Here is a 53,860-nt window from a genome sequence, read left to right as displayed (position 1 = left end):
TCCTTGGTGCAGTACGTTGTCCTCGCGGTGGTCGTGCGGCGATAAGTCGGGGCGCGCGAGGTCGCACATATGGCCCTTTCGCTGCGCGGAGCTCGTGGTGAGGCACCATGCGCACCGTGGTGATGCACGGCGTCGGGAGGGCGCAGGGCCTATGGACGGCTACTGGACGCGGTCGCTGGTGCCCTGGTCGTCGCCGTCACTGCCGTCGCCGGGGATGTGTACGTCATTGACGTTGATGTTGACCTCGACGACTTCCAGGCCGGTCATCTGCTCGACGGTGTCGATGACGTTGTTGCGGACGTTCTTGGTCAGCTCGGGTATGGATGAGCCGTACTCGACTACCATCTGCAGGTCCACGGCTGCCTGCTTCTGACCGACCTCGACGGAGACGCCCTGTCCGGCGCTGGCGGAGGCTCCGGGGATCCGCCCCTTGACTGCGCCGAACGCCCGTGACGCTCCGCCGCCCAGCTCGAATACACCGGGCACCTCGCGGGCGGCGAGCCCGGCGATCTTCTGGACGACGACGTCGGCGATGGTGGTGGAGCCCTGCCCGGATGCTTTTGCCGGGGAAGCTGCCGGTGTGCTGGTGGCGCTCTTGTCCGCGTCACCGGCGGCGAATGTGGAGTGCGGGGCAATATTCGTGGTGGCCGGGTTCGTCATTGTGCTCTCCTCGGGTTTCTGGCTCTGGACGAGGGGGTTGCGCGCTCGTCACACCAGATGGACCCGCGGCGGGGGAGAACGTCATGGCCCCTCAGGCACCGGCGTCACTTGCGTGATCGAGAGGGGTGAGGGCGGCGGCGTCGATGTCGGTGACGACGAGGCGCAACCGGGCGTCCTTCCACCGTGTCTCCTTCAGCGCCGTGTGCAGGGCGGCCTCGGCTTTGCGGAGGATCGGGGGAAGGGGAAGGGCGAGGGCGACGACGCGAATCTCGATGAGTTCGTCGTCGATGCCGACGGCCAGGGTGTCGACGTTCCACGGCACGCGTGAGCCGATGTGGGTGGTGGACGGGGTCGCCGGCCGCAGGCCGGGGAGCCTGCCCAGGACGGCCAGGAGTGAGCGCGTCAGCTCTGTTCTCGGTGTCACCACGCACCAGCCCCATACGTGTCGATGTCCATGATCGACACCACGACGGCCTGCGGGGTGAGGCCCGTCGCATCGGTGAGCGCGCGCGTGACCCTGCGCTGAACGGCCTGGGCCACCACCGCTGCCTGGTCCTGCCCGGAGGTGACCAGGTCAATGGACACGCGCAGCGTCGACGGCACGGCTGACCGGTCGACCGTGACTCTTACACCCTCGGTCGGGGCCGGGGTGAGGCCGTTGATCTTCTGGCGTGCGGCACGAGCCACCTGGGAGGCGAGCCCGGTCACCCCAGGTTCGAGCCGTACCACGCCTGCGACGCCGACAGCGGCACGGGCGACGACTGCGGCGATCACAGGCTCGGCGATCACCCACTGGAAGCGGGGAACTCTTGCATTGTCGTCCGGCACGGTCGTTCTCATTGCGAGCACCATTGTCCTTGTGCTTCAGCCCCTCTCAACGGTCTGCTGCCCGATCCCGGGGTTTTCATTCGTCGTAGAGGTCCTCCACGGCCAGGTTCAGACGCACCAGGGTCATCCCGACCCGTGCTGCAGCGGCAGCCCGGACCCGCTCGCGCACCTCGTCGACAGCGGCGACGGCGAAGTTGCGGTAGCTGACCGCGAGGCTCATCGACACCTCCACCGCGCCGTCCGTCTCCGTGGCAGTGATCTTGCAGCGACGCGCGCGTACACCGTCGACGGAATCGGCGGCGAACCGCAGGACCGCGGCGACCGCTTGTTCGCTGATCCGCGCCCCGCCCGGCTCCGAGGTGGGCAGCGCGAGCATGCGGTGACGGCGGACCTCTGCCCGCACCGCGGACATGATCCGGTTGGTCAAGCCCAGCGGGGGTTCGATCTCCTCCGAGGCCAACTCGCCGGTCACCTCCCGCAGCACCAGCAGGCTCTGTCGGGCAGCAGAGCAGTACTCACAGTCGAGGTCATGGGTGTCAGCCACGCCGGTGTCGACCGGGTCGAGCTGCTCCCACACCGTCTCGACGTCCCGGCCGCAAGGCAGCGTGTAGCCCTGAGCGTCGCTCATTTCCATGGAGCCATCACCTCCGCCAACTGCGCTCGAGCGCGCGCTATGCGTCCACGTACCGCCGTCCGGGTCGTGCCCAGCGCCCTTGCGATCTCCTCATAGGAGCGCCCGTGAACCTCCCGCAACAGCCAGCAGGCCCGCTGTTCCGGCGTCAGCCGCCGCAGAGCTGCTGCGAGCGCGATCAGCTGCTCGCTGACCTGCGCTGCCCGCTCAGGCGATCCCGCCGCATCGACGGATTCGCGACTGTCCAGGTCAGCGTCGGCAACGGGTCTGCGTGCCCGGATGACGTTCAGGCACCGGTGGGTCGTCGTCCGGTAGAGCCAGCCTACGAATGCGGCGTCTTCCCGTAGCTGCCCCAGCCGCCGCCAGGCGGTCAGGAACACCTCCTGCACCACGTCCTCGGCGTCGCCACGGCTGGTGAGCATACGCAGTGCCAAGCGGTACATCGGCCCCTGATAGCGGCGCACCAGCACCTCGAAGGCGCGCATGTCGCCGTCACGGGCGCGGATCACCAACGTGGCATCGTCCAGCACCACCTCCCGGCCGAGGGCGGCGGGCTGTGAACCGATACCGACAGGCGATGTCACCTGCAACACCTTCTGGCGCCAGGCATGCTCTCGGGCCCTTCTCTCGGACCTGATGGAACGCCGGCCGAACCGCGCCGGGCAGTAGAAGGACACCCCAGCGCCACCGTCGTCACGGCACATCAAGTATCTGCCGCGCACGGGTCCGCTGCAGCGGTCGGCGTTGACGTCCAGTGACCGGCAACCGCGGACTGCCGGAGCGGCCCGCCACCGCAGAAGGAGGTAGGGCTTCTCAAGATGCGACTGACACGCTTCGGGCGAGACCAGTCAGTGCAGGACCGGCATTGAGTGATGGCTCTCGTGCCGAGCGACGGCCCGTCGTGGCCGGAATCGCCGGGCTGTAGATGGCCGGCCCCGCCCGAGGTGAGCAGGGCCAGGTTCTCCCCTTCGGTGCGCTCCAAGAATCGGCCGCGTGGCGGTGGTTGGGGCAGAGACCAGTGACAGCAGCACTTTAGGCTGAGTGGGAGGACGAGCCCGCCGATGAAGACCGGGAAGAGTGATCCCGGTTCGCGACGCCGTCGGAGGCAGGCGGCCTGCACCACTCTGTGCCGGCCCGCCCTGCGAGGTTGCTCGGGAGGAGCCGGCCAGGTGGTGGGGACCGCGATGAACGGTAGCGGGATCTGTCCACGCTGACGTCGAATGTGCGGGCGGTGATTGGCCACTGGCGTCGCCGGACCGCCGCACACACCAAGCCTTCATCCGGTCTGTTGTGAGATCGGCCGGCCTCCCGTGGCTGGCCCAATGATGAGTATTCAGCTCAGGAGGCCGGACGAGGCATTGGCTGAGCGGTGGCGCGCGTTGCGGATGGGGATACCTGCCTGGTGGAGGCTTGTGAGGGCTTGCCGGTAGGAGGCGATGAGGCCGGTCTCGAGGTAGGGCACGCCCAGTTCCTCGCAGTAGCGGCGGACGATGAGGCGGGCGTCGCGGAGTTGGGGGGTGGGCATGCTGGGGAACAGGTGGTGTTCGATCTGGTGGTTGAGACCGCCCAGCGCGATGTCGGTGAATCGGCCACCGCGCACGTTGCGTGAGGTGAGGACCTGACGGCGGAGGAAGTCGGGGCGGTCTTCGCCGGTCAGAATCGGCATGCCCTTGTGGTTGGGGGCGAAGATGGAGCCGAGGTAGAGGCCGAACAGGCCCTGGTGAACGGCGAGGAAGGCGATGGCCATACCTGGCGGCAGCACGAGGAACAGTGCAGTGAGGAAGAGCGCGAAGTGGGCAAAGAGCAGGGTGCCTTCTTGGGCGCGGTGTTTGAGCGAGCGGCTGGCCAGGGCTTTCACGCCCATCACATGCAGGTTGAAGCCCTCCAGCGTGAGAAGAGGAAAGAAGAGGAAGGCCTGACAGCGGCCGATGAGCCTGGGAAGGCCCTTGGCGGCGTGGGCCTGCTGCTGGGACCAGACCAGCAGGTCGGGGATCAGGTCGGGGTCGAGGGTTTCGTGGTTGGGGTTGGCGTGGTGGCGGGTGTGCTTGTCCTGCCACCAGCCGTAGCCCATCCCGATCCCTGCGTTCCCGGCGATCCGGCCGAACCGCTCGCTGGCCTTGCGAAGACGGAATACCTGTCGATGAGCCACGTCGTGGGCCAGGAGGGCGACCTGGCCGAAGACCAGGGCGAGCAGGACGGCCACGGCCAGTGTCCACCAGCTGGCCCCGATGAGCACGAAAGCGACCCAGCCGCCGGTGTAGAGCGCGCCCACCGTCGTGATCCGTGCCGTGTAGTAGCCGGATCGGCGGCCCATCAGCCCCGCGTCGGCGATCTCCTTCGACAGTCTGGCGAAGTCACTGCCGGACGCCCGGGAGGGCGGCGGACGAACGGGAGTGTGAGTTGTCATCGTGACCAGTGCTCTCCGTCAGCTGGTGGATGTGGCCCGAGGGGCGGTTCTCGGCGCGACGGAGCAGGACCGATCCATGCTGACATTCGATGCGCGGGGAGGGCATCGCCGAGATGCTCAGCCGTATGCCCTGATGGAAGTTGCAGCTACCAGTAGTGCCGTCGTCCGCCGACCGCGTGTCCTACCGCTCCCAGAATCCACAGCAGAACCCCGATCGCGACCAGGATGATCCCGATGGCCCAGAGAATACCGATGCCGGCCAAGAGGCCGATGATGAGAAGAATGACTCCGAGGATGATCATGACGTCCTCCGGTGACGGGCGACCCCCTCTCTACTCACGGCTCCCCGCCTTTTTGCGGGGCAAACCCGGGTCGGCGCGTGCGCGTCCCGGCGGCAGCATTGCGATCATGGTCAGTGAGGGCGACCGACCTGCCCTGACGTCCGGCTGGGGCAGTCCGAGACTGAAGATCCATGAGCGCCGCCGTAACGCCCGTCTGTGTGCCTGATATGACCGCTTCGAGCTTAGGTGGGAGAATTTCTGTATCAGTGGAACGTGTGCGTACCGTGCATGCACCCCCGATAGGACAGGCAGGTGAGGTCATGCCCAAGCAGCCGAAGCCGTCCCAGCCGTCGCACGGCGAGGGGCCGAGCCGGCACAAGGGCGCTCAGCACGGCTGGTCGCCGGATGTGGACGAGACTCGTCAACAGGAAAACCCGAGCGCCCACCGCTCCTTCCACCCGGATGAACACGCCCCTGCCAAGGGCCCCGGCAGGAAGGTCTCCAAGGAGGAGTCGAAATCCGTCCCCGGTGAAACCGTCGAGAGCACCAGCCGCCGCGGGGAACAGCAGAGTAAGGGCTCTGGCGAGAAGGGTATGCACGACACCGGTCGCAGAGGCCGCTCACAGCGTCCCAGCGGAACCAGGGACGCCTCCGCCTCGACTGGGGTGGATCCCCAGGACCCACCCGGCACACGCAGTGCCGGCTGAGGTGACTGACGAAAGCGTGGGCCCGTGCGCGCTGCCGTTGTTGGTGAAAGCGCCGGCCGCGCCGATGGTGACTACGGCGATCAGCATGTTTGCCGTCCGGCAGGCCGTCGACACGGAGCGCCTCTTGCTCATTTGCTGATCCTGCTAGTGGCGGGGCGTTATGGCCGGCCTCGGCTTTCTGGCCGACCGGTAGTTGATATGTGTTTAAGTCATTTGTGGGTGAGGTCGAGGGGATGACGGCCGCGGGTCGCGCCAAGAAGCCGAAAGGTGACGTTCGTCAGGCCAAGGAGAAAACGAAGGGCGCCTTCAAGCAGTGATACGGGCTCAGCGGATCCGGCGCGGAGGTAACTTGTCGGGTCCGCGCCATGGGATGGCCCCGACGGGTTTGCAGTCCAGTGACGCGCCTGCTCCCCGCCGAGGAGATGCGACTGCGTGGCGGACGGTGATCCAGTCGCCGCACCTCGCCCGATTCGTGGCTGCGAGGCCGACCGCCTCCCAAAGGGCACGGGTCGCCCTGTCCCCCGCTGGGCGCCTCGGCGCTGCCGTCCGCACGGACCACGCCCTGCGAACGCACCCGGGCCCGGACTCGCTCAGTACTCGTTGTGACGCCGCAGCCTGAAGGGTCGGCCGTCCGGGTCGACGAGAAGGCGATACAGAGGCGTGGAGAGTGCCTTCGCAGTATGCGAGAGGTTCGGCGCACGGTAGGTGCGCAGCCGCCCGGCCGGCCTGGGACCGGGGCGGCCCCTGTCGTGCCAGGAGTCCAGTGCAGCCGCGGTCTCCGCGAAGGCCTCGAAGGCGCTCGCGGGGTCGCAGAGGACGTCGGGCGCGTGCTGAGCTTCGGGCTCGTCCCTGTCCAGGTGCTCGCGCGAGAGCCGCAGCCGCAGATCCCTGGCGTAGCAGCGTGCGCCGTCGCCCAGACCGCCGGGGTCGCGCGGCTCACGTAGGTCTGCGCTCTGGTCCAGAACGGCGCAGTTGAGTTCGGAGTCGTGGGTCCAGGACCGGAGGTTGATGTTGTCGGATCCGACCGAGGCCCACACGTCGTCGATCACGCACACCTTGGCGTGCACGTACACCGGTGTCCCGGCGTGGTTCTCCAGCCCGTAGACAGCGACGCGTCCGCCACCCGCGCGGCGCAGCTTGTCCAGGGCCGTGATGCGGCCGATCAGGTTCATCGGCAGCGTGAGGCCGCCGTCCTGGTCGGGGAAGGATGGGATGACCGCGATCAGGCGTAGGTCGGGGTTGGCGGTCAGCGCCTCGGCAAAGCATTCCACCACGTGCGGCGACCACAGGTACTGGTCCTCAAGGTAGATGAGCGCCCGGGCCCGCGGCAGTGCTTTGAGGTAGCTGCGCGCGATGCTGCGCTCGCCATCGGGGGCGAAGTCGTAGCCGCGCAGCAGGCGGTTGGGGTAGGTGCGCAACACCTGGACGGTGTGCGTCCCGCAGGGCTGCGGGTCGGCTAGCTGGAGTGGCAGTGGGTCTGCGCGTATGTCCTCCCGGTGTACGAGCTCTCGCAGGCGGGTGAACGGGCTGCGGCTGAGCGGGGCCGGGTCGTCCCAGCGTTCGCGAAAGCAGGCCTCGATGTCGCCGACGGCCGGTCCACGTATCGCGAGCTGGATGTCGTGCCACGGGGGGTGCGGTCCGTACGCGGCGGCCATGGGCAGTGACTGAGAGTCGCCACGGTGAGTGGCGTCGTCATGGCGGTTGTGGCACAGGTCGGTTCCGCCGGCGAAAGCGATGTCGTGCTCGGGGCGCTCGGGATGCCGGAGCACGACGAGCTTCTGGTGGTGCGAGCCGCCGGGGCGCACCCGCATATCGAGCAGGCACTCGCCGCCTGCCGCTTCGATCTCCTCGCCGAGGTGGCGGTTCTCGGCCTCGCTGAACTGGAAGCGGTCCAGATGCGAGCGCCAGACCAGCCCCTTGACGATCACACCGCGTTCGGCCGCCTCGCACAGGACGGTACCGATTTCGCTGCCGTGGCCCGCGAGCCGCTCGTCGGGATCGCCGCGCCAGTCGGTGAACAGGAGCAGGTCTCCGGCGCGCTGCGCGCGGATCGCGGCGAGGAGTTCCGGGAAGTACGACGCGCCATGGACCAGGGGCCGCACCTGGTTACCGTCCGACCAGGCCGCTCGGTCCGGTCGGCGACGGTCCAGGCGGGTCGCGGCATTACCCCGTTCACTGGATGTCAAGAACCAGTCGGTAACTTCCACAGCCCGAGTCCTCCAAACGCTCAACCGCACCCGTACGAATACCCGTTCCGTCCCCGCTCAGGACTGCGCCGTGGGCGTGTCAAGCCCGTGCGGGATACGTGATCCGCGAACCGGTCGCTCCGCCAGGCTGTGCACCGATCCGCCGAGAGCCCCGAGTGCGACATCCGCTCTCGGCCAGCCGACGGGAACCAGCCCTCTTCGCCGGACGAAGTCCGCCAACGAGAAACTCGGCATGGTCGCCACCTACTGCCGGGGAAACTCGGGCTTCAGCACGAGGCGGTCCAGCAGCCAGATCCTTTGCCGTTAAGCCTGCGCCTTGGCGCCAGTCGGGCGGTCAGCCGTTGCCTGCTCGACGACGTCGGCGAGACGGCTGAGCATGCTGCGATGCCGTACCTGGATCAGCGCATCGACCAGCGAGTTGTGCAGCAGGCCGCCGGGACCGCGCAGAGGGTGCTCGTCGACAATCACCAGCGTATCCGGCCCCCATGGGCGGATTTCGATCGCGACTCGCACGGTACCGAGTGGGCCGTTGTCCACCTCCAGCTCGAGCCGGCGAGGCGGCTCGAGCCGGCGCACGATGGTACGGCCCTCCGCAGTCCACGGTCCGAGCCGCACCGTGTACTCGATCTGCGAATCGACCTCGGGCCAGCGGTCATCGACGGGTCGGGAATCCGAGGTGCCCACGACCCAGTCCGAGTAGCGACTCCCGTCTTCCAACACCCCCCACACTGCTACTGGCGGCTTCTCGATGAGCTGATGTCGAACGGCCATGTGATCCTCCAGGGGCCTGAACAAGACGCAATCGGGAGAGCCCTGGCCCCATAGACCACAGTCAGCCAGACCGCGTCGATTGGCAAACGGGCAACGACCTCCCGCCGCAGCCGGGGTAGCGTCGATGCCCAACCTGATCAATGCAGCGCGGGCCGAATGCATGGAGGCACTGTGAGCCTGCGCAAACTGATCACGGATGCCTCTGCGTCATCGACGCCAGGCTCGGCGGTGAGCGAGGAGGCGTCGGCGAAGAGGAAGTCGAGCGATCCCGGTGTGTGGAAGCGGTCCACGCCATTCCGAAACTGACCGCCGTTCTCGTGCACGCCGACCCGGCGCCAGTGCCGGGTGGTCCGGAACCGCATCTGGAACTGGCGCATCACTCCGCCTGAGCGGGCCGGTTGAGCAGGAAATCCGCCAACCGCAGGTGCGCGAAATGAACTGCACACTACCTGCTTGATCCGGAATGCCTCCGTGTCATGGCCCAAGGGTGCGGCGCGCCAGCCGGATCGCATCCCCTGGCCGCCCGCAGGTCATCTCGTACCAGCGTCAGATCGAATGCGGGCGATCGCGGCATTGCGTACGGATCATCGACGGCCCGGAGGTGCGGTCGATGTGCGCCTCCGACGCACTGGGCGTCGGAGCGATGACCGACGAGAGAGTCACCATCACCGTCCACGACGGACAATCGGCCTGGGAGCTGGCTGAGGCCGTCGTATTCGTCGGACGTCGCGCGTGCTCAACTCCCGCGGCTGCGGTCTGCTGCGATGCGCTGAATTTCTTCACCGGTCGTGCGTCGGCAACCGCGTGGGAACCCGTCATCCGGAGGTCACCGGTCGCGTTGCCGATCAGGCGCGGGCCGAGTACCCGCAGTGGAGGCGAAGACGCGGGCGCCCAGGGGTGAGAGGACGCTTGCCCGACACTCGGCCTCGCCGACCGGCATTGCGGCCACGGCCCGCGGTGCACACATCCACCACGCCGACCCGGGCGCCACGTCGGGCTGCCTGCTTGGCCACCAGCACCCGGATCCGCACGACCGGCCTTTCGGTATCACCCGGGCCACCGGGTCCAGGCATGGCGAGCAAGTCCGTTCAGTCTCCTGGTCGTTCGTTCTCCGAGGGGAAGAACCAGTGCGCGGAACATGGTGGGGCCGGCCGGCTTCCAGACCTCTCCGATGTCTCGCCAGCCCCAGGACCGCAGGGAAGCGAGGGACGGATGGTCGGCCTGATCGACCAGGGTGGCACCGAGCGACGCCTGGTGGTCGGTCAGCAGCCGCTGCTGCAGTCGGCGGGCGATGTCATCGTCCTGCTCGTGCGGAGCGACCAAGATCTTGTTGATCGCGAAGACATTGTCGGACTCGGTGAGTTGCTCGATGCTGCGTGGCAGTGCCCCGTCGAACCCGAGCCACCACAAGTCGTCGCTCCTCACGGGGAATCCGAAGGCACATCCCACCAAGGCAGTCGATTCCGCGATCACCATGGCGAATCCCGGCCGCCGGATGTCGCCACTGAGGCGGTGCAGGAACTCTCCCCGGCTGCGGCTGCGGTACCCCTCACTGGGCCTCAGGTCCGAGGACTCCACGTACAGATCAGCCAGTTCCTCACACAGGTCCTCGGCCTGCCAGCGGTTCAGCCGGCGCAGACGCACCGCATCCGTGGCAGACGTATCGGGACCATCATGGTTCCGCGGTTGCCGCTGCCGGGACCAGGCCATCACAGCACACCGCCCGAGAGGGCAGGCGTGAGGGAAGCAAGCAGCTGCGGCGGGGCTGGAGCGGTCGGGACGAGTCCGCCCCGGAGAGAAGCCGGCAGGCATCCGAATGGGAGGCCGAGGAGCAGGAAACCGGAGCCGGTGAGGTCGACGAGCCGAGCCACCAGCGGCGGCGGGTAGTGCAGTTGGAGGGATCCACCGGCTGCGGCGGTCTGCTGTGACGCGTGGAGGAAAATGTTGAGGCCGCTGCAGTCGCAGAAGGTGACAGTGGTGAGGTCGACGTCGATGGTGCGGATACCGTCGCTCAGGCACTTCTCCAGCGATTCGCGCACTATCGGGGCCGTGTCGAAGTCGATCTCACCGGCCAGGGTGAGCAACGCCCGGCTCCCTCTGTCGTGCCGGTAGACGTTCAGCTGCGGAATGGGCATAACGCCTCGGTTCAGAAGACCATCCGGGCAGCGGATGCGGCGGTGCCGGACTCCCGGCTCCTCGTGACGCGCTCCCGGCAGAGGGCGTACTTTCGGCGGAGGCAGAGCGAGGGCCGGTCCAACAGCCTGTGCGCCAGGACAGGGGACCCACCCAGTTCCCTCCAGGGGATGCGCCGGGTGACCGGACGGAAGATCCGCTCCCCGCAGCCATCTGTGTTGAGCAACAACATGCCGCCGGGGTCTAGGACGTCCACACAGCAGCATAGTCCTCAACCGGTCCAAGAGGGCGGCCTGAAGCCGCCCATTCTCAGAGCCTGGACGGTGCCAAGACGAGGGGCGGGGCGTGCATATCCGTTACGCTGCACGGTACTTGGACACGCGGCACGAAGTGCGGCCGACGACGGCCGCCCGGGCACGGCAGTCTGCGGAACATGCGAGGAGGTGGCTTCGCATGACGGGAGCGTCACCGACATCGCGCAGATGTCCGCGGGGGTGAACGGGTAGCGAGTCTTGACGTCGTGACCTCGCTCAGCGCCGGCGTCCGCGGCCCCTGGGGGACCATCCAGACCCCACGCCGCCCGAGTGCACAGCGAGGAGGGCAAGCCCGACAAGCATGAGGCTCGTCGGGCTGAAGATCACCTCGGTCGACGTCTCGGTGACGTGAATGATGAAGGCGATGACGAAGAGCACGGCCGCCGCGAATGCCAGCATCTGACTTCTCCTGCCATGGGACGGCGAACCACACGTGATTCGGTGGCTGCGCCGCTATAGGTCGTCTTCCCTGCTATGGGTCAAGCATTCGTGCGAATCATGGACCGGTGGTGCAGACGAGTCCGAGCCGGCGCGGCAACGCTGGAGGCCTGAACGACCGTGCCGACTCGATTTGCGGGCGCATCCTGCGCTTCGCGCTGCCGGTCCGCTGACCTGGCCCGGACGAGCCTCCTGACGTCGGCTTTCACTGGTGGCCGTGGGCGGATCGGCTACCGCCGCGGACGGCGAAGCCGAGGATCCAGATGGCCAGGAGCAGGACCGCGGCGTACCACAGGATCAGCATCGGGATGCCGAACCCGAGCAGAATCAGTAGGAGAAGAAGAATCAATAACAGCATGGCTGGGCCTCCAGGTGCGGGAAATTTCCAGCGTCCCGCGGGGTCCCGGCGAGCGGGACGACGAGGACTTCGCCCGGAGAGTCCGAAGCGTCGTAGCCCTGCGTCGTCGTCAGTCAATGCTGTGCGACGTCTGCTATCAACGGACCAGTAGGACCGGGGAGTTCTGCGCGTCGACCACTCACATGCGCAGCAGCTGCTCGGTGATCTCCCGGTACTGCCGTAGTGCGAGTCGCAGTTCCTCTGTCTCCGCTTTGGTGTCCTGGCCCTGCCAGCTCGCTCGCAGGAGGCGCCGCCGTTGGGCGAGTGCTTCGGTGAGGTGGGTGGCGACTTCGTCGAAGGCGCTGTCGGCGTCCTCCACCGCCTGGCGTGGGCTCTCGACGAAGTAGTTGAGGGCCTGCTGGAGGCGGATGGCCACCTTGTCCCGTGCCCCCTGCGGGAGCAACTGCTGCTCCGAGCCCGGGGTGCGGGCGGGGCCTTCGGTGCTGATGGCCGGCTCGCGTGGTTGCCGAGCCGGTTCGGGGCGGGGTATGGGCGGGGCGGTCGGGGCAGCGGGAACCGGGTTCTTGGCCTGGGGCTGCTGTGCGTGTTCCGCGTTGTACGTCATCGCGTGTCACTGCCCTTCGTGTGGTGGCGGTCGAGCGTCCACGGTGCGTGGCCGCGGTCGTCACGGGACTTCTGACGGCGTCGGTCCGAGTCGGCCGACTGGTCTGTGATCAGTGCGTCGAAGAGACCTCGGGCCTCGACCATGGCCTCCCGCATCTCTTCCGTGCCGCCCTGGCCACGCACCGCCGTGTGCACCCTGCGGTAGCCCTCGACATGGTCGACGTGGTGTACCGAGATCGCGGCCGCCTGCTCCTCGAACTGCTCGCCGTCGGGGAAGCCCCGGTCCTTTGCCAGCCGCGCCAACACTGCGTCGGCCTCGGTGACCGCCTTCTGAGGCGAGTCCACGAACTGCTGCTGGATTCCGGCCCACTGGGCCACGTACTGCTCGCGGGCCTCGTGCGGCAGCGGCTGCTCCTTGAGGGAACCGTGCCGCTTTACTCGCTCGTCGAGTTCCCGCTCTGCCGCCTTGGTGTCGCCGTCGTGGCGGGCGACGGCACGGTCGTACTCCGGGCCGAATCGTCGCTTCAACCCACGGCCGCCACCGCCCCGGCCGAGTCCGGCGAAGAGGGCGGCGGCCACGACAATGACGGCCACGGTAATGATCACGGCCGTGAACATGGCTGCCCTCTCTGGCTCTCGGCTCGTAAGTCTCTCTGCTGCATTCCCATCAGCCCCTGTCGTTCGTGCCCCGCATCGGTGCCTGCCGGATGAGGTCCACCCGACGTGGCCACCACCCGGGGCGGTGGTGGTCAGCGCCTGAAGGCGTCCTTGGCCTTGGCGCCGGACTGCTTCAGGTTGCCGACGACTCGGTCGGTCTTCCCTTGCCTCTTCAGCCGCGTGTTGCGGGTGGCTCGGCCAATGCCTTCCGTGATCCAGCCCTTGAGTTCCTGTGCCTTGTTCCTGATCTTCTGTTCGAAGCTCATGACTGTCCTCTACTCGTCTATGGGGTGAGGCTTCCGTGTACCCGTCTGAGGTGGGGCTCCCGCGCGTGACTGACGTACGACTCGCCATTCCCGCGGGTGGGGCAGCGGCCTGGTACGGATTACCGGTGGCTTCGGCCGTAGCGACGCCCGCCACGACTGCTGCCGCGGCCGCGCATGGCGAACCCGGCGATCCAGACGACCAGCAGTACTACCGCTACGTACCAGAGGATCTGCATGGTGAAGCCGAACCCGAACAGAGCCAGGATCAGCAGAAGGAGAAGAATCCAGAGCAGCATGGCTGCGCCTCCACGCGGTCACAGGGACATGTCCTGCGTTCCGCGGGGGCTGGGCGAAGCGAAGGTGAAGGCTTTGCCCGGGGAATCCGGAGCACCACAGCCCTACGCCGTCGGTGTCAGTCAACGCCGGTCGGCGAGCCCTGTCAACGGGCCAGTGTTACTGGGGAGTTGCGAAGTGGGGTTTGGGGCCTCGGGTGTGAAGGGAGCCTCGGGGGCTTCCGCCGGCTCCTTGGCCGGTGGCAGGACGTGGTCCTCCCACCAGGACAGGCCCATCACGGTGCCCAGCAGGACGAAGGGGACTGCAGCCGGAACGATCAGCGCGTACATGTGTACCGCCAGTTGTCGGATACGTGCGACGCCGCGGGCAGCGGAAACGGTGCCCGCTTGGGGCGCATCGAGGCTGCGCCAGGATCGCGTAGCGACGGCGACTGCGGGGCGGCCACGCTCGTGACGAGGCAGGTTCCGGCATCGATGCGCAAGGTGCGCCCCCGAGGGAGCGCGGTAACTGCTCGACGCTGCCGGGGGCCCGGGCCGCACCACACAAGCTAGTCGTCGACGCGATCCCTGAACAGGCGTCAGGCGGCCATCTGACGCCCGGCAGGGCTGTCTTGCGGCGTACACGCAGGACTAGTCTGGCCGGAGAGTCCCCAGCCCCCGGATGCCATGACCTGTTCCGCTCCGATGAGCTCGTGCCGCAAAGGTCGGTTTTTTCCCCGTCGCCCTGGGGCTCTCCACTCGGCTGGGGAGGCTGCGCAGAGGTCAATCCGACGGTCGGGAGGGCAGGGAAGCCCATCCCGGTCTGCCCGGCGCCGGGTGCACCGGCTGGACCGGTGCGGCGCCCAGGAGCAGTCACAGGGTGCGCGCTGGTTTCGGGTCGCGGATGGGGGCACACTGAGAAGTGCTGAGGTCACAGGCCCGGGGCCAGGCGCGACCAACGGTCGGCGAGCACGCCCCGAGCGGTCGGGCCTCCGGGAGGGATCCAGGATGATCCACGTGGGCGATATCCGCGAGTGGCGCAGCCACGATGTGATTGACCGCGACGGACACAAGATCGGCATGCTGGAAGCGATCTATGTGGACACCAGCACCGACGAGCCGGCCATGGCGACCGTTCAGACCGGTCTGCCCACCCGGCACCGCCTGGTCTTTGTACCGCTGAACGGCGCGACTGTCGGACCCGGCTACGTCAAGGTCGCCCATGACAAGGCACTGGTGAAGGAGTGCCCCTCGATCGGAACGGACGACGTTCTGCCGGCCGAGGAGGAGGAAGCGATCTTCAAGCACTACGGCCTGACCTACCAGCCGGGCACCCGCGGCGAGCGCCAACTCGCCCGGCGCTGAGCGCCCGCGGAAACCCATCGGAGGGCGTTGGGATCCTGCCCGAGTCAGGCGTGACCAGCTCTGGGATCTCACCCTTGCCGTTTCAGTGCATGTGCCGCGCGTGGGATCTCTTCGTGCACCAGCCGGCCGATCAGGGCGCCGCCGAAGACGACGGCGCCCACGCCGACCAGCCAGGACTGGATGACCAGGACAGTTCCGACGGGGCCGTAGGTGATGGTGTTGGATGCGATCAGCGGCGAGAAGACGAGCCGGGAGAAGACCCTCAGGCCGAGCAGCCCGATCACGGTGGCCACGGCGCCGGGAATCAGGGCGCGCCAGCGGATCCGCCCGCCGAGCAGCATGCGCTGGGACCACCAGAGGAACAGGACGGCGCTCAGCGACGCGACGGCCCCACCCGCAAGGGGTTCGCGCCGCAGCGTGGTGGTGGCGGAGACGAAGAGGTATCCGGTGAGGACACCGAGCCAGACCACATGCCGCCACCTGGCCCACCAACGGGCCGGCGGCAGGTCCCAGACCTTCTCGTATCCGGTCTGTACCGCGGCCCCGAAGCTCAGGCCGAAGACGGCAAGGGCGGCGATGCCGAAGGCAGTCGTGGTCCGCAGTGCCTGGCCGGGCCGGGTGAACAACTGCTCGACTTTTGCCCTGGAGGCGATCGACACGCCGAGCCCTTCGCCGAGCCACTGCGCGAACCCCCGCCCGTTCTCAGGGTCGGCGGAGGAGACGATGATCAGCAGCGGCACCAGCGTGAGGAGCCCCAACGCCGCGAAACCCAGCGCGCGCGACCACAGTTCGAGATCCCTGCCCCGCCGCCATCCGCGCCCGACCGGGGAACGGCTGATCGCGCGGCGCAGCAGTCCGAATAGAGATGCACGGCCTGCGGCATGGGAAGGCTTCATCGGCATGCCTGTCGATTACCACGGTCGATACCGTCGGCGCGCGAGGGCGCGGCGCGTGGGTTCCCGGATAGCCTGGAAGAGCAAAAGGCCCACCCATCTTGACTGGTTGCGACTCCTTGTGTGGCGTTTCGCGTCGGCCGAGTGAACGCTCAGGAGGGCACCCCATGATCCAGGCAGCCGATATCCGTGAGTAGCGCAACCACAACGTCGTCGATCCGAAGGACCACAAGATCGGCGTGCTCGAAGCGATCTACGTGGATGGTCCCGGTGCTCCGGTCGCCACCCCATCCGATAACCCTGGCGGAAACTCATCGTCGCCGGCACCAGGGCGGCCTGGCTGCCCGCGACATGTCGCCCAACCCCGAGCGACAGCGTCGAGTTCCTCGCGCGCCTGCTCGGCGTCAGCGCCTGCACCCCTCTACAACCACATCCCCTCCCTGAACTGCGCTTGCCGCTGCTGTGGGTGCGTGCGGTGCTGGGGCCGAGCAAGGTGGAGGCTCTGCAGCGTCGGGGCGTCCAGCCGGTCGGCGCACTTGAGCAAGGCGCGCAGCAACTTCATGGCGTTGCTGGGCAGTCCGGCGTCGGCGAGCACCAGACAGGCGCGGGCGACGAAGCGATTCCACTCGGGCCCGATCTCGGCCCGGCACTTCAGGAGATGGCGGATCAGGTGGTGTTGCGCATCAGTGGCCAGCAGGTTGGTGGAGAGCACCTTGACCCCGCGGCCGCCGGCCTGCCACGGTCGGCCGGCTCGGCTCGGGGGCTGCGCAGCGCGCCGGCCGGCAGGCGGAACGCGCTGTCCCGCGACGGGTGGGCGTCCACCCAGCGCAACGTCGCAGTCATCACGCTCCGCAGCTGCTCGTCGGTGAGGTCTTGGCGCAGCAGCATGGTGAGCGGACAGCTGGTGTGCTCGCTCACCGGGTGGCGGCGCAGGTAGTCGAACGTCAGGTCCAGCAACCGGTCTTGACGTCCGGGTCGAGTGACGTCTTGGCCAGGAGGGGCGGGCGCTCGGAGTCGTGTCCGGACAGCCAACGCACGGTGAGGCGGGCCAGCTCCGCGCACTCGCCGGGGGTGAGCATCGCTTCCGCGCGGGCGGCCGGCCGGCGGGCCTTGGTGAGCAGGGGATCCAGGACGAGGCCGGCCTCCCGAATGTCGACGTGGCGGTCGATCCAGCCCCATGCGCACTGCACGGCACGAGGGGTGTTCTGGCCTGCCTGGCCGCCTACGACGTCCACCGCGCCCATGCGTTCGGCTTCACCGAGCCGCGCATCGGCATCGAGCCGTTCTTGAACCTCGTCACCCAGGTCATGAGCCAGGAACCCTACGCGGGCGCCAAACGCGTGTTCTGGATCGTCGACAACCGCTCGTTCCACGGCGGTCAGACGGCCTCCAGCCGCCTGACCGGCGCATTCCCGAACACGGTCATGGTCCACACGCCCGTCCACGCCTCCTGGCTCAACCAGGTGGAGCTTTTCTTCTCCGTTGTCCAGCGCAGGTGGTCTCGCCGAACGACTTCAGCGACCTGAAGCAGGTCGCCAACCTGCTCCCGAGCATTCGAAGAGCGCTACAACAGCTCAGCACAGCCGTTCCAGGACGTTCGCGACCTCCGACCTGAACGATCGGCCGGCCAGGCCCGCACACCACCGATCACCAGGAAGAATCCTCCGTCGACTTGGAAGCATGATCAACCCCCGAAGGACTTCCGAAGCTGACCACTAATTAATGGCTGATTGACGACATGTCTCAAAGGGAATGCGCGACTCAATATTGTCGCCCGGTGTGGTGACCGGCGCATATGCGATTCCGGGTGATCTTCGCTCGACGGCCGGGCGATTGTACGGAATGACTTATTCACCGCATAGGGGTGATCATGAGAGGTCCATGAGAATTGACATGCTTCTGAGCCTCTGGAAAGAATCAGGGCGTTCGCTCGGCCGGTGGGCATTGGTGCAAGTCAAATGCCGACTGGTTTGGTGCAAAACCAACGCAGTGAATGGGGAGAGATGAGTATTCGAAAGAATCTTGGTCTGGTGGGGGCCGGCGCCCTGCTGATGCTCGGTTCCGGAGTGGGCCTGGCGCCCGCCGCGAGCGCGGCCTCGACCGGCAACGGTCAGGCGGTCTCCGTAGCGCAGAACGCCCAGGGTCAGACGAAGACCGAGGTCGCCTCGAAGTCGCTCGACAAGTCCACCGGTGTCAAGGCCGCCGCCAAGGGCGACGTCCACACCATGGCCAGCTGCTGGAACGGTTACACGTCCGGCCAATACATGTACATGACCTGTTCCGGCAACGGCTACCGGGTCTACATCGACTGCTCCAACGGCTACCGGTACATCTTCCCGACGTACTACTACGGCACCTTCAACCACACGATGTGGTGCCCGTCGGGTACGTACGCCATCTGGGGCGGTTCGATCGGCGGCTGACCAGGGCCGCTCGCAACTGCTGAAGATCGAATTCGTGGACTGCCCGGACAGTCCACGAGTTCGATCTTTTTGTGCACCGGCACCGGAATGATTTCGTCCCATTCTTCTCAGATGAATTTCATGAGCCTCTCATCGGTCTCTCGGTGGCCCTCGGTAATAATGACTGTCGCAGCTGAAGTGCAGAATTCTCCAGAGAGTATTCGACGAGGAGTCGACGTTGAAACTGCAACGATTACATCGAATCGCGATGGGTTCCGTCGCCGCGTTGCTCCCGCTCGTTGTGCTCACAGGTTGCGGGTCCGACGAGAAGAGCGACATCCCCTCCACCGGCGGTAAGAAGGCGCCCAGCAGCAGCGCGAAGAAGCCGGGTGGCGGCGAGCCGGAGGACGGCGTCCTCAAGTTCGTCCGCTGCCTGCGCCAGAACGGCCTCACGGTCGACGACCCGGCCAAGGACGGAAACCTGTCGATCCAGGTCACCGAGACGCAGGACCAGGCCAAGATCGACAAGGCGCGGAACGCCTGCAAGCAGTTCATGGACCAGCGCGACAGCGGCGGTGGCGGCGCGGCCTCCGGCGGCAAGGAGAGCGAGGAGCGCAAGGTCTGGCGCCTCAAGGTCGAGAAGTGCATGCGCGCCAAGGGCTTCGACATGGGCAACGTCAAGGAGAACCAGAAGGCGGAGCACGAGAAGGCGTCGAAGGAGTGCTACAAGGAGGCCGGTCCGCTTCCGGATGAGGGGCAGTGAAAGACGGTGGCGGCGAGCACGAAGCCATGACCGAAGTCCACGCTCGGCCCCAGGCACACACCGACACCGTGACCGGGGCCGACGACCACGCCCCCCGCCCGCGGCGCTCCCGAGTGCTGCTGGTCTCCATCGCCGTCGTACTCACCGCAGGAACGGTCGCCGCCGTGGTGCTCCGCGACCGGCCGGGCGACGAGCCGCCGGCCCGGCTCTCGGAGACCGCGACCACACCGGTCACCCGGGGCGACCTGGCCTCGACGGACAAGCTCGACGGGACACTGGAGTACGCGGACGAGGTGTATCTGCCCAACCGCCTCACCGGCACCGTGACCTGGGTGGTCCGCCCCGGCGAGACGGTCTCCCGCGGCGGCGTCCTCTACCGAGTCGACGAGAAACCTGTGGTGCTCCTGTACGGAAAGATCCCGGCCTACCGCGCCTTCGGACCGGACATGTCCGACGGAGGCGACGTACGCCAGCTGGAGAGCAACCTCGCCGCCTTCGGCTACACCGGCTTCACCGTGGACGAGGAGTTCACCGACAACACGGCCGACGCGGTGAAACGCTGGCAGCGCGACCTCGGTCTGCCGAAGACCGGAAGGCTCGAACTCGGCCGTGTCCTGTTCGCGCCGCAGTCCGTCCGGGCGGGTGCGGCCGACCGCAAACCCGGTGACGAGACGCAGAGCGGCAGCCCCGTCCTGGCCACGACCAAGGCCGAACGGGCCGTGACCGTGAAGGCCAAGATGTCCCAGCAGCAGCTGCTGCCCGTGGGCAAGAGGGTGCTGGTCACTCTCCCCGGCCGCGACAAACCCGTCGCCGGCAAGGTCACCTCGGTCGGCACGGTGGTGGGCGGCGGGGGAGGCGACGACGACAAGGACAACGGCGACGGCGGCGACGGAGGCGGAGGCGGCGGCGGGAACGGCGGGGGGAACGGCGGCGGGGGGAAGAACCCCGAGAGTGGCGACCAGACCGTCGTCGTAAAGATCGCCCTCCTCGACCAGAAGGCCGCGGGCACCCTCACCTACGCCCCGGTCCGTATCGAGGTCGAGAGCGAACGGCGCCAGAGCGTGCTGTCCGTACCCGTCGCCGCGCTGCTCGCCCTGCGGGAAGGCGGATACGGCGTCCAGGTCGTCAAGGGCGACACCACACGCATCATCCGGGTCACCACCGGGATGTTCAGCGGAGGCAGGGTCGAGGTGTCGGGAACCGGAATCACCGAGGGACTCAAGGTCGGGATGCCCGCGCTGTGAACGCCAACATTGAGGTGACGAATGAACCGGCCGCCGGGTCGGCACCGCCCACCGATCCCGTCATCGAGCTCACCGGGGTGACCCGCAGTTACCCCGGAAGCCCGCCCGTCCACGCCGTCCGCGACCTGTCGCTGCGCGTCCTGCCGGGCGAACTGCTCGCCGTGGTCGGCCCTTCGGGATCCGGGAAATCGACCCTGCTCAATCTGATGGGCACCCTCGACCGGCCCACCGATGGCCGCGTCGCCATCGCGGGCTACGCCGTGGACCGGCTGTCCGACCGCGAACTCTCGGCGCTCCGGGCGGAGCACATCGGCTTCGTCTTCCAGCAGTTCTTCCTCACCTCCGGGGTCAGCGCGGTCGACAACGTGGCCGAGGGGCTCTTGTACGCCGGACTGTCCCGGCGCGCCAGGACCGCGGCCGCCGTCGAGAGCCTGCGCCGGGTCGGCCTCGGCCACCGGCTGCGGCACCGCCCGCACGAGCTGTCCGGCGGAGAGCGCCAGCGGGTCGCCCTGGCCCGCGCGGTGGCAGGCCGGCCCTCCCTGCTCCTCGCGGACGAACCCACCGGGTCTCTCGACAGCGCGTCAGGGGCGAGCGTCGTCGAACTGCTGCGGGAGCTCAACGCCGACGGCACCACGATCGTCGTCATCACCCACGACACGGAACTCGCCGCCCGGCTGCCGCGCAGGGTGACCATGCGCGACGGGCGGATGGTCGAGGACGGCGGTCGCCCCGCGCCCGACGGTGGTCATCGCCCGCCCGACGGTGGCCGTACCGCCCCAGGTGCGACCGCCGGTACCGCCCCCGGCACCGCGGAGGCCGCCCGATGACACCCTCCCGACCTGCGCTGCGCCCGGCCCGCCTCGGACCGCTCGACGTCGTGCGGCTGAGCCTGTCCGGGCTGCGCGCGAAACCCATGCGCGCCGTGTTCTCGGCGGCCGGGATCTCCATCGGTATCGCCGCGATGGTGGCCGTGATGGGCATCTCCACCTCCAGCCGCGCGGAGCTCCAGGCCACCCTCGACACACTGGGGACCAATCTGCTGCACGTCGAAGCGGGGGAGTCCCTGACCGGCGGAGCGGCGAAGCTGCCCACTGGGGTGACCGGGATGGTGCGCCGGGTGCCACCGGTGACCGATGCGAGTGCCGTCGGGACGGTCGACGCCAAGGTGTACCGCTCGGACCTGATCCCGAAGGAAGAGACAAACGCCCTGGAGGTCGCCGCGACCCACCCCGACCTCCTGGCCACCCTGGGCGTACGTACGTCGAGTGGAGTCTGGCTCAACCAGGCCACGGGCAGGTATCCGGCGGTCGTGCTCGGCTCCGCCGCAGCCCGCAGGCTGGGCGTCGTCCGCGCTGATCCGGATGTCCAGATACTGATCGGCGGTCGTTCCTTCACGGTGATCGGCATCCTGGAACCGGTCGTGCTCGCACCCGAGCTGAACAGCTCGGCGCTGGTCGGGTTCAAGGCCGCGCAGCAGAACCTGGGCTTCGACGGGCACCCTACGGCCGTCTACCTCCGGGCCGAGGAGCACGCGGTGACCGACGTCCGCAATGTGCTGGCCCGTACGGTCAATCCGGAACAGCCCGACGCGGTACGGGTCGCCCGACCGTCGGACGCGCTGGCGGCGAAGCTAGCCGCCGAGGAGGCGTTCACCGGGCTGCTGCTCGGTATCGGAGCGGTCGCCCTGCTCGTCGGCGGCATCGGTGTCGCCAACACAATGATCATCGCGGTGCTGGAACGACGTGGCGAGATCGGGCTGCGCAGGGCACTCGGTGCCACCCGGGGCCAGGTCCGCAACCAGTTCTTCACCGAATCCCTGGTGCTGTCCGGGCTCGGGGGCTGCGGTGGCGCGGTCCTCGGACTGCTGATCACCATCGGGTACGCGGAGCACCGGGGCTGGCCGGTCGCCCTGCCGGCGACCGCGGTGCTGGCAGCAGCGGCGGGCACTCTGGTCATCGGGGCCGTGGCCGGGCTGTATCCGGCGATGCGCGCGGCGCGGGTCTCTCCGACGGTGGCCCTCGCCTCGAGCTGACATGGTCGGGTCCCTGACGGTGCTGTCGGTGTCGATGCAGACGAAGGTGCCGGGGGATGTCCCGGTGGAGACGGTGCGGGTGGCGCGGGGCCCGGTCCTGCACGGCCTGACGGGCCTGCGACGCCTTGGAGGCATCCACTCCGATTCCTTCAGGTCAGGCCGGAATGGGGATCGTTGCAGGGCAGGGCTTTCCCCCGGCAGGACTGCGTCGGTTGAAACTCACTGGACAACGGCGCGTACAGGGAACCGCCCTGTGGCACCTGTTCCGCACCCCCGGAGCATTGCCGCCCTGGGAGGGGCATATCGCCTCCGGGGTGTTCCACCTTTGCGAGCCGACACGCGCCGATTTTCTCCACTCGGCAACCAGCCCGTCCCACCGGGACGAGCTCGCGGAGGAGTTGGACGCACTCTGCCGCCTCTCTCCCGTTCCGAAGAATGCCTGGCGTTGGGTCGACACCGCCCAGTACAAACTGACCCAGCGGGGTCAGCATCGCGCGGCAGGAGCGATCGACCTGTTGGTGTGTGCGACCGCGGTCCACCACGGGCATACCGTCCTCCATGTGGACAACGACTTCGTGACGGCGGCCGGAGTGCTCAAGGAAGTTCAGCAGCGAGACGTACGAGCCTGATCTCCTGGGGCCGGTCCACGCTGTCGGCCTGTTGGCCTCTTGTGAGCGATGTCCAAGTCACTGTCCGGCAGTGCGGCGCAGAACTTGAGGCCGTTCGGTACGGCCCGAGAGCATGGTGCATTCCGGAGCCGCGGTGAACACCGCGGTGAGGTCCATGAAGTGCCGGTAGCCGAAGCGGCGTTCGGCCTCGGGGCCGATGAACAGCTTCTCCAGGGGGACGGACACATTGCCTCTGGCGGACAGCTTGTCCCAGTAGCCGCGCAGCTCGTCGGCGTCGTCCCCGCTCCGGCTCACGGCGAAGGTGGACGAACAGTCAGTGCGGGCAGCCTAAGGGCGTCATGGGTGAAGTCGGACGACCAGAGGTCAGACCCGCGCACCCGGAACATGGCGCGGCTCGGCGACCAGTCCGTAGATGACGAGCACGGACAGGGCCATGGTGATCACCGACCACAGGGGGAAGGCGGAGAGGAAAATCAGTTGGCCCACCATGCAGGCGGCTGCCAGCACGATGCCGGTGATCCGCGCGGCCCTCGACCCGACGAACACGCCCACGCCGGCCAGGAGCTGGGCGATGCCGACGATGATCCACAGGAAGCCCCAGGCGGCATAGTTGAAGATGAGCAGCCGGTTTCCATGATCGGCGGTCGTCTCGTAGTAACCGTCGTCCAGCAGGGCGACGAAGCCGTTGATGAGGTCGAACAGGCCGCTCAGCATGAGAAGGATCCCGGCGAACGCCACCCAGTGCGACCGCTCGAGCGGCGGCACTGCGCGGTCGCCCGAATTGGCTGAATCTGACTGCATGGACCCACCAAACCTGGCAGCCGGAGGAGGCGCAACAGGTGATGAGCCGCTGAGGTGAGGACTCCCGTACGGTGCACCTCATGCGTCATGGTGCTCGGCACAGTTGAAGGGGTGCACGCTACGGAGCTGTCTCCTCCGACGGTGAACCGCCTCGCCAACAGCTGCCTCGGGCGGTCCCGCGCAGCGGTGAGCGCCGCCCATGCGACTGAGTTGCCCGTACCATCTCCGCCAATACAGCGACGACGGCGCCGCGCACCTCGCCACGACAGCGTTTTGCTTCGACCTCCTCCCAGACGGGCGCGTGCGCGAGCGCCGCGCGGATCCCTGGTCCAACTCCTGCTCAACATCGTGCTGTTGATCGTCGTGGGTGATCACGGCATCGACTGAGCGCAGGACAGCAGGCCGATGATTAGCAGGGTTTACGGTTCGGCGGACCGCTCCCGTGCGGTCAGCGCGTCGAGTGTCATGGCGGTGAGTCGGGTCTCCAGGGCGGCCCGGTCGGGGATGACGGCGGCTCGGAAGGTGCGTGCGGACAGCATCGACATCAGCCACCACGCGCCGGCTGCCGGGTCCAGGTCGGGGCGGATGTCGCCGTCGCGCTGTCCGCTGCGGAGCAGGTCCGCGAAAGCCTCCGCCAGCTGCTCGAGTGCGTGGCGCGTTGCGTCGTCGACTCCGGGCTCGGCGGTGAGTGAGGAGGCGTCGGCGAAGAGGAAGCCGAGCGATCCTGGTGTGTGGAAGCGGTCCATGTGGTCCGGGGCCAGGAATTCCGCCAGGAGGTCGGACACAGCTGCGCCGTGGTCGACCGCGTTGTTGAGGGTGTCGCGGACCCTGGTGACGGCCCGGTCCAGGACGGCGGCGAACAGTGCCGCCTTCGAGCCGAAGTTCTGAAAGACCACCGGTTCGCTCACCCCGAGCCGGGCGGCGACCTCGGAGACCTTGCCGCGCCGGTACCCGGATTCGGCGAACACCTCGGTGGCGGCAGTCAGGATCGACTCCCTGCGCTGTGCGGAGGGGAGCCGGACGCGCGGCGCACCTTTCCGGGTGGCGGATCTTGAGTCGGTCACGGGGGAAATCGTAACCCCCTTGCACGGATAACTTAGTCGTGACTAAGCTGGCGAGTGTTCTTAGTCGCGACTAAGTTAAGGAGGGGTGATGGCCCTCGGACGACTCCTGCACGGCGATCCGCAGACGACCACACGGGGAGAGACGATCGGCCCGGCCCGCGCCTACGAGGTGTTCACGGCGGTCTTCTTCGGTGGGCGGCGGCACCGGGCGTTCTCGCGCCTGGTCGAACTCAGCGGTGCCCGCCCCGGGGACAAGGTCCTCGACGTGGGCTGCGGTACCGGCTACCTGACCCGGCTGGTCGCCGCGACGGTGGCACCCGGCGGCAGTGCCGTGGGCATCGATCCCTCGCCCACCGTCATCGGCTACGCGCGGAGCAAGGCCGGCGCTGACTGCTCGTACGAGACCGGGGTCGCCGAGGCGCTCGAGATGCCGGACGCCTCCTTCGACGTGGTGGTCACCAGCCTGGCGATCCATCACATCCCGGCCGACGTGCGGCCAGCCGCGCTGCGCGAGATGTTCCGGGTACTGCGCCCCGGCGGACGACTACTGCTCGCCGACTTCCGGCCGCCGCGCAGTCGGCTGGGCCGCCACCTGATCGGCGCACTGACCGGCCCGGCGATGGAGCACAACCCGGTGGATCTCCTCGACGGCCTCGCCGCCGCGGCCGGCTTCGAGGTGGGAGCACGCGGCGACGTGAGGCCGCACCTGCGCTATGTGCAGGCCACCCGGCCGGAAATCGTGCGGTGAGCCGGATGCTGCACATGAACCGCACTCTGCGGATCGCCTTCGCGCTGCTGCTGGTCGCGGGTGTCGCGGTGCACCTGTGGATCAGCGCGCGGGTTGGGCTGGCGATGGTCGGTCTTGGTCTTGTGGCGCATCTCGCGGCTGCGCTGGCGGGACGGCGGTGGCTGGCGCGGAACAGGTCCCGGTAGGGCAGGCTCCCCGTCAGTCGTGGCGCGGGATGCCCGACAGATCGTGGTCGGCGTGGCTGAGCGCCTCGCCGACCAGGCGGGTGAGGTGGCCGTCGGTCAGGGCGTAAACGACACGGCGGCCGTCCTTGCGGGCATCGACCAGGCCCGCGAGGCGGAGCTTGGCCAGGTGCTGGCTGACCGCCGGGCGGGCGGCGCCGCAGGCGGCGGTCAGCGTGGTGACGTCCGCCTCGCCTTTGCCGAGAGTGTGCAGCAGCACGAGGCGCGTTCGGTCGGCGAGCAGGCCCAGGACCTCGGCGGCCCGGACGAACTGCTCGGCGCCCGGATCTTGCGGGTGCGAACCGTTCGCAGGTGAGAGGTGCATGCGTGCGCTCATATGCACATAATGAAGGAGGGTTCGTCCCCGTGTCCACCTCCCTGTCCCGCGTCGGAAGGCCAGATTCGTGAGCGAGCAGAACGTGCCCACCCACCCGCACGAGCATCAGCACGGTCATGAGCACGGTCACGGACCTGGTGACACGGACCGCTGGGCGCGGTGGCGGCACAAGGCGGGGCATCTGGTGAAGCCTCATTCCCATCAGTCCGCCGACAAGGTCGACCGGGCGCTGGAGTCCTCCGCCAAAGGCATGCGGGCGCTGTGGATCTCGCTCGCCGTGTTGGGGGTGACGGCGGTGGCGCAGGCGGTCGTCGTGGTCCTGTCGGGCTCGGTGGCACTGCTCGGCGACACCGTGCACAACGCCACCGACGCGCTGACCGCGCTGCCGCTCGGGGTGGCCTTCGTGCTGGGCCGCCGGGCGGCCACCCGGTGCTTCACCTACGGCTACGGCCGTGCCGAGGACCTGGCCGGCATCGTCATCGTGCTGACCATCGCGGCCTCCGCCGCCTTCACGGCCTGGGCCGCGATCGACCGGCTGCTGAACCCGCAGGAAATCAGCTATCTGCCCGCGGTGGCGGCTGCCGGTGTCATCGGTTTCCTCGGCAATGAGTGGGTCGCCCGCTATCGCATCCGCGTCGGCCGCGAGATCGGCTCGGCGGCGCTGGTCGCCGACGGACTGCACGCACGTACCGACGGATTCACGTCCCTCGCCGTGCTGCTGGGCACCGGCGGCGCCGCGCTCGGCTGGCGGCTGGCCGACCCGATCGTGGGCCTGGCGATCACCGCCGCAATCCTGCTGGTGCTGCGCAACGCCTGCCGGGAGGTCTTCCGCCGGATCATGGACGCGGTCGATCCCGCTCTGGTCGACGCCGCCGAGCACGCGCTGGGCGAGGTCGTGGGCGTGCGGGCGGTGGGCGAGCTCCGGCTGCGCTGGATCGGCCACCAGTTGCGCGCGGAGGTCGCGGTCGTCGTCGACGGGGAGCTGAGTGCACGAGAAGCCCACCGCGTGGCCGTCGGTGCCGAGCACGCTCTGCTGCACGCCGTTCCGAAACTGACCGCCGTCCTCGTGCACGCCGACCCGGCGCCAGTGCAGGGTGGTCCGGACCCGCACCTGGAACTGGCCCATCACTCCGCCTGAGCGGGTCGTTTGAGCAGGAAATTGCGTGTTGGAAGGGAAATGCGCTGAAAGTCGGAGGGGCCCGGAGCTCCCCTGGTCAAGCCGTTGCGGCAGGTCATCGAGTGGGCCGACGAGATGACGATCCTGAGGACCCCGCGCAGTTCACGGTTTCTGCGGTCTCCTCGCCTGACGCCACGGCTACACGTACCACCACCTGGGTGATACGGCGTCCTGAGCCGCTGGTCGGGATGCGAGGTGGTTCCCCCCGTTGGATGGTGGAGTCATGAACCAGCATCACCACCAGTCCCAGCGGACGATCGAGATCGACACCCGGCTCGTCACGACCGGTGCCGTGCTCACCGCAGCCGGAGCCATGGTGGCGTGCGCCGGCATGGCCATCGCGGCCTTCGCCGTGTTCACGGCAGGTCGGCGCATGATTCGCGACATGGACGTGCCCCCGGCCCAGCAGGCGGCCATGAAGTGGCGGCAGGCCAAGGAGGCGTCCCTGGCGGGCATGCGGGCGTGGCAGTCTGCGTCCGACGCCCAGAACGGGTCGCTCGCCCGCTAGGTCCGGCGAAGCCGCTCCGCCCACCGGGTCCCGGGCCCGGTGCAGTTGGAGCGATGCCTCCTGTCCGGGACTACGCGCCGACCCGGCGGTAGGCCTGGTCGGGTTGCCCGGAGGCGATGCCACCTGGTGCTCTCCGGGCCCGGACAGTCCGTGCCACAGAGCGGGAGGCAACCACTGCTGGCGGCGGGCGCGCGCGACGCCGTGGAACGATCCTGGGCCACGAGCGCCGGATCGACTGGCTGGTGGATCCCGGCGACCCCGGCGCCGACGAGCTGGAGATCTGCTGGCCGGACCGGGACGCCCTCGGCTTCGCGCTGGTGTCCCCTGCCAGGCCGGCCGTGACGGTACCGCCGGGCGAGCGCGCGACGCCGCCTGATTCCCGACCGCCGCTTCGCGCCGTTCAGCGCTGCTGGGCTGTCTCGCCGCGAGTGCGCTCGTATTCGGCCTGGTCCAGGATCTGCCAGGCGGCCTGGCCGATGGCGAGGACGCCGCGGGCCGGCAGGGGCACGTCACCGATCCGCGGATTCTCCTGCAGTTGAACAGGGCGTCCGAGGTCTGCGCCATCAAGCGTGGCTTGTGAGGCGTCGACGAAGTACATCTGCTGTGGCATCAGCGTTCCGGGGTGGCCGCTCGGCATCACGCCGGTCATCTCCAGGCGGCCCAGCCCCAGCGCCCGTGCCAATCGCTCGCGCGCCCCCACCAGAGCTCGGGGACGCCATGTCGACAGCGGCAGCGCCGCGCTGACGTGGTTCAGCACCCCGAGGAGTCGGGTCACGGAGGCGGTCAGCGTCCAGTTCAGCGAGGGTGAATCCATCGTCACCCTCAGGGAGGCCGGGGCCGTCCACATGAGACCGATCCGGGCGTAGCCCGTGTGACCGCAGGCCGCGCCGTAATACCTCGGGCATGCCGTGTCGAGTCGCTCCCCGTCGACGTAGATCGACCACCTGCCGCTCGGGTCGCGATGCCACACCGTGCGATAGGGACCGAAGGAGCTCTCCGGAAACACACGCAGCGCGAGGACGTGACCGGAGTCGAAAGGCAGCCCGAACACGCCCCAACCCTTGACGTACTCGTGGTTCGGCCAGGGGGCCCGTCCCCGTCCCGCCGGGATCCCCGACAACTTGGACGACAAATCGAGCATCTGCGCCACCTCGTTCCGGACAGCTCCGGGCCTGCACCCAGAATGCCAGCAACTGACCGGCTGGACACTGTGGGACGACCAGGGCCACCTGTGAACGGCGGCAGCACCAGCCGGGCCGCACGCGGTCGCCGATTCTTCAACAAGCAACCAGCGTCTTTACTGGTCAGAGGTGCCGCCGAAAGGATCTTGGCGACCTTGTCGATCAAGATTTCATGATCGACAGGACGGAAATCTCCTCATGGCGCGGTCCCCGTGCCAGACGCGCCGGCCGCCTGAGGGAGGGGCCGGCGCGCCGCTGTCCGTTCAGGCCTGCTGCTCGCTGATGTTGACCAGCCAGGTGATGCCGAAGCGGTCCGTACACATGCCGAAGACGTCGCCCCACATCTGCTTCTCCAGCGGGACCGAGACAGTGCCGTCGCCGGAGAGTTTGTCCCAGTAGCCGCGCAGTTCGGCGGCGTCATCCCCGCTCAAGCTCACGGAGATGTTGTTCCCGGGCTTGTGCTCCATCCCCGGCGGGGTGTCCGCGCCCATGAGCGTGAAGCCGCTGTCGGTCTCGAGCATGCTGTGCATGATCTTGTTGGCCGCGTCTCCGGCTTCCTTCTCGCCGAAGTCACCGAATGTGCTCACCGTCAGGGTGCCGCCGAAGATCCCCTTGTAGAACTCCATGGCTTGCCGGGCGTCGCCGTCGAAGCTGATGTACGGGTTGAGTCGAGAAGGCACGAGATATTCCTTTCCTGATGAGGCGTCAGTTTCGGAAGACTGAGCGGTGTTTTGCCGGTGATCAGGGCGACTCCCCGGCCGTCGAACGTCGGCCTGATGTCGCCTCCTGCGCCGTCCAGTAGCGCAGGAGCACGACCCCGAGTGGAACGGCCGGACGTCCACGAGTCACGGTTTCGGGACCCTCGGTCGCGTCTTCGAACAGCCGTCAGCCGTCAGCCACAGACAGGTGTGCAGTCGAAGGCGAGCGGCTGATGAAACGCGGTAGCGGCGCGTTCGACGCTGGGGCGCGAGGTCAGGCAGGAGTCTCCTCGCCTGCTGGACAGGGCCCGGCCCGGGCGATGAGCACGGCTACATCGTCGTGATCTCCCGGGTGGCGCAGGGAGTGCAGAAGCAGATCGCAGGTGTCGTCCAGCGAGCGATCGGGGTCGTCGAGGAATTCGAGGAGGGTGTCCAGGCGTGCGTCGATGGCCTCGTCGCGGGTCTCGACCAGGCCATCGGTGTAGAGGACGAGTTGGTCGCCCGGCACGAAGTCGAGGCAGGTCGCGTGGAAGGGTACGCCGCAGCCGCCAAGCGGTGCGCCGGTGGGCAGGTCCAGAAGTTCGCGCTTGCCGTCCGGATGGAGGAGGACGGGCGGCAGGTGCCCGGCGAGGGAGACGTGGCATTTCGCGCTGTGCGGGTCATAGACGGCGTAGACGCAGGTGGCGATCGTGTCCTGCTCCAGGTCCTCGGTGATGTGGTCGAGATGCTGGAGGACTTGGGCTGGGTCGAGGTCGAGGCCGGCCAGGGTGCGGGTGGCGGTGCGGAGCTGGCCCATGCTGGCGGCGGCGCTGACGCCGCTGCCCATGACGTCTCCCACGACGAGGGCGGTCTTGTCGCCGCCGAGCGCAATGACGTCGAACCAGTCGCCGCCGATCTCGCTGGCTGCCTGGGCGGGCTGGTACCGGGAGGCGACAGCCAGCCCAGGCCGTTGCGGTGGCGGGTGGGGTAGCAGGCTGCGCTGGAGGGTGAGAACGGTGCGGCGTTGTTCCTGGACGGCACGGTGCCGCTCGGTGACGTCCACGCTGGAGGTCACCACCCCCAGCACCTTCCCGTTGGGCGCTTCGAGCCGGTGGAAGGAAATCGACCAGGCGTGCTCGTTGTCCGGGTCGGCTGGGGTGCGGCCGACGGTGTACTGATCCGAGACTGGGGTGCCACTGGCCAAAACCTCGCGCATCGTCGCTTCGAAGGACTCGTCCAAGAAGGGCAGCACCTCATGGACGTGCCGCCCCACATGCTCGGCGGCGGGCACGCCGTTCATCCGCTCCTCCGCTGGGTTGACCGAGACGTACCGAAGGTCGGTGTCCAGTACACCCAGTCCGATCGGCGACTGGGACACCAGTCGGGCGGACAGCGCCAGGTCGCGTTCGACCTGCCGTAGCGTTGCCTGATCCGTGGCCAGGCCCAGGGCGTAGTAGTCCCCCTGGTCGTCCTGCAGTCGCATGTTGCGGAACTCCACCGGCCGCGTGTTGCCGTCCTTGTGCCGGATCGGGAAGACGCCGGCCCAGCTGCCGCCCTCTTCCATGACCTGGGCGAACACGTTCAGTACGACCTCCAGGTGGTCCTCACGGATCAGCAAGCGGCCCGCGTACTGGCCGACTGCCTCCTCGGCGCTGTAGCCGAACAGGTCCTCAGCCTGTGGGCTCCAGAGATCGATCCTGCCCTCGGCGTCGAGTAGGACGGCGGCGACGCCCAGCACGTCCAGCAGACCACCTGACGAGGCGGAGGCAGTCCCGGCCTGTCCCAGGTCGTCCCCGAAGGATCCGGTTGGACTCATCCCAGGCACTCCTTCCGCCCGTCACCGCAACGTGCTGCCTGCCACGGCTCGGGCCGCGCCTTGTCGCCCAGCGCTCCGGGCTACTCCATCGTCTCCCCGCAGCCGCCGACCACGCACCCCCCAAGATCCGAGCAGCAGGGCGAAGGTCGTCACGATCACCAAAGGACGATCTGACCTGCGGCTCGTCGGCCGGTTGGGTGACCCGAGGGGGTCGAACCGCCCTGATCGATCAGGTTTCATGATCGACAGTCAACGGGACGCGGGAACCGGGCCACCGGGCGGGCGCGTCCCCGTAGTCCGGGACGGGTCGGCCGTCCGCCGGCTGTGCCATGTCCGCGCTGCTGACCCGCTTCAGCCGCGTGATTTCTACTGAGGGAGACCGCCTGTGAACGAGAGACGGATCGAGTTTCACGCCTCGTGCGGGCACCGCATGTCCGTGCCGCCTGGGCAGAGCAGCACGGACGTGCGGTGCCCGCACTGCCACCAGGTCGTCCGCGTGCCGGCGCCGGACGTGCCGTACGCCTCCCCGGTGGTCCCGTCGGCGGGTCCGCCCGAGGCGGCGGCGCTCACACCTCTCTACCTGGTCGCCCTGCTGGGCGGCCTGACGGCCGCGGCGGTCATCTACCTCGTGATGTTCGACGACCTGTCGGAGAGCTTGCTCGTCGACATCACGCCGTTCTGGTTCTTCCCCATCGTCTTCGGCCTCTACGGCTTCACCTCCCAACGCCTGATCGGCTATCTCGAGCAGGGCCGGGCGAGGACGCTGGCCGAGGCGGCCCGGGTGTTCATCGACGTCGCCGGGCACTGGGCCGCACTGGTGATGTTCCCCTTCCTGGTGCTGAAGTGGCGCAGCTCCCTCCTGGTTTCCCTCACCGCGGCCTTGTTCTGGGCGGTGCTGCTGTGGCTCTTCTTCGCCGCGGTCTTTCCGGCGCTGTGAGGACCGCGACGACGCTCCCGCCCACCGTGGCCACATCCGCCCGGCCTCCGTCGATGCGTCCGGCTCACGAGACCGCTTCCTGGTACTGCCCGAGAAAGTCGAACTCTCCGTCGGCGGTACGGAACAGGAACATGGCGTCGCTGTTGTAGTCCTTGCCCGTCGTGTACTTGATCGTCCGGCTGATGCCGCGATAGTCGACCTCGTGCATGCGGCGCACGATCGCGCCCCGTTCCGCCAGGGGAGAGCCCTTTCTCGTGCAGACCGCGGCCAGGAACAGCACGGCGTCGTACGCCTCCGCCGCGTACCAGCCGGGGCGCTCGTCGAACCGTGCGCGGTACGCCGCGGTGAAGGAGCGGGCCGCCGGCGTGGACGCCGGATCGATGAAGGTGGTGGTGAACACCCAGTCCTCGGCGGCGGCGCCCGCGGACTTCAGGAACCGCGTGCCGAAGGCCCGTTGGGTCGCGACCCGGGCTCCGGTGAACCGGGCCTTGCGCAGCGCGGACGCGAAGGCGCCCGCGCGTTCCTGGCTTCCGCTGAACACGACCGCGTCCGCGCGATCCGCCATGACCTTGCCGGCGAGCGCGGCGGAGTCGAGCGTCCCGGCGGTGACACTGGTGACGGTCGCGTCCCTGCCCTCCTGTCGCAGCACCCGTTGGAGCTGGTCGCAGAGGGCCCAGGCGAAGTCGCCCTCGGCCTGGTCGTCCACGAGGAACACCTTGCGTGCGTCGGCGGAGCGGGTGAGATAGGCGTTGCACGGGGCGGCGAGCAGCTGATCGGTGGGCCGTAGCGCTGCATGCGAGCGGAGAGTGGATGCGCTGACCTCCCTGAGCTCTGGCGCGACCCCCACCGAAACCGAGAGGACCGGCATCACGGCCTTGGTGTAGGCGTCCTCCACGGCGAGAAAGCAAGCGTCGGTGGTGGGGCCCAGCACAGCGAGGACACGCTCGTCCGCCGTCAGCCGCCGGGCCAGGTCCCGGGCCCGTTCGGGCTCGCCCCCGTCGTCGTACGGGCGCAACTTCAGCCGCAACGGGCGGCTGCTCTCGGCGTTGACATGCTCGACGGCCAGTCGGGCCCCGTTGAGCTGTGCGTGCCCGGCGTCCTTCGCGGCGCCGGACAGATCCCCCTGGAAGGCCACGACGAGTTCGGGCCGTGAGGCCGAGGAGGGCGAGGCGCCGCCGCCCGTCTTCCGGCCGCCACGGGTGCTCCACCACCAGGCTGAGCCGCCGGCCACCAGTGCTCCGGCCGTGGAGCCGATGCGCAGGAAACCACGGCGGCCCATGGCGGGTGCGCGGGACTGCGGATCCACCAGGGACGTCACCGTGGCGGCTTCCGGTGACGCCGTGCCGACCGGTGCGGACACCCGGGTCGGTTCGATCGCCTCCATGCCGAGCACGGCCGCGGACCGGTCTGCGATCAGCCGCGTGACCGGCTCGGGCAGCCACCGCTCCCGGTCGTCGGGGGCGATCTCGTCCAGCGCCTCGCGGATCTGGGCGGCGGTCGGCCGCCGTGCCGGATGCTTGTCCAGGCACGCTCGTACGAGCGGCTCCAGCGCGTCCGGCAGCCCGGGCAGGTCCGGCTCCTCGTAGACCGTGCGGAGCAGCGTGCCGGCGGCCCCACCGCCGCCGAACGGCCGTACGCCCGTGGAGGTGAAGGCCAGGAGACAGCCCAGCGAGAAGACGTCGCTGGGCGGGCCGATCTCGCCGGCGCGCGCCCGCGCCTGCTCGGGCGACAGGAATCCGGGCGAGCCGACGATCACGCCGCTGGACGTGAGCGCCGTGCCCTCCGGTGTCCGTGCGATGCCGAAGTCGATCAGCCGCGGCCCGTCCGGGGCCAGCAGCACGTTGCCCGGCTTCACATCGCGGTGCACCAGCCCCGCCCGGTGGACCGCCTCCAGCGCCTCGGAGAGCCGGAGCCCCAGGACAGACACCGTGGCGGCGGACAACGGCCCTTGCGCCTCCAGTACTTCGGAGAGCGAAGGCCCCGGTATGAACGCGGTCGCCAGCCACGGATCCTCCGTGTCGGCGTCCGCGTCCAGCAACGGGACCACCCAGGGGCTGTCCACCTGCTGGGCCACCGCGATCTCCCGGCGGAACCGGGCCCGGAAATCCTCGCCGCCGGCATGGACCGCCCGCACGACCTTGACCGCGGCGAACGCCCCTCCCGGCGCGCGGGCCAGGAAGACGACGCCCATGCCGCCGGCGCCGAGCCGCCGCAGCATCCGGTAGCGGCCCAGCCGGGACGGATCGGCCGTACGCAGCGGCTCCATCAGGCCTTGTACGGCGCGGGGCCGCCGTACACGAAGCGACCCTTGTCGACCCGCCAGAGGAAGACCCCGGTGCCGTCGATGACGATGTGGCCGCTCGTGTCGAACGCGAACGGCTTTGTGACGCCTTGGTACTTGATGGCCCGCACGGCGGTGAGCAGCTCCTTGCGGGTGCGGCTCTTCGCCGGCAGGTCCGCCAGCGCCTTGAGTACCATGCCCGTCACGTCATAGGCCTCCGCCGCGTACCGGGGCGGCGCCTCCTTCCATCGTTTCCGGTAGGCGTCGGCGAATGCCTTCACCTCGGGCTTGAGCGTCGCGTCGACGACCGGCGCGACGATCGTCCATCCGTCGGCGGCCTCCTTCGCCGCCGTGAGGAACCGTGGGTCGAGCAGGTCCGGGCCGGAGGCGCGGGCGCCGGAGAAGTCGCGCTCCCGCAGCGTCCGGGCGAGCGACGCGGCCCGGTCGTGCAGTCCGGCGAAGGCGATGGAGTCGGCATCGGCGGCCAGCAGATCGTCCACCGCGTCGTCGAAGCCGGACCGCATCGCGCTCACCACCCTGGGCAGGTACGGCTGTCCCGCGTTCCGCAACACCGTGCTCAGGTTGCTGCTGAGCTCCCAGCCGTAGTTGTCGGCCGCGCGGTCGACGACGACACCGATCTTGCGCGAGCGCGCGGTCCCGCGCAGATAGGCGCCGATGTAGAAGGGGAGCAGCGAGTCGGGGAGCCGTGCGTGCAGGAACGAACGGAAGCCCTGGACACTGAGGTTGATGGCTCCCGGAGAAACGGCGACCACCGGCAGGAGTCCGGCGTCGTACGCGGCGAGCGCCGTCTGGGCGGTCGCGTCCGTGGTCGGACCGACCACGGCGAGCACCGACGGGTCGTCGGCGAGCTGCTTCGCCAGCCGTGCCGCGACGGCCGGGTCGCCGGAGTCGTCGACGGCCCGCACCTTCACGTCGAAGGGAGCCTCGCCCCGGGCGTTGAACTCCGCGACGGCCAGCCGCAGTCCGCGCTCCTGTGCCCGCCCCGTCTCGCGCCGGGAGCCGCTGAGGTCGCCGTGCACCGCGACGGTGTAGGCGGGGCGCCGGGAAGTGGCGGGCTTCCTGTCGTCCGGTCCGCCGTCCCTGCCAAGGGTCCACCAGCCCGCGCCCGCACCCGCCGCGAGCACCGCGCCCCCACCGGCGAGCAGAAGGAAACGGCGCCGTCCGGGAGTCCGGGTGCCGTCCGTGACCGAAGGCACCGCATCCCCGGTGTCGGATGCCGGTTCGGTGTCGGCATCCTGAGGTCCGCTGCTGCCCTGGGAGTTGCTCCCCGGGGTGCTCTCCGCTCGCGACGTGCCGGCCGAGACCTCGGTGCTGTCGATGTCCGGCAGTGCGAGTGCGGCGGCCGAGCGCCGGGCGATCAGCCGCGTGACCTCTTCCGGCAACCACGAGACGGCCCCGCCGCCTGCCTCCGTACCGCCGTCCGTTGTACCGCCTGCCTCCGTACCGCCGTCCGTCGTACCGCCTGCCTCCGTACCGCCGTCCGTCGTGCCGCCGTCGGGCCCGTCATGGGTCAGACCGTCGGCAGGGGCATCGGCAGGAGCATCGGCCAGGTCACCGGGAAGCAGTTCCCGCACCAGTTCCTCGACACCGGGCCGCTGTGCCGGGTCCTTCTCCAGGCAGCGCGACACCACCTCGCCCAGCGCGGGCGGGACGCCGTCGAGGTCGGCAGGGTCGTGCACGGCCCGGTACAGCAGGGCGTCGAGCGCCCCGGTACCGAACGGCGGCCGACCTGTCGCCGCGAACGCCAGGATGCAACCGAGGGAGAACACATCGCTCGGTGGGCCGATGGCCTGCCCGCCGCGCCCCTCTGCCTGCTCCGGTGACAGATAGCCGGGTGTGCCGACCACCAGCCCCGTCGCGGTGAGCGCCGTGTCCTCAGGTGCCCTGGCGATACCGAAGTCGATGAGCCGAGGCCCGTCGAGGGCGATCAGCACGTTGCCCGGTTTGAGGTCCCGGTGGACCAGCCCGGCCCGGTGGACCTCGGCCAGGGCCCGTGCCAGCCGGCCGCCGAGGATCCGCAGTCCGTGCTCCGCGAGCGGCCCGTGCGCGGCCACGGCCTCGGCCAGCGACGGGCCGGGTACGTATGCCGTTGCCAGCCATGGCGCTTCGGCGTCCGCGTCGGCGTCCACGAGGGGCACGGCCCACGGGCTGCGGATGCGCCGGGCAACGTCGACCTCGCGGCGGAACCGCTCCTTGAAGCCGGGCTCCTCGGCGTACTCCGCTGCCAGCACCTTCAGCGCCACCAGCGCGCCGGCCGGTGTGCGCGCGAGGTACACCACCCCCATGCCACCGGCGCCGAGCCGCCCGAGCAGACGGTGGTCGGCGATACGCACGGGGTCGGAAGAACGCAGCTGCTCCATCAGGCCTTGCCTCCCAGCTCGAATCTCACACGGTCGAGCATGTTGGTCGTGCCGCGCGTCACGTACTGCTCCAGTTCGGCGTCGGTGTACCCGTGGGTGCCCTTCAGCGACACCGCCACGGTCACCGTGCCCAGCCGTGTGACGATCCACCGGTAGGAGGCCTTGCCGCTCCCGGCGAGATAGGAGCCGCGCTCGTAGACCGAGTCGTCCGCGTAGGTGTTCCCGCGCACGCCGAAAGGAGTGCCCACGGACATCAGGTTCGTGATCCGCTCGTCGGTGCGTACCTGTTGCTCGGGGCAGCGCAGCACCTCCTCCAGCGTGGTGGCCAGCTGGTCGTCGGCACCCAGCTCCGTGGCATGCACGGTCACCGCGGCCGTCACCTTGATCGCGCCGCGGCTCCCGCTGCCCGGCAGTTCGCTGTAGAGGGACAGCGAGGCCAGCACGCCCTTGGGCAGCGCCCGGCGCTGCCATCGGCACTGCTCGTCGAGTACGGCGACGGTGCCCGGTGCGCTCCGGGCCGGCTGCTGCGCCTTGAAGCCCCGGCTCCAGTCCTGTGGCCGGAACACGACCGCCTCGGCCAGCGCAGAGCCCTGACTCCTCGTACGGGGCACGAGATCCGCGGTCGCCTCGAACGGTGTCGCGGGCGGCTGTGCGCCACCCGCCGCCTGGCCCGACGCGGAAGCGGACGGCGCCGGGGACCGCGACGCCTTGGCGCTTGGCCCGGCTGCCTTCTCGGCCGCCCCGGCGCTGCAGCCGCCGAGCAGCACCGCCGCCGCGGCTCCCGACGCTGCGGCTCTCAACCGCCAACTGCCTCTGCGTCCAGTCGTTTTACCATCCATCCCCGCCCCCTTCGCAGCTGTCCCCCGTTTGTGATCGGTGATCGTACAGAGGTGCGCGAGAAAGACGAGGGGATTCCAATGAGTCTCTTCGGACACGTCGGAGCTCTTGACGCGAAGGGCCAAGTTGCCCATTCTGAACGGATGTTCAGAACGAGTGTTCAGAACCTGGGGGAGCACGTCGACGCGGCGGTGATAGGCGGCGGCATGGCGGGCATGGCGACGGCGCTGCGGCTGCAGGCGGCCGGACTGTCCACTCTTGTGCTGGAGGCACACGGTCACGCGGGCGGCTGCGCCGGGTACTACCGGAAACGCGGTTTCTCCTTCGACGTGGGCGCGACCACCCTGGTCGACTTCGGCCCCGGCGGCGTCGGCGGCGAACTGCTGGAGACCGTGGGCATCCCGCCGCTGGACGCGCATGAACTGCCCGGCTACCGGGCCTTTCTGCCGGACCGTGAGGTCGTGCTGCACCGCGATCCCGCCGCGTGGCACCACGAACGGCTGCGCAAGTTCGGCGACAGTGAGGACCATCGCCGGTTCTGGGCGCTGCTCGACCGGCTGGCACACACCTTCTGGAGGGCCAGCCGGAAGGGCGTACGGCTGCCGGTACGCGGCCCCGCCGACGCCCTCCGCGACCTGCGGGCGGTCGGGATGCCCGGCGTACGGCTCGCCCGCCACCTGAACCGGACCCTGGGCGACGCGCTGCGGGACCACTCCCTGCGCGGGGACGACGCGCTGGTAGGGCTGCTCGGCATGCTGGTCGAGGACACGGTGCACACCGGTGTCGACGACGCGCCGCTCATCAACGCGGCGCTCGGGGTGACCATCCGGGGCGCGGGACTCAGCCGGCACACCGGCGGCATGCACGGATTCTGGCGCGTACTCCTGCAGCACTACCGGGCCCTCGGCGGTTCGCTCCGGGTGGGCTGCCGCGTCGCGCGCGTCGAAGGCGGCCCCGGCGCCTACCGGCTGACCACCCGCCGAGGCGTCGTTCACGCCCGCCGACTCGTCTGCGCGGTCCCCGCCGCCACCACGGCGACCATCTGCGCGGGGCTCCCGGTCGCCCGCAGACTGCGGACCTACCTGGAACGGGACGCGGACGCGCTGGGCGGTGCGACCGTGGTCTTCCTCGGCGTACCCGAGTCCGAGGTGGCGGGCCAGGACCTCACGCACCATCAGGTGCTGCAGGCGTACGACCGTCCCCTGGGCGACGGCAACAACATGTTCGTCTCCGTGTCCGCCCCCGGCGACACACTCAGCGCCCCGCCCGGGCACCGAGCGGTGATGATCTCCACCCACACCGACCTCGCCGCCTGGCGCGGCCTCGACCGGACCGCGTACGAGCAGCGCAAGAAGGAAACCGGCGAACGGCTGGTAGCCCTGGCCCGGCGCGTGTACCCCCGCCTCGGAGAGCGAGCCGTGATCGCGCAGACCGGAACGCCCCGCAGCTACGAACGGTTCGCCTTCCGTCCGGACGGAGCGGTCGGCGGAGTGCGCCAGCATCTGCGCAACGCCAACCAGCACGCCGTTCCGCACGATCTGGGCGGCCCCGGGCTGTGGCTCGTCGGCGACTCGACCTGGCCGGGTCTCGGCACGGTCGCCTGCGTGCTGGGCAGCCGCATCGTCGCCGAGGGCATGCTGAGGGAGAAGGGACGGGCCCGATGACCCCACCCGATCCGGCCGCAGGGCCCGAACCACCGGTCGTACCGGCCGCCTTGCCGCCTCCGGCCGTCTTGCCGCCTCCGGCGGCCGGGGCCCCGGCACCGGGTCTGCCGTCCCTGGCGGAGCTCGGCGAGGATCTCCTCGTCACCACACGCAGGCAGCGGATCGTCGCCCTGTCCCGCCCGGGCGCCGGAGTCCTGTGCTTTGCGGGTGCTGTGTGGCTGGGCTGGTGGTGGCTGACCCCCGTGATCGTCTTCGGCATCTTCGTCGCCGTCGTGACCGTCACCCACGACGTCGTGCACCGCACCATCGGCCTGTCGCCCCGCGCCACCGACTGGGCGCTGTTCGCGATGGGGCTGGTCCTGCTGGAGAGCGGGCACGCCTACCGGTCCACACACACCCAGCACCACCGGATCTTCCCGCACCCCGACGACCCGGAGGGCTACCCGGCCGAGCTGTCGCTGCTCGGTGCCGTCTGCTACGGCCCCGTGTTCCTCGTGCGCCTGTGGTTCTGGTCCTACCGGCGGGGGCGGGACCGCCGTTGGCTTCTCGCGGAAGCCACGGCCCCGTTCGCCGCGCTCGGCGGGGGAGTGCTGCTCCTGCCTCACACGCCAGGGGTGCTGGTCTATACGGTGATGGCGATCGTCGGGAGCTGGGTGTACCCCCTCCTGACGGTGTATCTGCCGCACCACGACTACGGAGACACCCCGTTGACGCAGACCCGCACCATGCGCGGGAGGATCATCCCCGCCGTCTTCCTGGAGCTCACCTACCACTTGGAGCACCATCTCTACCCGCGGGTGCCCAGCCATCACCTGCCGGAGCTCGCGCGCCGGCTCGAAGGCCACTTCGCCGCCCAGGGGGTCCGGCCGGTGCGCGTTGTCTGACACTCGTGACCGCGTCCTCGACGCCACCCTCGCCTGCCTGGTGCGCAACGGCTACGGAGGTACCACCGCGCGGGCGATCGCCCAGACCGGCGGCTTCGCGCCCGGGGTGATCTACTACCACTTCTCGGACCTGGACGATCTGCTGGTGGCGGCGCTGGCACGGACCAGCGGGTCCCGGATACGGCGCTATCGCGCCGAGTTGTCCGGGACCGAACGGGCCGCGCACGCGGTCGCACGGCTCCGCGAGCTCTACGACGAGGACACCGAGACCGGGCACATCGCCGCCGTTCAGGAGCTGTACGCCGGCGCCAGGCCCGGGTCGAGGCTGGCCGCCCAGCTGGCCCTCGAAACCCGGAACTGGGAGGAGCTGGCCGAGGAACTGCTGACCGCGCTGCTGCGCGGCAAACCACTCGCGTCCGTCGTGCGCGTATCCGTACTGGCGAGCGCGGCCGTGGCGTTCTACCTCGGCATGGAAACCCTCACCCATCTCGACGGCGACCGCTCCCGCCCGGCGACCCACTTCGACCAGGCCGCCAGGCTCGCCGCGGTCTTCGACCGGATCCCTCGCCTGAACCGGCGGGCACGCCGGACGCCTTGAGCTGCCGGCTGTTGCGGAGCCTCGCGCGTTGGAAGGGCAATCCGCTGCGGGCGAGTTCGAGACCAGGCTCCGGGGCAGCTCGTAGCCCGACCGTGTGACGTGCCCGGCCGAAATACGGCTGCGTTGCGCGCCGGTCCGTCCCGCCCGCGGGCAGGGTGCTTTCGTCTGGGAGCCGGGTGTGCGACGGCTCCTGTGCCCGTCCTGGCGGGCCGGCCGACGCCTGGCCTTCCTCATGCGCTCGTCCGTTCCCTGAGGGCGTGCCGTCCCAAGGCGGCGATCGAGCCGGACGTGGTGGCAGCGAGCCGCCGAAAGGAGAGATCGTGGTGGCAGGAAACGCCGACGAGAACCGTGGGGCGATGTCCGCGCAGCTTCTCAGGGGGCAGAAGGCACTGGTGACCGGTGCCAACTCGGGTATCGGCGAGGCGACCGCCATTGCTCTGGGCCGGGCCGGAGCGGACGTGGTGGTGAACTACGTCGTCGGTGCGGACGAGGCCGAGAAGGTCGTGGCGCAGATCGAGGGCTTCGGGGTCCGCGCCTACGCCCACGAGGCCGACGTGTCCGACGAGGACCAGGTGGTCGCCATGGTCGCACGGATGGTCGAGGAGTTCGGCACCATCGACATCATGGTGGCCAACGCGGGCCTCCAGCGGGACGCGCCGGTGACGGAGATGACGCTCGCCCAGTGGCAGAAGGTGATCGACGTCAACCTGACCGGCCAGTTCCTCTGCGCGCGGGAGGCCGCCAAGGAGTTCGTGCGGCGCGGCGTGGTGGAGGAGGTGTCCCGGTCGGCAGGGAAGATCGTCTGCATGAGCTCGGTCCACCAGATCATCCCGTGGTCGGGGCACGTGAACTACGCCTCTTCCAAGGGCGGTGTGGGCATGCTGATGCAGACCCTTGCCCAGGAACTGGCCCCCAAGCGGATCAGGGTCAACGCGGTCGCGCCCGGCGCCATCCGCACGCCGATCAACCGCGACGCCTGGTCCACCCCCGAGGCCGAGGCCGACCTCCTGCGCCTGATCCCGTACCACCGCGTGGGCGACCCGGACGACATCGCCAACGCCGTCGTCGCCATGGCGTCCGACCTGCTCGACTACGTCGTCGGCACCACCCTCTACGTCGACGGCGGAATGACGCTTTTCCCCGGCTTCGCCACCGGAGGCTGATCTCCGATGCAGGATCACATCACGCCCCGCCGGGTGGTGATCCTCGGCGGGGGGTTCGCCGGGCTGTTCGCCGCCCGTGCCCTACGGAAGTCACCGGTCGCGGTGACCGTGGTCGACCGCCGTGCCCACCACCTCTTCCAACCGCTGCTGTACCAGTGCGCCTCCGGGATCCTGTCCGAGGGGCAGATCGCGCAACCGCTCCGCGGGGTCCTGCGTCGTCACCACAACGTGAGCTGCGTGCTCGCTGAGGCCACCGACGTGGATGTCGGCGCCCGGCTGGTCCACGCCAGGCGACCCGACGGCGGAGCTGTCGAGCTGGCCTACGACGATCTGATCGTCGGAGTCGGCATGCGCCAGTCCTACTTCGGGCACGACGAGTTCGCCGCGCACGCCCCCGGCATGAAGACCCTGGACGACGCGCTGGACATCCGCCGACGGATCTACCGGGCGTTCGAGTTGGCCGAAACGGCCGCAGACGACCGGGAACGGCAGCAGTGGCTCACTTTCGCGCTCGTCGGCGGTGGGCCGACCGGTGTCGAACTCGCGGGACAGATCCGGGAGATCGCAGGCCACACGCTCGACCGGGAGTTCCAGAAGATCGACTCCGCCAAGGCCCGGGTGCTGCTCTTCGAGGGCTCCGATGCGGTGCTGGGCGCGTTCGGCCCTCCACTGGCCCACCGTGCGGCCCGAACCCTGCAGGGTCTCGGTGTGGAGCTCCACCTGGGCACGATGGTCACCGACATCGACGCACACGGCCTGACCGTACGGGACCATGACGGCGCGACGACCCGGTTCGAGGCACGCACCGTGCTGTGGACGGCGGGCGTCGAGGCCCCGCCGATCGCCGCCGCGCTGGCGCGGGCAACCGGCGCCACCCAGGACCGGGCCGGACGCATCCTCGTCGAACCCGACCTCACCGTCCCAGGACATCCGGAGATCCGCATCACGGGCGACGTGATGAGCCTGAACAAGCTGCCGGGCCTGGCCGAGGTCGCCATGCAGTCGGGCGCGTACGCGGGCCGGAGTGTGCGACACGCCGTCGAAGGCAGGACGAAGGAGCCGAAGCCCTTCAAGTACCTGGATCTTGGCAGCGCCGCCTACATCGCCCGCTTCCGCGCCGTCGTCAAGGCCGGCCCGCTGCATCTGTCGGGCTTCACCGGCTGGCTCGCCTGGCTCTTCATCCACCTGGCCTTCCTCACCGGCTTCCGCAGCAGGCTGGGAGCGGTGCTCAGCTGGTCCGTAGCCTTCGCCACCAGCTCGCGCCGCGAACGCGCCTTCACCATGCCCGACGCCGACGCATCGGCCGCCCGGGCGCCCGGACCGAAGGCGCCCCCGCCGCCTCCCTGACGACGGCCCCGGCCGACCCTCTACGGGCGCCCCTCCGCATCCTGTCCCTCCTCAGCCCCGCCACCCCCGCAGGGCAGACCATCGAGGCGCACATGCTCAGCACCGCCGTCCTTCTGGCGAACAGCACCCCGGACCAACTCCTGCCGGCCCGAGAGCTGATGGCCTTCACCCTGGCCTCGCACATCCTGCTGGTCCCGTTCGGCGTGGCACTGCCGTTCATCACGTTGCTCATGCACCACCGGGCGCTCCGCCGCAACGACCCCGTCGCCCTCACACTCGCCCGGCGCTGGTCGGCGGTGATGGCCGTCCAGTTCGCCATCGGCATCATCACCGGCACCGTGCTGTCCTTCGAGTTCGGCCTGCTGTGGCCCGGCATGATGGGCCGCTGGGGAGACGTCTTCGGCCTCGGGTTCGGCATCGAGGCGTGGGCGTTCTTCCTGGAGGCCGTCCTGATCGCGATCTACCTCTACGGCTGGCGCCGGCTCAAGCCCTGGACGCACTTCTGGCTCGCCGTACCGCTGCCGCTGGCCGCCCTGATGGGGGCGTTCGGCATCATCGCGGCCAACTCCTGGATGAACACCCCCCGGGGATTCAGCCTCGACGCCCAGGGCAAGCCGATCCACGTCAACGTGCAACAGGCCATCTTCACACCGATGTTCGGCCCGGAGTACTGGCACTTCGTGGTCGCGATGCTGCTGACCGCCGGGTATGTGGTCGCCGGCGTGTACGCGGTCGGCTGGCTGCGCGGGCGCCGTGACCGCTACCACCGGCTCGGCTTCACCGTGCCGTTCACCGTCGCCGCGATCCTCACACCGATCCAGTTCATGCTCGGCGACTCCGCCGCTCGCGCCGTCTTCCACAAGCAGCCGATCAAGTTCGCCGCCCTGGAGATCGTCTGGAAGACCGACACCCACGTACCGGAGTACTTGTTCGGGCGTCTGCATCCTGACGGGACGATCTCCGGCGGGCTCAAGATCCCCCAACTGGACTCGATCCTCGCCGGACTCAGCCCCGACACCAAGGTGACAGGCCTGTCGTCGGTCGCCGCGAGCGACCGCCCGACGGCGACTCAGGCCACCATCGCCCACTGGGCCTTCGACATCATGGCCACCATCGGCAGCGTGCTGATCCTGCTGGCGCTCTGGTACGCCTGGTCCTGGTGGCGGCACCGGGACAACCCCGGCAGCCGCTGGTTCTACCGCTGCGCCGCGATCGCGGGAGCAGCGTGTCTGGTCACCGTCGAGTGCGGGTGGATCACCACGGAGGTCGGCCGCCAGCCCTGGATCGTCTACAACCACATGAGGGTCTCGGAGGCGGTGACGGACACCCGTGCCTCGTCTCTGTGGGCGATGCTCGGCATCGTCATGGTCGTGTACGTGGCCGTTTTCGGCGCGTTCCTCGCGGTCGTGCTGAAGATGCGCACCCGCTGGCGCATCGCCGACGAGGGCTCGGCCGCCGCGCGCGCCGAACTGCCCCCGGAGACCGACACCCCGTACGGGCCCCGAAGCGAGCCCGAGCCCGCAGCCGCCGGGGCCGCGCCCGCTGGCGGGTCCGACCACACCCCTGGCGGTGCGTCGTAATGGCCGAGTTCATCGCATGGGTGCTGGTGCTCGCGATCGCCGCCTACGCGTGCGCCGGAGGCACCGACTACGGCGCGGGCTTCTGGGACCTCCTGGCCGGCGGCGCGGAGCGCGGCAAGCGGCCCCGCTGGCTCATCGATCAGGCCATGGCGCCGGTGTGGGAGGTCAACAACGTCTGGTTGATCTTCATTCTGGTCATCATGTGGACCGGCTTCCCGATGATGTTCCAGGCCGTGTTCTCCGCGATGTGGCTGCCGCTCGCCCTCGCCGCCGTCGGCCTGGTGCTCCGCGGCGCCGGCTTCGCCCTGCGCAGGCCGTCCCGTCGACTGGCCCAACGACGCCTCTACGGCGCGGTGTTCGCCGTCTCGTCACTGGTGACGCCGTTCTTCCTCGGGGCGGTGATCGGCGGCATCGCCTCCGGCCGGGTCAAGGTCGGCACGACCGCCTCCGCGGATGCCTGGGCCAATGAAACCTCCGTCCTCGTGGGTCTGCTGGCCATCGCCGCCACCGCGTTCCTCGGGGCGGTCTTCCTCTGTTCCGATGCCCGGCGGTTCGGCGCGGACGATCTCGTCGACTATTTCCGCGTACGGGCGCTGATCGCCTTCGGCGCCGTTGCGGTCCTTGCGCTCATCGGCCTGCCCGTCACCCACGACGACGCCCGTTACGTCTGGGACGGTCTCACCGGGGGCTGGGGCCTGCTGCTGATCGTCCTGGCCGCGGTCTGCGGTCTGGCGACGGTGCTGCTTCTGCTGCGCCGGTCCTACGGCTGGTCCCGCTACGCCTCGGTGGCGAGCGTCGCCCTGGTCGTCGGCGCCTGGGGCTTCGCGCAGCGGCCCTATCTGCTGCCCACCTCGCTGACGGTGGCCGAGGCGGCCGGCGCCGCTCACACCCTGCGCTGGCTGGTAATCGTCACGGGCATCGCGATCGTGCTGGTGGGCCCGGCGCTGGTGCTGCTCTACCGGCTCGACACCATGGGTGAGCTGGAGGAGCTCACCGACGCCGACACCCGGGCCGCCAGAACACCGGGGGACAACCTGTAGCGACGCCCCCGTCAGCGCAGCCGGGCGGCGATGTGGTCGCCGACCCGCAGGGCGTTGGCGATGGCGGTCAGCGACGGGTTCACCGCGCCGATGCTGGGGAAGAAGCTCGTGTCCACGACGTAGAGGTTGTCCAGGTCGTGGGCCTTGCAGTTGACGTCGAGGGCCGAACTCTTCGGGTCGTCGCCGAACCGCACGGTGCCGGCCTGGTGCGCGGTGGCGCCGATCGGCATGCCCTTGTGCAGGTAGATGCTGTGCGACAGCAGATGGTGCTCGTGCATGCCCAGGTGCCCGAGCATCTTCTGCAGCTTGTGCTGGAGGCGCTTCAACCCGGCCACGTTGTTGTTCTCGTCGAGCGCCAGGTGGATGGCGTCGTCCTTGTCGAGGGTGACGCGGCTCTCGGGCAGCGGGAGGTCCTCGCCGCACAGCCAGAAGTCGACGGCGTGGTGCGCCAGTACCTCGAACGGCATGTCGGGCGAGACCGCGCCGGCCCAGCGCGGCGCCTCGCCGTGGATCTGGTCGGAGTCCGACTTGCCGAGCATCTGGATCCCGCCGAGCGGGTAGTCCCAGTCGTCCGCGCCCAGATACCAGTCGTTCAGCGCCAGGGTCTTCTGGAATTTGGTGGGGTTCGGTTCCTTCGACACCGCCATGAGCGCGAGGTTGTTGTGCCGCATGTAGTGGCGTCCCACCACGTCCGAGCTGTTGGCCAGGCCGCCGGGGTGCTTGTCGTTCGCCGAACGGAGCAGCAGGACAGCGGAGTTGACCGCGCCACAGGCGACCACCACGATGTCGGCGCCGAATCCCTCGGTCGTTCCGTCCGCCAGCTCCGCGACGACCCTGGTGACGGTGCGTCCGGTCGGGTCGGTCTCCAGGCGCCGCACGTGGGCGCCCGTCACCATCGTGACGTTGTCGTGCTTCAGCGCCGGGTCGACGCAGATCACCTGTGCGTCGGACTTGGCGCCCACCAGGCAGGGGAAGCCGTCGACCCGGTCACAGCGGATGCAGACGCTGTCATGGGTGGCCCGGCCGTTCTCGTCCTGGGTGAGGTTCACGCCGATGGGCAGGTGGAAGGGGTGCAGTCCCTGCTTCTCCAGGTCGTCGCTGAGCTGCTGGATGCGCGGCTCGTGCTCCACCGGGGGGTGTGGATACGGGCCGCTGGCCGGACCTTCGGTGGGGTCCTCGCCATGCCGCCCGTGCACCAGGTAGAGCTGCTCGGCCTCCGTGTAGTACGGCTCCAGATCCTCGTAGCGGATCGGCCAGGCGGGTGAGACGCCGTCGTGGTGGCGCAGCTCGCCGAAGTCCTCGGGCCGGAGCCGGAACAGCGCGGCGCCGTAGAACTTGGTGTTGCCCCCGACGTAGTAGTTCACCTCCGGAGGGAACTGGTTGCCGTGCTTGTCGTACCAGAACTCGGGGGCACGGTACTTGCCCTTGACGAAGACGGCGGTGGATTCCCAGTTGTCCCGCTCCCGCGGCAGGTAGTCGCCGCGCTCCAGGACCAGGACCCGCTTGCCGGTGGGGGCCAGCCGGTGGGCGAGCGTACCGCCGCCCGCTCCCGTACCGATGATGATGACGTCGTAGTGGTGATCGTCGGCCATGCGAAGGCCCCGTTCTAGGAGTCGTTGGCTGTCCTGGCCTTAGCACCGCCCGGAGGGACCTGCTGTGCTGCGCTGTGCCGGACGCACGCCCGCACAATCGGGCACATCCGAGCCAATGTGGAAGCTATCGGGCAGTCCCGGTGGCGGCGACCCGACGGGAGCCGAACAGGTGCCTGTTCACCCGATCGCCCGCACCATCACGACCGTGGGCACCGGGGCAGTTGCTCCCATGACGGACCTCCGAGACCCGGCCCCGGGCCCGAGACGTCAGAGCACGGCGATCGGGTTGACCGGTGAGCCGGTGGCGTCCGGCAGCCTCAGTGGGGCGATCACGCAGAGGAACGACCAGCGGCCCTCCGCCTCGCAGACCGGCGCCAGGTCCTCGAACTGCAGGTAGTCCAGCAGGTGAATGCCCATGGCGTGGATCGCAAGCACATGCACGGGGAAGTCGACGCCCTCGGTGGAACTCGGGGCTGTGTCGTTGTTCCCGTCGCCGCCGAGCACGGCGACCCGCCGGTCCGCCAGGAACTCCAGCGCGGACGGATGGAGCCCGGCGCGCAGCTGTGCCGCGTGCCACGCTCCCAGTTCGGCGCGGCGTCGGCGGTGGCCGACCCGGACGAACAGGAGGTCGCCCTCCGTCACGCGGACGTCCTGGGCGGTCTCGGCCGCGGTGAGGTCGTCGGCGGTCACGTGATCGCCCGGTTCGAGCCACGGCACACCGCGCAGCCGCGGGATGTCCAGCAGCACGCCGCGTCCGACGATCCCGTCGCGAGCCGCCTCGATGGAGAGCGCCATGGCCCCGCCCGCCGTGACGCTGCTCGCGGCCACTCCGCCGTGCAGCGTGCCGTCGTAGATCACGTGGCACAGGGCGTCGATGTGGCTGTCGGCGTCGCCGTGCACATTCATGGCGAATCTGTCCATTGCGAAGTGGAGCCCGCTGGAGGTGTCTTCCTCCGGCTGCCCGCTCATCCGGTGCCTCGCGGGCTCCGGATTGTCCGGACCGGGCAGCGTCTCCACCGGCGCGGCGAGCGAGACCGTCCGGCCGGTCCGCACCTCGCGGGTGGCGGCCAGCACCCGGGCAGGAGTGAGTACGGTCAGAGCACCCCGGTCGCCGCCGGCCCAAGCGGTGCGCGAGAGCAGGCGCTGGTACAGCACGCCGAACTCGGCCGCGGTCAGTCGCGGCGGTCCTGCCGGACGGGCATGCGTGACCATGGGTCAGCGCCCCTGCTCCGCGTCGAGCGCCTTGTCGAGGGTGGTGGCCGCCATGATGAGCGACAGATGGGTGAACGCCTGGGGGAAGTTGCCCAGTTGCTCCCCGCTCGGACCGATCTCCTCGGCGAACAGCCCGACGTGGTTGGCGTAGGTCTGCATCTTCTCGAAGGTGTAGCGGGCCTGGGGCAGCCGCCCCGCCCGGGCCAGCGCGTCGACGTAGAGGAAGGTGCACAGACTGAAGGTGCCCTCCGAGCCGCGCAGCCCGTCCGGCGATGCCGCCGGGTCGTAGCGGTAGACGAGGCTGTCGGAGACGAGCTTGCGGTCCATCGCGTCGAGTGTGGCGAGCCACGCGGGGTCCTTCGGGGCGATGAATTGGACCCTGGGCATGAGCAGCAGGGAGGCGTCCAGGACGTCGCCGCCGTAGCGCTGGACGAAGGCGCCCTCTTTCTCGCTCCAGCCGCGTTCCATGACCTGGTTGAGGATGGCGTCCCTGGCGGTGCGCCACTTCTCCAGGTCGGCGGGCCTGCGGAAGTGCTCGGCCAGGCTCAGTCCCTGGTCGAAGGCGACCCAGGACATCACGCGGCTGTAGGTGAAGTCCTGGCGACCGCCGCGGGTCTCCCAGATGCCCTCGTCCGGCCGGTCCCAGGCGTCGGCGAACCAGTCCAACGCCCTGGTCAGTGACTTCCATCCCCGGTAGGTGGCCTGCTGCCCGATCTCTCGGCCCTGGGACAGCGCGTAGAGGGCCTCGCCGTAGATGTCCAGCTGGAGCTGGTCGGCGGCGCCGTTGCCGATGCGGACGGGGTAGGAGCCGCGGTAGCCCTCGAAGTGTTCGAGTGTCTCCTCCGGCAGGTCGGGGTTGCCGTCGATCCGGTACATCGTCTGGAGCGGCTCTTCCTCCTTGCCCTCGCGCTCATGCAGCCTCTCCACGAGCCAGTGGACGAAGGCGGTGGCCTCCTCGACGAAGCCGAGGTCCAGCATGGCTCGCACGGACAGCGCGCCGTCACGTACCCAGGTGAACCGGTAGTCCCAGTTGCGCTCTCCGCCGACCTGCTCGGGCAGGCCCATGGTGGCCGCCGCGATCAGGGCACCGGTGGGGGCGTAGGTGAGGAGCTTGAGGGTGATGACCGAGCGGTGCACCAGCTCGGGCCAGCGGCCCCGGTAGCGGGACTGGCTCAGCCAGTGCTGCCAGAAGAGGGCGGTGTTCTCGGCCTGTGCGGTGACCCCGTCGACCGTGAGGGGTGCGGGTGCCTCGCCGCCGGACGCGCAGACGGTGAACACGGCGCCGCCGGCTTCGCCGGCGCGGAGCGTCACTGTGCCGCGTACGTCCTGGCCGTCCTGCTCCAGCGGGAAGGTGGTCTGCAGGTGCGCGTCGATCCCCGGGGCCCGGAACAGGCCGCTCTTCTCGCCGAGCTCGAGTTGGTGCTCGGCCCGTCCGTAGTCGAAGCGCGGCCGGCACTCGAGTGTGAAGTCGACGGTCCCCCGCACGGCGCGCACCACGCGTATCAGGGTGTGACGGTCGGTGGCGGTGCGGGTCTGGTCCGGAGGCATGAAGTCGACCACCTCGCCCACGCCGTCCGGCGACATGAATCGGGTCACCAGAATGGCCGTGTCGGGGTAGTAGAGCTGCTTGGGGGCCGCGTCGGGGTGCTCGGGGGCCAGCCGCATGTACCCGCCGCCGTCGTGGTCGAGCAGGGCGGCGAAGATGCTGGGCGAGTCGAACCGGGGAGCGGCGAACCAGTCGACGACGCCCTGTGACGAGACGAGCGCGGCGGTCTGCAGGTCGCCCACCAGGCCGTGCTCGGCGATGGGAGGGTAGCGGTCCATGGCTGCTCCGAAATCTCGGAAGTAGCCCCCTTCGTCCACTATCCGGCCGCACGCTCGCCCTTGCCATGTCGAGGGGGGCGACGACCGCTCGCCCACGGCCGTCGGCGGCGACAGTACGCGGGCCGACACCCCTACGGCGCGACGGTGGGCTGCCACAGGCCCACCGAACCGGGGCCCTGGCCGGGCGCCCGAAGCGACCGTGGCCGCTGGAGCCGAGTGCCTCACTCGGCTTGCTGACCGCTTTCCCGGCGGCGTTACTGGCTGGGATTGGCCGGGCGCAGCTGGCCCCGGGCCCGGTGCACGGGCGCTGCCGCGCCTCGGTACGGCCGCCGCCCCAGCGATGGAGGTTGCGCATGGAGATGATCCACCTCCGACTGGTGAGCCCCGCGGATCTCACTCCCCGTGCGGTCGGGCTGCTGACCGACGACCGGTATGTCTTCAATCTGGTCGTCCTTCCCCAACTGGCGCACAACCCCGACGGAGACGCGGTCGAGTGCGACATCCTGGCGGGTGCGGCCAACGCCGTGCTACGTGGTCTGCGCGAGCTGGAAATCGACCGCCGGGGATCCATCGTCATCGAGCCGGTCGACATGGCCCTCTCCGGTACCGCGGCAGAGGCGGAGCAGCAGCAACTCGGGGCGCTCGCGCACGCGCCGGTCTGGGAGGAGGTGGAAGCGCGCATTCGCGCAGAGGGCACCTATCTGCCGAGCTTCTACGTCTACCTGGTCATCGCAGGCGTCATCGGGGCGGTGGGAATCTTCACCAACTCCCAGATCCTGATCGTCGCGGCGATGGTCGTCGGACCGGAGTACGGCGCCATCACGAGCGTCGCGCTGGGCATCGACCGTGGCAACCGCATCAGGATCCGGCAGGGCCTCTTCGCCCTGACCGCCGGATTCTCGCTGGCCGTCGTGGTGACCTTCTTGTTCTCGTGGGCGATCCGGGGCCTCAGTCTTCAACCCAAGGCATTCGACCTGGGTTTCAGGCCGGTCTCCACGCTGATCGACGCCCCGAACTTCTTCTCCGTCGTTGTTGCGGTGCTGGCAGGCATCGTCGGGATCGTGTCCCTGACCCAGGCCAGGACGAGCGCGCTGCTCGGTGTCTTCATCTCGGTCACCACCATCCCGGCCGCCGCCGACATCGGCGTCTCCTGCGCGTTCTCCAGCTGGAGCGAGGCGCGCGGCTCCCTGGCCCAGCTCCTCCTCAACATCGTGCTGCTGATCGTGGTGGGCGTGCTGATGCTCAGATTCCAACGGGCTGTCTGGCGGCACATCGGCCGACGCAGCGGGCGCTCCGGCGGCAGGTGAAGCCGTCGTCCGCGCGGAGCGGGATCTCGTACGAGCGCCTGAGCCAGGTCAGGAGGCGACGAGCCCGTTGCGGTATCGATCGAACTCCAGGTGGAACGTGGTGCCGTCCTTGACGTCGGTGGCCGCTGGCCCGGGGTGGGTGGGACCGGCCCGTCCCGAGCCGCAGGTGCATGGCGCAGGCGGTCAGGTGCTGTCGGTCTGGCAAGCGGGGCAGAGCTCGTAATGGCCATCGCTCACCACGCTTCCCCAGCCGCGGCACTCGTCGCAGTCGCGAGCCAGGGCGATGTTCGCGCGGGGGGCAGGAGCGTAGGGGTGGGCTCCAGAGTTCATCAGGTCATGTTCCTCGGGTAGAGGGCTGTGCATGGCAAAACTATGACATACCGCGCATAAATATGCAAACTGGCTCGAGGTGGCCCGCCCGATCGTCGGACGGGCGAGCCGAGGCCCGCCCGGACAAGCGTGCTGACGTCGTCGGTCACCAGTGGCTGCGGGCGGATCGGCCACCGGCGTGGACGGCGAAGCTGAGGACCCAGATGGCCAGGAGTACGACAGCGACGTACCACAGGATCAGCATCGGGATCCCGAACCCGAACAGAATCAGCAGGAGAAGAAGGATCCAGAGAAGCATGGCCGGGCCTCCAGGTCGCGGAAGAATTCCTGCGTTCCGCGGGGTCCCGGCGAAGCGGAAGGACGGGGACTTCGCCCGGAGAGTCCGAAGCGTCGTAGCCCATTGGCGTCGCCGACAGTCAACGCCGGGCCACGTCTGCTGTCAACGGACCATCAGGGCAGGGGAGTTCTGGGCCTGAGGCGAGTCGACAGGGGGCACTGTCCCCAACCTTGCAGCAGGACTACGCTGTTCTGTGAGGCCCCAGTCCCCGGCAGCGATGTCCAGTTCCGCTCCGGGAGGGTCTGCCATGTTCATCCTGCTTCTCATTCTCGTCGTGGTCCTGCTCGGCCTCGGCCTGCTCAACCCCATCTGGTGGATGGCCGCGGCCGTGCTCATCTTCGGTCTCGTCCACTACGGCCGTGGTGATGCCGGAGGTTGGGGCCGTGGCGGCGACTCCGAGTACCGGGAATATCGGGATCACCGTGATCGTCAGGACCGCTGGGACCGGCGCTACAGCCGGCAGCGCCGAGGCCGCTGGAATCGCGAGGACCGCCGGGACCACGATCACCACAGGTGAGAACGACAAACTCTGGTGCCGGTCAACGCTGTTCGACGCTCGGTCGGTGTTTGGGGCCGTGCGATGAGGGGACTCGGCCGGCGGCAGGAGGGACAAGGAATCTGCCCTTCTGTTCTGGCGAGACCTGAGGAGGGGAATTTCGTGAATGATCTCTGGGGCTACGCTCCGGCCGTCGGCCACAACCCGGGACACAGCCTGATCGGTTTCAAGGTGGAAGCCACTGACGGCAGCATCGGGAAGATCGACAGGCATTCCGACGAGGTCGGCTCGGCCTACATTGTGGTCGACACCGGTGTGTGGATCTTCGGCAAGGACGTACTGCTGCCGGCCGGTGTCATCGAGCGCGTGGACACGGCCGGGCAGAAGGTGTACGTGTCCCGGACCAAGGACGAGATCAAGGACGCGCCGGAGTTCGACAAGGAAAAGCACCTGGGAGACCCGGACTACCACCAGCGTCTGGGCTCCTACTACCAGCACCCGCGTGGCTGACCTCAGCGGCGTGTAACTCTCGCGGTGGGGGGGGGGGGGCGGGCCGGCCCGGCCCCGCCGCCCCGGCGGGGTGGGGGACCAGTTGGGGGGCCCCCCCGGGACTTGGGGGGGCGGGTGGCCCCACAAAGCCGGGCGGCGGCACCCCCCGG

General features: G+C 69.2%; 59 protein-coding genes. 25 read left to right on the top strand and 34 right to left on the bottom strand.

Features of this window, described 5'->3' with window-relative positions; all coding sequences use genetic code 11:
- Positions 1 to 159: 159 nt before the first annotated feature.
- From ACI2LP_RS05315 to ACI2LP_RS05285, 7 genes are all read right to left on the bottom strand, one after another.
- Entirely contained in the window at positions 160 to 660 is a 501-nt protein-coding gene (locus ACI2LP_RS05315) for an Asp23/Gls24 family envelope stress response protein (RefSeq protein WP_404723218.1), read from the bottom strand.
- 91 nt (positions 661 to 751) lie between these two features.
- The gene (locus ACI2LP_RS05310; protein WP_404723217.1) at positions 752 to 1,084 is read right to left on the bottom strand and encodes a hypothetical protein; all 333 of its coding nucleotides are present in this window, start codon (positions 1,082 to 1,084) and stop codon (positions 752 to 754) included.
- Entirely contained in the window at positions 1,081 to 1,500 is a 420-nt protein-coding gene (locus ACI2LP_RS05305; protein WP_404723216.1) for an Asp23/Gls24 family envelope stress response protein, read from the bottom strand. Before ACI2LP_RS05305 ends, ACI2LP_RS05310 begins: the two co-directional genes overlap by 4 nt.
- Positions 1,501 to 1,564: 64 nt before the next feature.
- A complete protein-coding gene (locus ACI2LP_RS05300) occupies positions 1,565 to 2,116 on the bottom strand; it encodes an Asp23/Gls24 family envelope stress response protein (RefSeq protein WP_404723215.1) in 552 nt (183 codons plus the stop codon).
- On the bottom strand, positions 2,113 to 2,703 hold the full coding sequence (locus tag ACI2LP_RS05295) for an RNA polymerase sigma factor (protein WP_404723214.1): 591 nt from the start codon (positions 2,701 to 2,703) through the stop codon (positions 2,113 to 2,115). The genes ACI2LP_RS05300 and ACI2LP_RS05295 overlap by 4 nt, the downstream gene beginning before the upstream one ends.
- Positions 2,704 to 3,452: 749 nt before the next feature.
- Complete coding sequence (locus ACI2LP_RS05290) at positions 3,453 to 4,526, bottom strand: fatty acid desaturase family protein (protein WP_404723213.1); 1,074 nt, start codon at positions 4,524 to 4,526, stop codon at positions 3,453 to 3,455.
- Positions 4,527 to 4,672: 146 nt separating this feature from the next.
- Complete coding sequence (locus tag ACI2LP_RS05285; RefSeq protein ID WP_389370667.1) at positions 4,673 to 4,828, bottom strand: DUF6131 family protein; 156 nt, start codon at positions 4,826 to 4,828, stop codon at positions 4,673 to 4,675.
- 299 nt (positions 4,829 to 5,127) lie between these two features.
- On the opposite strand from ACI2LP_RS05285, the gene ACI2LP_RS05280 reads away from it, so the two are divergent.
- Entirely contained in the window at positions 5,128 to 5,514 is a 387-nt protein-coding gene (locus ACI2LP_RS05280) for a hypothetical protein (RefSeq protein WP_404723212.1), read from the top strand.
- A gap of 590 nt (positions 5,515 to 6,104) precedes the next feature.
- On the opposite strand, the gene ACI2LP_RS05275 is transcribed toward ACI2LP_RS05280, so the two are convergent.
- Both ACI2LP_RS05275 and ACI2LP_RS05270 read right to left on the bottom strand, forming a co-directional pair.
- Positions 6,105 to 7,616 (bottom strand): phospholipase D family protein, encoded by a 1,512-nt coding sequence (locus ACI2LP_RS05275; protein ID WP_404723211.1) that lies wholly within the window; start codon positions 7,614 to 7,616, stop codon positions 6,105 to 6,107.
- Between the two features lie 408 nt (positions 7,617 to 8,024).
- Positions 8,025 to 8,492 carry an SRPBCC family protein gene (locus tag ACI2LP_RS05270; RefSeq protein WP_404723210.1) on the bottom strand — a complete coding sequence of 156 codons (468 nt, stop codon included), beginning with the start codon at positions 8,490 to 8,492 and terminating at the stop codon, positions 8,025 to 8,027.
- A 463-nt stretch (positions 8,493 to 8,955) separates the two neighbouring features.
- Between ACI2LP_RS05270 and merB the strand changes: the two genes are divergently transcribed.
- The gene (merB, locus tag ACI2LP_RS05265; protein ID WP_404723209.1) at positions 8,956 to 9,393 is read left to right on the top strand and encodes an organomercurial lyase; all 438 of its coding nucleotides are present in this window, start codon (positions 8,956 to 8,958) and stop codon (positions 9,391 to 9,393) included.
- A 146-nt stretch (positions 9,394 to 9,539) separates the two neighbouring features.
- On the opposite strand, the gene ACI2LP_RS05260 is transcribed toward merB, so the two are convergent.
- The 8 genes from ACI2LP_RS05260 to ACI2LP_RS05225 all read right to left on the bottom strand — a co-directional run bounded on the left by ACI2LP_RS05260 (position 9,540) and on the right by ACI2LP_RS05225 (position 13,557).
- On the bottom strand, positions 9,540 to 10,136 hold the full coding sequence (locus ACI2LP_RS05260) for a hypothetical protein (RefSeq protein WP_404723208.1): 597 nt from the start codon (positions 10,134 to 10,136) through the stop codon (positions 9,540 to 9,542).
- Between the two features lie 65 nt (positions 10,137 to 10,201).
- Positions 10,202 to 10,627 (bottom strand): STAS domain-containing protein, encoded by a 426-nt coding sequence (locus ACI2LP_RS05255; RefSeq protein ID WP_404723207.1) that lies wholly within the window; start codon positions 10,625 to 10,627, stop codon positions 10,202 to 10,204.
- 528 nt (positions 10,628 to 11,155) lie between these two features.
- Entirely contained in the window at positions 11,156 to 11,338 is a 183-nt protein-coding gene (locus ACI2LP_RS05250; protein WP_328678076.1) for a hypothetical protein, read from the bottom strand.
- Positions 11,339 to 11,582: 244 nt separating this feature from the next.
- Positions 11,583 to 11,735 (bottom strand): hydrophobic protein, encoded by a 153-nt coding sequence (locus ACI2LP_RS05245; protein ID WP_404723206.1) that lies wholly within the window; start codon positions 11,733 to 11,735, stop codon positions 11,583 to 11,585.
- A gap of 178 nt (positions 11,736 to 11,913) precedes the next feature.
- On the bottom strand, positions 11,914 to 12,339 hold the full coding sequence (locus ACI2LP_RS05240) for a hypothetical protein (protein WP_404723205.1): 426 nt from the start codon (positions 12,337 to 12,339) through the stop codon (positions 11,914 to 11,916).
- A complete protein-coding gene (locus ACI2LP_RS05235; protein ID WP_404723204.1) occupies positions 12,336 to 12,956 on the bottom strand; it encodes a hypothetical protein in 621 nt (206 codons plus the stop codon). The genes ACI2LP_RS05240 and ACI2LP_RS05235 overlap by 4 nt, the downstream gene beginning before the upstream one ends.
- 131 nt (positions 12,957 to 13,087) lie before the next feature.
- Positions 13,088 to 13,261, bottom strand: a complete 174-nt coding sequence (locus tag ACI2LP_RS05230) for a CsbD family protein (protein ID WP_175256302.1) — start codon at positions 13,259 to 13,261, stop codon at positions 13,088 to 13,090.
- Positions 13,262 to 13,380: 119 nt separating this feature from the next.
- The gene (locus tag ACI2LP_RS05225; protein WP_404723203.1) at positions 13,381 to 13,557 is read right to left on the bottom strand and encodes a hydrophobic protein; all 177 of its coding nucleotides are present in this window, start codon (positions 13,555 to 13,557) and stop codon (positions 13,381 to 13,383) included.
- 984 nt (positions 13,558 to 14,541) lie between these two features.
- Here ACI2LP_RS05225 and ACI2LP_RS05220 point away from each other — a divergent pair.
- Positions 14,542 to 14,898 (top strand): PRC-barrel domain-containing protein, encoded by a 357-nt coding sequence (locus ACI2LP_RS05220; protein ID WP_404723202.1) that lies wholly within the window; start codon positions 14,542 to 14,544, stop codon positions 14,896 to 14,898.
- Positions 14,899 to 14,966: 68 nt separating this feature from the next.
- On the opposite strand, the gene ACI2LP_RS05215 is transcribed toward ACI2LP_RS05220, so the two are convergent.
- The 3 genes from ACI2LP_RS05215 to ACI2LP_RS05205 all read right to left on the bottom strand — a co-directional run bounded on the left by ACI2LP_RS05215 (position 14,967) and on the right by ACI2LP_RS05205 (position 17,035).
- A complete protein-coding gene (locus ACI2LP_RS05215) occupies positions 14,967 to 15,800 on the bottom strand; it encodes a YhjD/YihY/BrkB family envelope integrity protein (protein ID WP_404723201.1) in 834 nt (277 codons plus the stop codon).
- 412 nt (positions 15,801 to 16,212) lie between these two features.
- On the bottom strand, positions 16,213 to 16,503 hold the full coding sequence (locus ACI2LP_RS05210) for a hypothetical protein (RefSeq protein ID WP_404723200.1): 291 nt from the start codon (positions 16,501 to 16,503) through the stop codon (positions 16,213 to 16,215).
- Positions 16,504 to 16,735: 232 nt separating this feature from the next.
- Positions 16,736 to 17,035: a hypothetical protein gene (locus ACI2LP_RS05205; RefSeq protein ID WP_404723765.1), complete on the bottom strand. Its 300-nt coding sequence runs from the start codon at positions 17,033 to 17,035 to the stop codon at positions 16,736 to 16,738.
- On the opposite strand from ACI2LP_RS05205, the gene ACI2LP_RS05200 reads away from it, so the two are divergent.
- From ACI2LP_RS05200 to ACI2LP_RS05170, 7 genes are all read left to right on the top strand, one after another.
- Positions 16,949 to 17,317 (top strand): transposase, encoded by a 369-nt coding sequence (locus ACI2LP_RS05200; RefSeq protein ID WP_404723199.1) that lies wholly within the window; start codon positions 16,949 to 16,951, stop codon positions 17,315 to 17,317. The genes ACI2LP_RS05205 and ACI2LP_RS05200 overlap by 87 nt on opposite strands.
- Positions 17,318 to 17,794: 477 nt before the next feature.
- Complete coding sequence (locus ACI2LP_RS05195; RefSeq protein ID WP_404723198.1) at positions 17,795 to 18,214, top strand: hypothetical protein; 420 nt, start codon at positions 17,795 to 17,797, stop codon at positions 18,212 to 18,214.
- 247 nt (positions 18,215 to 18,461) lie between these two features.
- Positions 18,462 to 18,956 carry a hypothetical protein gene (locus ACI2LP_RS05190; protein WP_404723197.1) on the top strand — a complete coding sequence of 165 codons (495 nt, stop codon included), beginning with the start codon at positions 18,462 to 18,464 and terminating at the stop codon, positions 18,954 to 18,956.
- 26 nt (positions 18,957 to 18,982) lie between these two features.
- Complete coding sequence (locus ACI2LP_RS05185) at positions 18,983 to 20,200, top strand: peptidoglycan-binding protein (RefSeq protein ID WP_404723196.1); 1,218 nt, start codon at positions 18,983 to 18,985, stop codon at positions 20,198 to 20,200.
- Positions 20,197 to 21,027 (top strand): ABC transporter ATP-binding protein, encoded by an 831-nt coding sequence (locus ACI2LP_RS05180; protein ID WP_404723195.1) that lies wholly within the window; start codon positions 20,197 to 20,199, stop codon positions 21,025 to 21,027. The genes ACI2LP_RS05185 and ACI2LP_RS05180 overlap by 4 nt, the downstream gene beginning before the upstream one ends.
- On the top strand, positions 21,024 to 22,232 hold the full coding sequence (locus ACI2LP_RS05175; RefSeq protein WP_404723194.1) for an ABC transporter permease: 1,209 nt from the start codon (positions 21,024 to 21,026) through the stop codon (positions 22,230 to 22,232). The genes ACI2LP_RS05180 and ACI2LP_RS05175 overlap by 4 nt, the downstream gene beginning before the upstream one ends.
- A gap of 212 nt (positions 22,233 to 22,444) precedes the next feature.
- Positions 22,445 to 22,861, top strand: coding sequence for a PIN domain-containing protein (locus ACI2LP_RS05170; protein WP_404723193.1), 417 nt, complete (start codon positions 22,445 to 22,447; stop codon positions 22,859 to 22,861).
- Positions 22,862 to 22,918: 57 nt separating this feature from the next.
- On the opposite strand, the gene ACI2LP_RS05165 is transcribed toward ACI2LP_RS05170, so the two are convergent.
- The 3 genes from ACI2LP_RS05165 to ACI2LP_RS05155 all read right to left on the bottom strand — a co-directional run bounded on the left by ACI2LP_RS05165 (position 22,919) and on the right by ACI2LP_RS05155 (position 24,726).
- Positions 22,919 to 23,155, bottom strand: a complete 237-nt coding sequence (locus tag ACI2LP_RS05165) for a hypothetical protein (protein WP_404723764.1) — start codon at positions 23,153 to 23,155, stop codon at positions 22,919 to 22,921.
- Between the two features lie 69 nt (positions 23,156 to 23,224).
- On the bottom strand, positions 23,225 to 23,662 hold the full coding sequence (locus ACI2LP_RS05160) for a hypothetical protein (protein ID WP_404723192.1): 438 nt from the start codon (positions 23,660 to 23,662) through the stop codon (positions 23,225 to 23,227).
- Positions 23,663 to 24,081: 419 nt separating this feature from the next.
- Positions 24,082 to 24,726 carry a TetR/AcrR family transcriptional regulator gene (locus tag ACI2LP_RS05155; protein ID WP_404723191.1) on the bottom strand — a complete coding sequence of 215 codons (645 nt, stop codon included), beginning with the start codon at positions 24,724 to 24,726 and terminating at the stop codon, positions 24,082 to 24,084.
- Between the two features lie 88 nt (positions 24,727 to 24,814).
- Here ACI2LP_RS05155 and ACI2LP_RS05150 point away from each other — a divergent pair, with 88 nt between their 5' ends.
- Complete coding sequence (locus ACI2LP_RS05150) at positions 24,815 to 25,474, top strand: class I SAM-dependent methyltransferase (protein WP_404723190.1); 660 nt, start codon at positions 24,815 to 24,817, stop codon at positions 25,472 to 25,474.
- A 14-nt stretch (positions 25,475 to 25,488) separates the two neighbouring features.
- Positions 25,489 to 25,659: a hypothetical protein gene (locus tag ACI2LP_RS05145; RefSeq protein WP_360876904.1), complete on the top strand. Its 171-nt coding sequence runs from the start codon at positions 25,489 to 25,491 to the stop codon at positions 25,657 to 25,659.
- 13 nt (positions 25,660 to 25,672) lie between these two features.
- Here ACI2LP_RS05145 and ACI2LP_RS05140 read toward each other — a convergent pair whose 3' ends face one another.
- Positions 25,673 to 26,032, bottom strand: coding sequence for an ArsR/SmtB family transcription factor (locus tag ACI2LP_RS05140; protein ID WP_404723189.1), 360 nt, complete (start codon positions 26,030 to 26,032; stop codon positions 25,673 to 25,675).
- A 67-nt stretch (positions 26,033 to 26,099) separates the two neighbouring features.
- Between ACI2LP_RS05140 and ACI2LP_RS05135 the strand changes: the two genes are divergently transcribed.
- The gene (locus tag ACI2LP_RS05135; RefSeq protein WP_404723188.1) at positions 26,100 to 27,170 is read left to right on the top strand and encodes a cation diffusion facilitator family transporter; all 1,071 of its coding nucleotides are present in this window, start codon (positions 26,100 to 26,102) and stop codon (positions 27,168 to 27,170) included.
- Between the two features lie 262 nt (positions 27,171 to 27,432).
- Positions 27,433 to 27,717, top strand: a complete 285-nt coding sequence (locus ACI2LP_RS05130; RefSeq protein ID WP_404723187.1) for a hypothetical protein — start codon at positions 27,433 to 27,435, stop codon at positions 27,715 to 27,717.
- Between the two features lie 400 nt (positions 27,718 to 28,117).
- Here the strand turns inward: ACI2LP_RS05130 and ACI2LP_RS05125 are convergent, their stop codons facing one another.
- The 3 genes from ACI2LP_RS05125 to ACI2LP_RS05115 form a co-directional block, all read right to left on the bottom strand.
- Positions 28,118 to 28,867 carry a hypothetical protein gene (locus ACI2LP_RS05125; RefSeq protein WP_404723186.1) on the bottom strand — a complete coding sequence of 250 codons (750 nt, stop codon included), beginning with the start codon at positions 28,865 to 28,867 and terminating at the stop codon, positions 28,118 to 28,120.
- 294 nt (positions 28,868 to 29,161) lie between these two features.
- Positions 29,162 to 29,578 (bottom strand): VOC family protein, encoded by a 417-nt coding sequence (locus ACI2LP_RS05120; protein WP_404723185.1) that lies wholly within the window; start codon positions 29,576 to 29,578, stop codon positions 29,162 to 29,164.
- Positions 29,579 to 29,870: 292 nt separating this feature from the next.
- Positions 29,871 to 31,391 carry a SpoIIE family protein phosphatase gene (locus ACI2LP_RS05115; protein WP_404723184.1) on the bottom strand — a complete coding sequence of 507 codons (1,521 nt, stop codon included), beginning with the start codon at positions 31,389 to 31,391 and terminating at the stop codon, positions 29,871 to 29,873.
- Positions 31,392 to 31,776: 385 nt separating this feature from the next.
- Here ACI2LP_RS05115 and ACI2LP_RS05110 point away from each other — a divergent pair, with 385 nt between their 5' ends.
- Positions 31,777 to 32,328, top strand: a complete 552-nt coding sequence (locus tag ACI2LP_RS05110) for a hypothetical protein (protein WP_404723183.1) — start codon at positions 31,777 to 31,779, stop codon at positions 32,326 to 32,328.
- Between the two features lie 64 nt (positions 32,329 to 32,392).
- Here the strand turns inward: ACI2LP_RS05110 and ACI2LP_RS05105 are convergent, their stop codons facing one another.
- Genes ACI2LP_RS05105 through ACI2LP_RS05095 form a run of 3 tightly spaced genes read right to left on the bottom strand, consistent with a single transcriptional unit; the run spans position 32,393 to position 37,790 of the window.
- Positions 32,393 to 34,594, bottom strand: coding sequence for a bifunctional serine/threonine-protein kinase/ABC transporter substrate-binding protein (locus ACI2LP_RS05105; protein ID WP_404723182.1), 2,202 nt, complete (start codon positions 34,592 to 34,594; stop codon positions 32,393 to 32,395).
- Positions 34,594 to 36,990, bottom strand: coding sequence for a bifunctional serine/threonine-protein kinase/ABC transporter substrate-binding protein (locus ACI2LP_RS05100; RefSeq protein ID WP_404723181.1), 2,397 nt, complete (start codon positions 36,988 to 36,990; stop codon positions 34,594 to 34,596). Before ACI2LP_RS05100 ends, ACI2LP_RS05105 begins: the two co-directional genes overlap by 1 nt.
- On the bottom strand, positions 36,990 to 37,790 hold the full coding sequence (locus tag ACI2LP_RS05095) for a hypothetical protein (RefSeq protein WP_404723180.1): 801 nt from the start codon (positions 37,788 to 37,790) through the stop codon (positions 36,990 to 36,992). Before ACI2LP_RS05095 ends, ACI2LP_RS05100 begins: the two co-directional genes overlap by 1 nt.
- A gap of 180 nt (positions 37,791 to 37,970) precedes the next feature.
- On the opposite strand from ACI2LP_RS05095, the gene ACI2LP_RS05090 reads away from it, so the two are divergent.
- The 7 genes from ACI2LP_RS05090 (at position 37,971) to ACI2LP_RS05060 (ending at position 46,103) form a co-directional block, all read left to right on the top strand.
- Positions 37,971 to 39,491: a phytoene desaturase family protein gene (locus tag ACI2LP_RS05090; protein WP_404723179.1), complete on the top strand. Its 1,521-nt coding sequence runs from the start codon at positions 37,971 to 37,973 to the stop codon at positions 39,489 to 39,491.
- The gene (locus tag ACI2LP_RS05085; protein WP_404723178.1) at positions 39,488 to 40,375 is read left to right on the top strand and encodes a fatty acid desaturase family protein; all 888 of its coding nucleotides are present in this window, start codon (positions 39,488 to 39,490) and stop codon (positions 40,373 to 40,375) included. The genes ACI2LP_RS05090 and ACI2LP_RS05085 overlap by 4 nt, the downstream gene beginning before the upstream one ends.
- Positions 40,368 to 40,973, top strand: a complete 606-nt coding sequence (locus ACI2LP_RS05080; protein WP_404723177.1) for a TetR/AcrR family transcriptional regulator — start codon at positions 40,368 to 40,370, stop codon at positions 40,971 to 40,973. Before ACI2LP_RS05085 ends, ACI2LP_RS05080 begins: the two co-directional genes overlap by 8 nt.
- 356 nt (positions 40,974 to 41,329) lie before the next feature.
- Entirely contained in the window at positions 41,330 to 42,136 is an 807-nt protein-coding gene (locus ACI2LP_RS05075) for an SDR family oxidoreductase (protein WP_404723736.1), read from the top strand.
- A gap of 6 nt (positions 42,137 to 42,142) precedes the next feature.
- Positions 42,143 to 43,483, top strand: a complete 1,341-nt coding sequence (locus tag ACI2LP_RS05070) for an NAD(P)/FAD-dependent oxidoreductase (RefSeq protein WP_404723176.1) — start codon at positions 42,143 to 42,145, stop codon at positions 43,481 to 43,483.
- A 92-nt stretch (positions 43,484 to 43,575) separates the two neighbouring features.
- A complete protein-coding gene (locus ACI2LP_RS05065) occupies positions 43,576 to 45,063 on the top strand; it encodes a cytochrome ubiquinol oxidase subunit I (RefSeq protein ID WP_404723175.1) in 1,488 nt (495 codons plus the stop codon).
- Positions 45,063 to 46,103, top strand: coding sequence for a cytochrome d ubiquinol oxidase subunit II (locus tag ACI2LP_RS05060; RefSeq protein WP_404723174.1), 1,041 nt, complete (start codon positions 45,063 to 45,065; stop codon positions 46,101 to 46,103). The genes ACI2LP_RS05065 and ACI2LP_RS05060 overlap by 1 nt, the downstream gene beginning before the upstream one ends.
- 11 nt (positions 46,104 to 46,114) lie before the next feature.
- Here the strand turns inward: ACI2LP_RS05060 and ACI2LP_RS05055 are convergent, their stop codons facing one another.
- The 3 genes from ACI2LP_RS05055 to ACI2LP_RS05045 form a co-directional block, all read right to left on the bottom strand.
- Positions 46,115 to 47,695, bottom strand: a complete 1,581-nt coding sequence (locus tag ACI2LP_RS05055; protein WP_404723173.1) for a GMC oxidoreductase — start codon at positions 47,693 to 47,695, stop codon at positions 46,115 to 46,117.
- A 267-nt stretch (positions 47,696 to 47,962) separates the two neighbouring features.
- Positions 47,963 to 48,907: a cyclase family protein gene (locus ACI2LP_RS05050; protein WP_404723172.1), complete on the bottom strand. Its 945-nt coding sequence runs from the start codon at positions 48,905 to 48,907 to the stop codon at positions 47,963 to 47,965.
- A gap of 3 nt (positions 48,908 to 48,910) precedes the next feature.
- Entirely contained in the window at positions 48,911 to 50,731 is a 1,821-nt protein-coding gene (locus tag ACI2LP_RS05045) for a glycoside hydrolase family 15 protein (protein ID WP_404723171.1), read from the bottom strand.
- Between the two features lie 353 nt (positions 50,732 to 51,084).
- Between ACI2LP_RS05045 and ACI2LP_RS05040 the strand changes: the two genes are divergently transcribed.
- Entirely contained in the window at positions 51,085 to 52,038 is a 954-nt protein-coding gene (locus tag ACI2LP_RS05040; RefSeq protein ID WP_404723170.1) for a DUF389 domain-containing protein, read from the top strand.
- A 475-nt stretch (positions 52,039 to 52,513) separates the two neighbouring features.
- Here ACI2LP_RS05040 and ACI2LP_RS05035 read toward each other — a convergent pair whose 3' ends face one another.
- Positions 52,514 to 52,666 carry a hydrophobic protein gene (locus ACI2LP_RS05035; RefSeq protein WP_404723169.1) on the bottom strand — a complete coding sequence of 51 codons (153 nt, stop codon included), beginning with the start codon at positions 52,664 to 52,666 and terminating at the stop codon, positions 52,514 to 52,516.
- A 286-nt stretch (positions 52,667 to 52,952) separates the two neighbouring features.
- Here ACI2LP_RS05035 and ACI2LP_RS05030 point away from each other — a divergent pair, with 286 nt between their 5' ends.
- Both ACI2LP_RS05030 and ACI2LP_RS05025 read left to right on the top strand, forming a co-directional pair.
- Positions 52,953 to 53,222 (top strand): hypothetical protein, encoded by a 270-nt coding sequence (locus ACI2LP_RS05030; RefSeq protein WP_404723168.1) that lies wholly within the window; start codon positions 52,953 to 52,955, stop codon positions 53,220 to 53,222.
- A gap of 141 nt (positions 53,223 to 53,363) precedes the next feature.
- Positions 53,364 to 53,711 (top strand): PRC-barrel domain-containing protein, encoded by a 348-nt coding sequence (locus tag ACI2LP_RS05025; RefSeq protein ID WP_404723167.1) that lies wholly within the window; start codon positions 53,364 to 53,366, stop codon positions 53,709 to 53,711.
- Positions 53,712 to 53,860: the final 149 nt, after the last annotated feature.

Source organism: Streptomyces sp. NPDC019890, from assembly GCF_044903445.1.
Taxonomy (GTDB): domain Bacteria; phylum Actinomycetota; class Actinomycetes; order Streptomycetales; family Streptomycetaceae; genus Streptomyces.
The sequence above is the reverse complement of the archived record's forward strand: the minus strand, read 5'-3'. Positions and strand labels throughout refer to the sequence as shown.

Coding starts and splice junctions, on each gene's coding strand:
- ACI2LP_RS05315 (WP_404723218.1), bottom strand. CDS start 660: ATGACGAACCCGGCCACCACGAATATTGCCCCGCACTCCACATTCGCC.
- ACI2LP_RS05305 (WP_404723216.1), bottom strand. CDS start 1,500: ATGAGAACGACCGTGCCGGACGACAATGCAAGAGTTCCCCGCTTCCAG.
- ACI2LP_RS05300 (WP_404723215.1), bottom strand. CDS start 2,116: ATGAGCGACGCTCAGGGCTACACGCTGCCTTGCGGCCGGGACGTCGAG.
- ACI2LP_RS05290 (WP_404723213.1), bottom strand. CDS start 4,526: ATGACAACTCACACTCCCGTTCGTCCGCCGCCCTCCCGGGCGTCCGGC.
- ACI2LP_RS05285 (WP_389370667.1), bottom strand. CDS start 4,828: ATGATCATCCTCGGAGTCATTCTTCTCATCATCGGCCTCTTGGCCGGC.
- ACI2LP_RS05280 (WP_404723212.1), top strand. CDS start 5,128: ATGCCCAAGCAGCCGAAGCCGTCCCAGCCGTCGCACGGCGAGGGGCCG.
- ACI2LP_RS05270 (WP_404723210.1), bottom strand. CDS start 8,492: ATGGCCGTTCGACATCAGCTCATCGAGAAGCCGCCAGTAGCAGTGTGG.
- merB (WP_404723209.1), top strand. CDS start 8,956: ATGCCTCCGTGTCATGGCCCAAGGGTGCGGCGCGCCAGCCGGATCGCA.
- ACI2LP_RS05255 (WP_404723207.1), bottom strand. CDS start 10,627: ATGCCCATTCCGCAGCTGAACGTCTACCGGCACGACAGAGGGAGCCGG.
- ACI2LP_RS05250 (WP_328678076.1), bottom strand. CDS start 11,338: ATGCTGGCATTCGCGGCGGCCGTGCTCTTCGTCATCGCCTTCATCATT.
- ACI2LP_RS05245 (WP_404723206.1), bottom strand. CDS start 11,735: ATGCTGTTATTGATTCTTCTTCTCCTACTGATTCTGCTCGGGTTCGGC.
- ACI2LP_RS05240 (WP_404723205.1), bottom strand. CDS start 12,339: ATGACGTACAACGCGGAACACGCACAGCAGCCCCAGGCCAAGAACCCG.
- ACI2LP_RS05235 (WP_404723204.1), bottom strand. CDS start 12,956: ATGTTCACGGCCGTGATCATTACCGTGGCCGTCATTGTCGTGGCCGCC.
- ACI2LP_RS05230 (WP_175256302.1), bottom strand. CDS start 13,261: ATGAGCTTCGAACAGAAGATCAGGAACAAGGCACAGGAACTCAAGGGC.
- ACI2LP_RS05225 (WP_404723203.1), bottom strand. CDS start 13,557: ATGCTGCTCTGGATTCTTCTCCTTCTGCTGATCCTGGCTCTGTTCGGG.
- ACI2LP_RS05220 (WP_404723202.1), top strand. CDS start 14,542: ATGATCCACGTGGGCGATATCCGCGAGTGGCGCAGCCACGATGTGATT.
- ACI2LP_RS05215 (WP_404723201.1), bottom strand. CDS start 15,800: ATGCCGATGAAGCCTTCCCATGCCGCAGGCCGTGCATCTCTATTCGGA.
- ACI2LP_RS05205 (WP_404723765.1), bottom strand. CDS start 17,035: ATGGGCGCGGTGGACGTCGTAGGCGGCCAGGCAGGCCAGAACACCCCT.
- ACI2LP_RS05195 (WP_404723198.1), top strand. CDS start 17,795: ATGAGTATTCGAAAGAATCTTGGTCTGGTGGGGGCCGGCGCCCTGCTG.
- ACI2LP_RS05190 (WP_404723197.1), top strand. CDS start 18,462: ATGGGTTCCGTCGCCGCGTTGCTCCCGCTCGTTGTGCTCACAGGTTGC.
- ACI2LP_RS05185 (WP_404723196.1), top strand. CDS start 18,983: ATGACCGAAGTCCACGCTCGGCCCCAGGCACACACCGACACCGTGACC.
- ACI2LP_RS05175 (WP_404723194.1), top strand. CDS start 21,024: ATGACACCCTCCCGACCTGCGCTGCGCCCGGCCCGCCTCGGACCGCTC.
- ACI2LP_RS05160 (WP_404723192.1), bottom strand. CDS start 23,662: ATGCAGTCAGATTCAGCCAATTCGGGCGACCGCGCAGTGCCGCCGCTC.
- ACI2LP_RS05150 (WP_404723190.1), top strand. CDS start 24,815: ATGGCCCTCGGACGACTCCTGCACGGCGATCCGCAGACGACCACACGG.
- ACI2LP_RS05145 (WP_360876904.1), top strand. CDS start 25,489: ATGAACCGCACTCTGCGGATCGCCTTCGCGCTGCTGCTGGTCGCGGGT.
- ACI2LP_RS05140 (WP_404723189.1), bottom strand. CDS start 26,032: ATGAGCGCACGCATGCACCTCTCACCTGCGAACGGTTCGCACCCGCAA.
- ACI2LP_RS05130 (WP_404723187.1), top strand. CDS start 27,433: ATGAACCAGCATCACCACCAGTCCCAGCGGACGATCGAGATCGACACC.
- ACI2LP_RS05115 (WP_404723184.1), bottom strand. CDS start 31,391: ATGAGTCCAACCGGATCCTTCGGGGACGACCTGGGACAGGCCGGGACT.
- ACI2LP_RS05105 (WP_404723182.1), bottom strand. CDS start 34,594: ATGGAGCCGCTGCGTACGGCCGATCCGTCCCGGCTGGGCCGCTACCGG.
- ACI2LP_RS05100 (WP_404723181.1), bottom strand. CDS start 36,990: ATGGAGCAGCTGCGTTCTTCCGACCCCGTGCGTATCGCCGACCACCGT.
- ACI2LP_RS05090 (WP_404723179.1), top strand. CDS start 37,971: ATGTTCAGAACGAGTGTTCAGAACCTGGGGGAGCACGTCGACGCGGCG.
- ACI2LP_RS05085 (WP_404723178.1), top strand. CDS start 39,488: ATGACCCCACCCGATCCGGCCGCAGGGCCCGAACCACCGGTCGTACCG.
- ACI2LP_RS05075 (WP_404723736.1), top strand. CDS start 41,330: ATGTCCGCGCAGCTTCTCAGGGGGCAGAAGGCACTGGTGACCGGTGCC.
- ACI2LP_RS05070 (WP_404723176.1), top strand. CDS start 42,143: ATGCAGGATCACATCACGCCCCGCCGGGTGGTGATCCTCGGCGGGGGG.
- ACI2LP_RS05065 (WP_404723175.1), top strand. CDS start 43,576: ATGCTCAGCACCGCCGTCCTTCTGGCGAACAGCACCCCGGACCAACTC.
- ACI2LP_RS05060 (WP_404723174.1), top strand. CDS start 45,063: ATGGCCGAGTTCATCGCATGGGTGCTGGTGCTCGCGATCGCCGCCTAC.
- ACI2LP_RS05055 (WP_404723173.1), bottom strand. CDS start 47,695: ATGGCCGACGATCACCACTACGACGTCATCATCATCGGTACGGGAGCG.
- ACI2LP_RS05050 (WP_404723172.1), bottom strand. CDS start 48,907: ATGGTCACGCATGCCCGTCCGGCAGGACCGCCGCGACTGACCGCGGCC.
- ACI2LP_RS05045 (WP_404723171.1), bottom strand. CDS start 50,731: ATGGACCGCTACCCTCCCATCGCCGAGCACGGCCTGGTGGGCGACCTG.
- ACI2LP_RS05040 (WP_404723170.1), top strand. CDS start 51,085: ATGGAGATGATCCACCTCCGACTGGTGAGCCCCGCGGATCTCACTCCC.
- ACI2LP_RS05035 (WP_404723169.1), bottom strand. CDS start 52,666: ATGCTTCTCTGGATCCTTCTTCTCCTGCTGATTCTGTTCGGGTTCGGG.
- ACI2LP_RS05030 (WP_404723168.1), top strand. CDS start 52,953: ATGTTCATCCTGCTTCTCATTCTCGTCGTGGTCCTGCTCGGCCTCGGC.